58 protein-coding genes (1 of these 58 running past the window's edge) are annotated in these 57,671 nt (G+C 36.0%); 31 read left to right on the forward strand and 27 right to left on the reverse strand.

Annotated features, from left to right (window positions below; translation table 11 throughout):
* Positions 1–271: 271 nt before the first annotated feature.
* From ACN0U3_RS07915 to ACN0U3_RS07925, 3 genes are all read right to left on the reverse strand, one after another.
* A complete protein-coding gene (locus tag ACN0U3_RS07915; RefSeq protein ID WP_417265777.1) occupies positions 272–976 on the reverse strand; it encodes an SDR family oxidoreductase in 705 nt (234 codons plus the stop codon).
* Between the two features lie 71 nt (positions 977–1,047).
* Complete coding sequence (gene sucD / locus ACN0U3_RS07920; RefSeq protein WP_299205928.1) at positions 1,048–1,917, reverse strand: succinate--CoA ligase subunit alpha; 870 nt, start codon at positions 1,915–1,917, stop codon at positions 1,048–1,050.
* A 487-nt stretch (positions 1,918–2,404) separates the two neighbouring features.
* The gene (locus ACN0U3_RS07925; protein ID WP_417265778.1) at positions 2,405–5,875 is read right to left on the reverse strand and encodes a S8 family serine peptidase; all 3,471 of its coding nucleotides are present in this window, start codon (positions 5,873–5,875) and stop codon (positions 2,405–2,407) included.
* Between the two features lie 287 nt (positions 5,876–6,162).
* Between ACN0U3_RS07925 and ACN0U3_RS07930 the strand changes: the two genes are divergently transcribed.
* The 10 genes from ACN0U3_RS07930 (at position 6,163) to ACN0U3_RS07975 (ending at position 13,546) form a co-directional block, all read left to right on the forward strand.
* Complete coding sequence (locus ACN0U3_RS07930) at positions 6,163–7,110, forward strand: glycosyltransferase family 2 protein (RefSeq protein WP_417265884.1); 948 nt, start codon at positions 6,163–6,165, stop codon at positions 7,108–7,110.
* A complete protein-coding gene (locus ACN0U3_RS07935; RefSeq protein ID WP_417265779.1) occupies positions 7,094–7,654 on the forward strand; it encodes a D-glycero-alpha-D-manno-heptose-1,7-bisphosphate 7-phosphatase in 561 nt (186 codons plus the stop codon). Before ACN0U3_RS07930 ends, ACN0U3_RS07935 begins: the two co-directional genes overlap by 17 nt.
* Positions 7,638–8,411 (forward strand): toxin-antitoxin system YwqK family antitoxin, encoded by a 774-nt coding sequence (locus ACN0U3_RS07940; RefSeq protein ID WP_299205923.1) that lies wholly within the window; start codon positions 7,638–7,640, stop codon positions 8,409–8,411. The genes ACN0U3_RS07935 and ACN0U3_RS07940 overlap by 17 nt, the downstream gene beginning before the upstream one ends.
* 27 nt (positions 8,412–8,438) lie before the next feature.
* Complete coding sequence (locus tag ACN0U3_RS07945; protein ID WP_417265780.1) at positions 8,439–9,113, forward strand: hypothetical protein; 675 nt, start codon at positions 8,439–8,441, stop codon at positions 9,111–9,113.
* A gap of 310 nt (positions 9,114–9,423) precedes the next feature.
* The gene (gene rpmB, locus ACN0U3_RS07950) at positions 9,424–9,660 is read left to right on the forward strand and encodes a 50S ribosomal protein L28 (protein ID WP_299205919.1); all 237 of its coding nucleotides are present in this window, start codon (positions 9,424–9,426) and stop codon (positions 9,658–9,660) included.
* A gap of 43 nt (positions 9,661–9,703) precedes the next feature.
* A complete protein-coding gene (gene rpmG, locus ACN0U3_RS07955) occupies positions 9,704–9,886 on the forward strand; it encodes a 50S ribosomal protein L33 (RefSeq protein ID WP_299205918.1) in 183 nt (60 codons plus the stop codon).
* Between the two features lie 7 nt (positions 9,887–9,893).
* Positions 9,894–10,049, forward strand: coding sequence for a DUF4295 domain-containing protein (locus tag ACN0U3_RS07960; protein ID WP_299205916.1), 156 nt, complete (start codon positions 9,894–9,896; stop codon positions 10,047–10,049).
* Between the two features lie 77 nt (positions 10,050–10,126).
* On the forward strand, positions 10,127–11,083 hold the full coding sequence (gene ftsY / locus ACN0U3_RS07965; protein WP_299205915.1) for a signal recognition particle-docking protein FtsY: 957 nt from the start codon (positions 10,127–10,129) through the stop codon (positions 11,081–11,083).
* 78 nt (positions 11,084–11,161) lie between these two features.
* Positions 11,162–12,610: an FKBP-type peptidyl-prolyl cis-trans isomerase gene (locus tag ACN0U3_RS07970; RefSeq protein ID WP_417265781.1), complete on the forward strand. Its 1,449-nt coding sequence runs from the start codon at positions 11,162–11,164 to the stop codon at positions 12,608–12,610.
* 12 nt (positions 12,611–12,622) lie between these two features.
* Positions 12,623–13,546 (forward strand): 1-aminocyclopropane-1-carboxylate deaminase/D-cysteine desulfhydrase, encoded by a 924-nt coding sequence (locus tag ACN0U3_RS07975; RefSeq protein ID WP_417265782.1) that lies wholly within the window; start codon positions 12,623–12,625, stop codon positions 13,544–13,546.
* A 405-nt stretch (positions 13,547–13,951) separates the two neighbouring features.
* Here the strand turns inward: ACN0U3_RS07975 and ACN0U3_RS07980 are convergent, their stop codons facing one another.
* The 3 genes from ACN0U3_RS07980 to ACN0U3_RS07990 all read right to left on the reverse strand — a co-directional run bounded on the left by ACN0U3_RS07980 (position 13,952) and on the right by ACN0U3_RS07990 (position 15,492).
* Complete coding sequence (locus ACN0U3_RS07980; RefSeq protein ID WP_417265783.1) at positions 13,952–14,365, reverse strand: hypothetical protein; 414 nt, start codon at positions 14,363–14,365, stop codon at positions 13,952–13,954.
* Between the two features lie 139 nt (positions 14,366–14,504).
* Positions 14,505–14,852, reverse strand: a complete 348-nt coding sequence (locus tag ACN0U3_RS07985; protein ID WP_417265784.1) for a DUF4190 domain-containing protein — start codon at positions 14,850–14,852, stop codon at positions 14,505–14,507.
* Between the two features lie 208 nt (positions 14,853–15,060).
* Positions 15,061–15,492 carry a peptidylprolyl isomerase gene (locus tag ACN0U3_RS07990; RefSeq protein WP_299205907.1) on the reverse strand — a complete coding sequence of 144 codons (432 nt, stop codon included), beginning with the start codon at positions 15,490–15,492 and terminating at the stop codon, positions 15,061–15,063.
* 241 nt (positions 15,493–15,733) lie between these two features.
* Between ACN0U3_RS07990 and bshC the strand changes: the two genes are divergently transcribed.
* A complete protein-coding gene (gene bshC, locus ACN0U3_RS07995) occupies positions 15,734–17,320 on the forward strand; it encodes a bacillithiol biosynthesis cysteine-adding enzyme BshC (RefSeq protein WP_417265785.1) in 1,587 nt (528 codons plus the stop codon).
* 11 nt (positions 17,321–17,331) lie between these two features.
* On the opposite strand, the gene ACN0U3_RS08000 is transcribed toward bshC, so the two are convergent.
* The 8 genes from ACN0U3_RS08000 to ACN0U3_RS08035 form a co-directional block, all read right to left on the reverse strand.
* The gene (locus tag ACN0U3_RS08000) at positions 17,332–17,757 is read right to left on the reverse strand and encodes a hypothetical protein (RefSeq protein WP_417265786.1); all 426 of its coding nucleotides are present in this window, start codon (positions 17,755–17,757) and stop codon (positions 17,332–17,334) included.
* A gap of 11 nt (positions 17,758–17,768) precedes the next feature.
* Entirely contained in the window at positions 17,769–18,377 is a 609-nt protein-coding gene (locus ACN0U3_RS08005; protein WP_417265787.1) for a hypothetical protein, read from the reverse strand.
* A 273-nt stretch (positions 18,378–18,650) separates the two neighbouring features.
* A complete protein-coding gene (locus ACN0U3_RS08010) occupies positions 18,651–19,448 on the reverse strand; it encodes a TerB family tellurite resistance protein (RefSeq protein ID WP_417265788.1) in 798 nt (265 codons plus the stop codon).
* 45 nt (positions 19,449–19,493) lie between these two features.
* Positions 19,494–21,380: a molecular chaperone HtpG gene (gene htpG / locus ACN0U3_RS08015; protein WP_417265789.1), complete on the reverse strand. Its 1,887-nt coding sequence runs from the start codon at positions 21,378–21,380 to the stop codon at positions 19,494–19,496.
* Positions 21,381–21,649: 269 nt separating this feature from the next.
* Positions 21,650–22,090 (reverse strand): hypothetical protein, encoded by a 441-nt coding sequence (locus ACN0U3_RS08020; RefSeq protein ID WP_417265790.1) that lies wholly within the window; start codon positions 22,088–22,090, stop codon positions 21,650–21,652.
* Between the two features lie 242 nt (positions 22,091–22,332).
* Complete coding sequence (locus ACN0U3_RS08025) at positions 22,333–22,830, reverse strand: hypothetical protein (RefSeq protein WP_417265791.1); 498 nt, start codon at positions 22,828–22,830, stop codon at positions 22,333–22,335.
* A gap of 246 nt (positions 22,831–23,076) precedes the next feature.
* Positions 23,077–23,703 carry a DUF4145 domain-containing protein gene (locus ACN0U3_RS08030; protein WP_417265792.1) on the reverse strand — a complete coding sequence of 209 codons (627 nt, stop codon included), beginning with the start codon at positions 23,701–23,703 and terminating at the stop codon, positions 23,077–23,079.
* 159 nt (positions 23,704–23,862) lie between these two features.
* Positions 23,863–24,621 carry a fibrobacter succinogenes major paralogous domain-containing protein gene (locus ACN0U3_RS08035; protein WP_417265793.1) on the reverse strand — a complete coding sequence of 253 codons (759 nt, stop codon included), beginning with the start codon at positions 24,619–24,621 and terminating at the stop codon, positions 23,863–23,865.
* A 631-nt stretch (positions 24,622–25,252) separates the two neighbouring features.
* On the opposite strand from ACN0U3_RS08035, the gene surE reads away from it, so the two are divergent.
* The 4 genes from surE to ACN0U3_RS08055 are packed head-to-tail and all read left to right on the forward strand — an operon-like array spanning position 25,253 to position 28,675.
* Complete coding sequence (surE, locus tag ACN0U3_RS08040) at positions 25,253–26,023, forward strand: 5'/3'-nucleotidase SurE (protein WP_417265794.1); 771 nt, start codon at positions 25,253–25,255, stop codon at positions 26,021–26,023.
* 15 nt (positions 26,024–26,038) lie between these two features.
* Positions 26,039–26,353 carry a hypothetical protein gene (locus ACN0U3_RS08045; protein ID WP_299205882.1) on the forward strand — a complete coding sequence of 105 codons (315 nt, stop codon included), beginning with the start codon at positions 26,039–26,041 and terminating at the stop codon, positions 26,351–26,353.
* Positions 26,350–27,477 carry a lipid-A-disaccharide synthase gene (gene lpxB / locus ACN0U3_RS08050; RefSeq protein WP_417265795.1) on the forward strand — a complete coding sequence of 376 codons (1,128 nt, stop codon included), beginning with the start codon at positions 26,350–26,352 and terminating at the stop codon, positions 27,475–27,477. Before ACN0U3_RS08045 ends, lpxB begins: the two co-directional genes overlap by 4 nt.
* A gap of 13 nt (positions 27,478–27,490) precedes the next feature.
* Positions 27,491–28,675, forward strand: a complete 1,185-nt coding sequence (locus tag ACN0U3_RS08055; RefSeq protein ID WP_417265796.1) for a SpoIID/LytB domain-containing protein — start codon at positions 27,491–27,493, stop codon at positions 28,673–28,675.
* A gap of 8 nt (positions 28,676–28,683) precedes the next feature.
* On the opposite strand, the gene ACN0U3_RS08060 is transcribed toward ACN0U3_RS08055, so the two are convergent.
* Positions 28,684–30,567, reverse strand: a complete 1,884-nt coding sequence (locus ACN0U3_RS08060; RefSeq protein WP_417265797.1) for a RecQ family ATP-dependent DNA helicase — start codon at positions 30,565–30,567, stop codon at positions 28,684–28,686.
* 107 nt (positions 30,568–30,674) lie between these two features.
* On the opposite strand from ACN0U3_RS08060, the gene ACN0U3_RS08065 reads away from it, so the two are divergent.
* The 5 genes from ACN0U3_RS08065 (at position 30,675) to ACN0U3_RS08085 (ending at position 34,992) form a co-directional block, all read left to right on the forward strand.
* The gene (locus ACN0U3_RS08065) at positions 30,675–31,742 is read left to right on the forward strand and encodes a branched-chain amino acid aminotransferase (RefSeq protein ID WP_299205877.1); all 1,068 of its coding nucleotides are present in this window, start codon (positions 30,675–30,677) and stop codon (positions 31,740–31,742) included.
* A 191-nt stretch (positions 31,743–31,933) separates the two neighbouring features.
* The gene (locus ACN0U3_RS08070; RefSeq protein WP_417265798.1) at positions 31,934–32,314 is read left to right on the forward strand and encodes a hypothetical protein; all 381 of its coding nucleotides are present in this window, start codon (positions 31,934–31,936) and stop codon (positions 32,312–32,314) included.
* 4 nt (positions 32,315–32,318) lie between these two features.
* Entirely contained in the window at positions 32,319–33,320 is a 1,002-nt protein-coding gene (locus tag ACN0U3_RS08075; protein WP_417265799.1) for a CBS domain-containing protein, read from the forward strand.
* Positions 33,317–34,315, forward strand: a complete 999-nt coding sequence (gene aroF, locus ACN0U3_RS08080) for a 3-deoxy-7-phosphoheptulonate synthase (RefSeq protein WP_417265800.1) — start codon at positions 33,317–33,319, stop codon at positions 34,313–34,315. Before ACN0U3_RS08075 ends, aroF begins: the two co-directional genes overlap by 4 nt.
* Positions 34,315–34,992 carry a KdsC family phosphatase gene (locus ACN0U3_RS08085; protein WP_417265801.1) on the forward strand — a complete coding sequence of 226 codons (678 nt, stop codon included), beginning with the start codon at positions 34,315–34,317 and terminating at the stop codon, positions 34,990–34,992. Before aroF ends, ACN0U3_RS08085 begins: the two co-directional genes overlap by 1 nt.
* 13 nt (positions 34,993–35,005) lie before the next feature.
* Here the strand turns inward: ACN0U3_RS08085 and ACN0U3_RS08090 are convergent, their stop codons facing one another.
* The 4 genes from ACN0U3_RS08090 to ACN0U3_RS08105 form a co-directional block, all read right to left on the reverse strand.
* Positions 35,006–35,188: a hypothetical protein gene (locus tag ACN0U3_RS08090; protein ID WP_417265802.1), complete on the reverse strand. Its 183-nt coding sequence runs from the start codon at positions 35,186–35,188 to the stop codon at positions 35,006–35,008.
* 111 nt (positions 35,189–35,299) lie between these two features.
* Positions 35,300–35,866, reverse strand: coding sequence for a hypothetical protein (locus tag ACN0U3_RS08095; RefSeq protein ID WP_417265803.1), 567 nt, complete (start codon positions 35,864–35,866; stop codon positions 35,300–35,302).
* Entirely contained in the window at positions 35,866–36,648 is a 783-nt protein-coding gene (locus ACN0U3_RS08100; RefSeq protein WP_417265804.1) for an META domain-containing protein, read from the reverse strand. Before ACN0U3_RS08100 ends, ACN0U3_RS08095 begins: the two co-directional genes overlap by 1 nt.
* Before the next feature lie 17 nt (positions 36,649–36,665).
* Positions 36,666–37,676, reverse strand: a complete 1,011-nt coding sequence (locus tag ACN0U3_RS08105; protein ID WP_417265805.1) for an amidohydrolase family protein — start codon at positions 37,674–37,676, stop codon at positions 36,666–36,668.
* 203 nt (positions 37,677–37,879) lie between these two features.
* Between ACN0U3_RS08105 and ACN0U3_RS08110 the strand changes: the two genes are divergently transcribed.
* The 7 genes from ACN0U3_RS08110 to ACN0U3_RS08140 all read left to right on the forward strand — a co-directional run bounded on the left by ACN0U3_RS08110 (position 37,880) and on the right by ACN0U3_RS08140 (position 45,450).
* On the forward strand, positions 37,880–38,557 hold the full coding sequence (locus ACN0U3_RS08110; RefSeq protein ID WP_417265806.1) for a hypothetical protein: 678 nt from the start codon (positions 37,880–37,882) through the stop codon (positions 38,555–38,557).
* A 1-nt stretch (position 38,558) separates the two neighbouring features.
* Complete coding sequence (locus ACN0U3_RS08115; protein ID WP_417265807.1) at positions 38,559–39,464, forward strand: alpha/beta hydrolase; 906 nt, start codon at positions 38,559–38,561, stop codon at positions 39,462–39,464.
* 76 nt (positions 39,465–39,540) lie between these two features.
* Positions 39,541–42,216 (forward strand): gliding motility-associated C-terminal domain-containing protein, encoded by a 2,676-nt coding sequence (locus ACN0U3_RS08120; protein ID WP_417265808.1) that lies wholly within the window; start codon positions 39,541–39,543, stop codon positions 42,214–42,216.
* 128 nt (positions 42,217–42,344) lie between these two features.
* Positions 42,345–43,010 (forward strand): metal-dependent transcriptional regulator, encoded by a 666-nt coding sequence (locus ACN0U3_RS08125; protein ID WP_299205857.1) that lies wholly within the window; start codon positions 42,345–42,347, stop codon positions 43,008–43,010.
* 17 nt (positions 43,011–43,027) lie between these two features.
* Positions 43,028–43,468: a TlpA family protein disulfide reductase gene (locus tag ACN0U3_RS08130; RefSeq protein ID WP_417265809.1), complete on the forward strand. Its 441-nt coding sequence runs from the start codon at positions 43,028–43,030 to the stop codon at positions 43,466–43,468.
* A gap of 113 nt (positions 43,469–43,581) precedes the next feature.
* Entirely contained in the window at positions 43,582–44,514 is a 933-nt protein-coding gene (locus ACN0U3_RS08135) for a M23 family metallopeptidase (protein ID WP_299205855.1), read from the forward strand.
* 57 nt (positions 44,515–44,571) lie between these two features.
* Entirely contained in the window at positions 44,572–45,450 is an 879-nt protein-coding gene (locus ACN0U3_RS08140; RefSeq protein WP_417265810.1) for a patatin-like phospholipase family protein, read from the forward strand.
* A gap of 113 nt (positions 45,451–45,563) precedes the next feature.
* On the opposite strand, the gene rlmD is transcribed toward ACN0U3_RS08140, so the two are convergent.
* From rlmD to ACN0U3_RS08165, 5 genes are all read right to left on the reverse strand, one after another.
* Positions 45,564–46,994 carry a 23S rRNA (uracil(1939)-C(5))-methyltransferase RlmD gene (rlmD, locus tag ACN0U3_RS08145; protein WP_299205853.1) on the reverse strand — a complete coding sequence of 477 codons (1,431 nt, stop codon included), beginning with the start codon at positions 46,992–46,994 and terminating at the stop codon, positions 45,564–45,566.
* Between the two features lie 45 nt (positions 46,995–47,039).
* The gene (gene lpxA / locus ACN0U3_RS08150) at positions 47,040–47,816 is read right to left on the reverse strand and encodes an acyl-ACP--UDP-N-acetylglucosamine O-acyltransferase (RefSeq protein ID WP_299205851.1); all 777 of its coding nucleotides are present in this window, start codon (positions 47,814–47,816) and stop codon (positions 47,040–47,042) included.
* Positions 47,806–49,218, reverse strand: a complete 1,413-nt coding sequence (locus tag ACN0U3_RS08155; protein WP_299205850.1) for a bifunctional UDP-3-O-[3-hydroxymyristoyl] N-acetylglucosamine deacetylase/3-hydroxyacyl-ACP dehydratase — start codon at positions 49,216–49,218, stop codon at positions 47,806–47,808. Before ACN0U3_RS08155 ends, lpxA begins: the two co-directional genes overlap by 11 nt.
* A 30-nt stretch (positions 49,219–49,248) precedes the next feature.
* Entirely contained in the window at positions 49,249–50,277 is a 1,029-nt protein-coding gene (gene lpxD, locus ACN0U3_RS08160) for a UDP-3-O-(3-hydroxymyristoyl)glucosamine N-acyltransferase (RefSeq protein WP_299205849.1), read from the reverse strand.
* A 74-nt stretch (positions 50,278–50,351) separates the two neighbouring features.
* Positions 50,352–51,599, reverse strand: coding sequence for an HD domain-containing protein (locus tag ACN0U3_RS08165; protein ID WP_417265811.1), 1,248 nt, complete (start codon positions 51,597–51,599; stop codon positions 50,352–50,354).
* Between the two features lie 45 nt (positions 51,600–51,644).
* Here ACN0U3_RS08165 and ACN0U3_RS08170 point away from each other — a divergent pair, with 45 nt between their 5' ends.
* From ACN0U3_RS08170 to ACN0U3_RS08185, 4 genes are all read left to right on the forward strand, one after another.
* Positions 51,645–53,189: a PglZ domain-containing protein gene (locus ACN0U3_RS08170; protein WP_417265812.1), complete on the forward strand. Its 1,545-nt coding sequence runs from the start codon at positions 51,645–51,647 to the stop codon at positions 53,187–53,189.
* 65 nt (positions 53,190–53,254) lie between these two features.
* Entirely contained in the window at positions 53,255–53,671 is a 417-nt protein-coding gene (tsaE, locus tag ACN0U3_RS08175) for a tRNA (adenosine(37)-N6)-threonylcarbamoyltransferase complex ATPase subunit type 1 TsaE (RefSeq protein WP_299205844.1), read from the forward strand.
* Positions 53,668–54,888 (forward strand): alanine dehydrogenase, encoded by a 1,221-nt coding sequence (locus ACN0U3_RS08180; protein ID WP_417265813.1) that lies wholly within the window; start codon positions 53,668–53,670, stop codon positions 54,886–54,888. Before tsaE ends, ACN0U3_RS08180 begins: the two co-directional genes overlap by 4 nt.
* A 36-nt stretch (positions 54,889–54,924) precedes the next feature.
* Positions 54,925–55,632 (forward strand): hypothetical protein, encoded by a 708-nt coding sequence (locus ACN0U3_RS08185; RefSeq protein WP_417265814.1) that lies wholly within the window; start codon positions 54,925–54,927, stop codon positions 55,630–55,632.
* A gap of 9 nt (positions 55,633–55,641) precedes the next feature.
* Here the strand turns inward: ACN0U3_RS08185 and ACN0U3_RS08190 are convergent, their stop codons facing one another.
* The 3 genes in view from ACN0U3_RS08190 to ACN0U3_RS08200 are tightly spaced (at most 30 nt apart) and all read right to left on the reverse strand, a layout consistent with a single transcriptional unit that may run on beyond the window.
* Positions 55,642–56,262, reverse strand: a complete 621-nt coding sequence (locus tag ACN0U3_RS08190) for a DUF1684 domain-containing protein (RefSeq protein ID WP_417265815.1) — start codon at positions 56,260–56,262, stop codon at positions 55,642–55,644.
* Positions 56,263–56,292: 30 nt separating this feature from the next.
* Positions 56,293–56,955, reverse strand: a complete 663-nt coding sequence (locus tag ACN0U3_RS08195; protein ID WP_417265816.1) for a YggS family pyridoxal phosphate-dependent enzyme — start codon at positions 56,953–56,955, stop codon at positions 56,293–56,295.
* Positions 56,952–57,671, reverse strand: partial view of a DUF1015 domain-containing protein gene (locus ACN0U3_RS08200; protein WP_417265817.1) — the 3' portion only. 525 nt of this gene lie beyond the right edge of the window; the window shows 720 of its 1,245 coding nt (coding positions 526–1,245); its start codon lies beyond the right edge, outside the window; the stop codon is at positions 56,952–56,954. Before ACN0U3_RS08200 ends, ACN0U3_RS08195 begins: the two co-directional genes overlap by 4 nt.

Genomic DNA, 57,671 nt, shown 5'->3' on the forward strand with positions numbered 1-57,671 from the left:
TGCCCTTTTAAGGGTGGGAGAGTAAGACGACGCCACTTTTATAAAAACCTCATACATTCATTTGTGTGAGGTTTTTTTGTTTTATGCTATTTGCTCCCATTGGGAGAGCACCGTAAATTTAAATCTTCGAGTGTCTACGAAGGTTTACAAAATAAATATTCTAATTTTTATCCAAACTCCGTTATATAAATTATTATAAACTATTTTCCACAAGAAATAAATTGTTATTTCTTGTGGTTGAGCTGATAAAATTGATGTGTATTTTCTTTTTTTAAAAAGGATTTGTTGCATGAACCGTAACTTCTGGAATATATGCTCTGTTGTCCATCTCTAGAGTATTAACTATTGTAATAGCAATATCTTTAGGTGTTAATTTATTTGATTCTAATGGTCTTTCAGTTCTGTTTTGTTCATCTCCAAAAGCTGTAGGGACTTCACTTGGGTTAACCTGTATTACACGGATATTGTTTTTCCTCAGCTCACCTTGCCAACATTGTGTCATTCCTCTGAGCGCGAATTTAGATGAAGCATAAATAGATCCAGTAGGATAACCTTTTAATGATGCCGTTGATGCGATGTTAATAATATTTCCATAGTTCTGCTTAACAAAAAGCTTACTAGCTCCTTGCGCTACCATAGCAGCTCCAAATACATTCACTTCATATACCTGCTGTAATTCTTCTCGAGTAAGTTCTAATAATGATTTTCTGATTCCAATACCTGCATTATTTATAAGTATATCCAACTTTCCATGCTCTCCCTCTATAAATTTATAAAGCTCATCAATCTGTTCATCTTTTGTTACGTCACATTGAAAGGGAATAGCTCCAATTTCTTTTGCGACATGAATGGTTTTTTGATGATCTCTTCCAGTGATAATAACTTTCGCTCCTTTTTGAATCAATAGCATTGCTGTTGCTTTTCCTAATCCTGAATTTCCTCCTGTCACCAATGCTGTACTTCCTTTAATTTCCATATTTATTACTTTTATATTTAAAACAAAAAAGGGAACCTTTTGGTTCCCTTTTTTAATATTTATGTTGAATGTTATTTTAATAATTCAGCCATCTTCTCACCAATTTTTGCTGGAGAGTCTACAACATGAACACCACATTCTCTTAAAATTGCTTTTTTGGCTTGAGCAGTATCTTCATCTCCTCCTACAATAGCACCTGCGTGACCCATTGTACGACCTGCTGGTGCAGTTTCACCTGCGATAAATCCAACAACCGGTTTAGTTCCGTTGTCTTTGATCCATCTTGCTGCTTTTGCTTCAAGATTACCACCGATTTCACCAATCATAACGATTCCTTTAGTTTCAGGATCGTTCATTAATAATTCAACAGCTTCTTGAGTAGTTGTTCCAATGATTGGGTCACCACCAATACCAATTGCAGTTGTAATACCTAATCCTGCTTTCACTACTTGGTCAGCAGCTTCGTATGTTAATGTTCCAGATTTAGATACAATACCAACAGATCCTTTTTCAAATACAAATCCTGGCATAATCCCTACTTTCGCTTCACCTGCAGTGATAACACCCGGACAGTTTGGTCCAATTAATCTACAGTCATAAGCAGAAATATATTCTTTAGCTTTAACCATATCATTTACAGGAATACCCTCAGTAATACAGATAATTACTTTAATCCCTGCATTAGCAGCTTCCATAATTGCATCCGCAGCAAAAGCTGGTGGAACGAAAATGATAGATACATCTGCACCTGTTTTATCTACAGCATCTTGAACTGTGTTAAATACTGGTTTGTCTAAATGTTTTTGGCCTCCTTTTCCTGGAGTAACTCCACCAACTACGTTTGTTCCAAATTCGATCATTTGACCTGCATGGAAAGTTCCTTCACTACCTGTGAATCCTTGTACAATTACTTTTGAATCTTTATTTACTAATACGCTCATTTTTCGCGGGTTTTCTACTTATTGTTAATTTGCCCAAAAATAGAGTTTACTCTACTCAAAGACAAGTAAAATCTAAAGAATATTTTTTAACTTTTTATTTTCATTCACCATTATATTTTATAGCGAATACTTTACCTGAAATAGATCTTATATTTATCCTGGTTCTTTCTCATCCCAATTGTTAGGTAACATTTCTTCTTTTTGAAAAGACGCAAAACTAGATTGTTAACGTGTTTGATCGAAATGAACTAAAAATAAATTACTTTTTTTCTTTTTGTAAAGATTTTTATCCTTATATTTGCAATAGGTTATTTAATCATAGTTGAATAATCGGGTTTTATAGTTTTAGCATGGTTTAGCAAAAAGAGGAATAAATGTACTGCATTTATTCCTCTTTTTCTTTGGGGCTATTTTTTCCTTATTCAATTCAAAAAAAAAGAGCCAAGACTTTTATATCTTGAATCAATTCATTATCTAATAGAATTAATTATTGCAACACGCTTACACGTTGTGTTGAAATTAGATTTCTGCTTTCATCCATGATATGGAAGAAGTAAACACCAGGCTTCCAGTCACTCAAAATGATTGTTGTTGATGCGGTTGAAAGTGACACTTTATCAATCAACTGACCACTGGCATTGTAAATCACAACTCGTGATGCTTTAGAATTGATTTTCTCTATGGTCACCTTGTTTTTAACAGGATTAGGATAAATATTTATTCCATTTTCTAATTCCCCTTCACCTATAACGGAAAGATCATCATTGACGTTAATACTTGTACAATATACTGTTGTGTCACATTCTCCATATGCAGTTAAGCAAATATTATAGTTTGCTTTCTCAGCATAAACATGTGTCGGGTTTTCAAGTGTAGAAGTGTTTCCGTCACCAAAATCCCATAAATAAGTACTTGCATTAGTTGAAGTATTGTTGAAGATAACAGATAAGCCATTTTCGTTGGTAGTGAAACTTGCAGTTGGAGCAGGAGTGTTTGGCGCACTTAAACTGTATGATCCTGAGACAGTACAACCTATATCATTACTTGCCGTTACATGGTAAGTTCCATCGCCAAGACCTGACCACGTTGAAGAGGAGGGGCCATTGTTCCAATTGTAAGTAAAGTTATTGCCTCCATTTGCATTAACAGTAATACTTCCATCTTCTGTGTTTTGACAGCTTGGATGCGTGATTGTCTCGTTAATTGAAAGCTGTAGCGTGTAGGTTAATGCGAAATTGATAGTCGTATCACAGCCACTTCCATCCGTAATGCTTAAACTATAATTTCCTGGAGTAAGATTGGAAATACTTGATCCTGTTTGTCCATTATTCCATAGGTAACTATAGGGTGGGGTTCCAGCAGTAACGTTTACTGAGATTTCACCGTTGTTTACTTGTGAACATGCCGGGTCGTTGATTGTCGATGTCACTTTAATACCACAAACACTTCCTGAACTTAGAGTCACACAGAAATCTTCAATTTCTCCTGATGTAAGGTCTCCACATACGTCAGGTAGCGATGAATTAGCAAGACCTTGATAGGCCATTTGAACCCTCATTCGCGTACTTCCTGTTAAAGCAGTAGCCGGAATCGTTAGGTTATCTGTGAGCACGCCAGTTGCTGCTGTACCTTGATCATAGATCATTTCAGAAACATCAAATACACCATCTTGGTTGATGTCTAACCAAATTCGAGTATATTCTTCTAGCGCTTGACCATCATAGCCAGGTGTTAAGGTGAATGGATAGTTTTGGCCAAGAATCAATGCGATAGGACTGTCATTCAAAACATATCCATTGTTATCTCCTGTAGTGATTGTATTTCCGTCAATAAGGAAAGATTCAACCCATTCGTTTTGTTGACCTAGAATGGCTTTCGGAGCTTCATTATTATTGATCGAATTCACCAATATGGCTCCATCAGCTTGCGAAATCATAATTGCTGGGATAGTCACATTGTTGTTTATCCCACCCATATTAATTGTACTTGGATTGGCAACATTGTTGATGACAATCACTGCTGTAGCACCTGCATTTTGAGCATTCATTGCCTTGTCTGTGAAGTTACAACTCCCTCTATAAACAACTGCAATATTTCCATTTACAGCTGCACCATTAGTGAGTGGGTTACAGCCCTCATTAGGATTCGCAGAGCCATCATTAACAAGTACTAATTCACCATATTGATATCCATTATCTACGGGACCTCCAAATGAGGTAGATTCTTGATAGCTATAATTTCCTTGAATGGAAGCAGGACTTGTTACCGTTAAACTTAATGCAGGGTTGATTACATTTGTTTCGCAATAATTTAAGTCAATACAATTTCCACAACCTGAGGTTTTAAATGTTCCAATGGCTGATGAATTTCCGATTTCTCCAGAACAGTCTGAAGTAATTCTAAATTCATATTCTGTACAGCTGGTAAGACCTGTGAATGTATAACTATTATTTGTTGTTGTGTAATCTGTCCAAACTCCAGTTCCCGCTATTTGTATAGATACCACATATGAAGTTGCGTCAGGATTATGGTCAAATACAATACTCGCATCATAGTCATTAACTGTAGTTACATTGATGTTGTTGGGCGTTGAACAAGAACTACAGACATCAAGCATGAGTAGGTCAATTGAGTTCTTTGCATTTATTCTCCCTCCGGATATCGTTCGGTCTATTAGATGTTGACTTTGATCCACTCCATTATAAAGGGCTTGCATTACCATATCTGCTGCTGCTTGTGGATTACTCATCGCTAAATTATCTAAATCACTACAGGGAACACTGTACAATAGACCAATGAGGCCTGCTGTTAAAGGACAAGCGAATGAAGTTCCAGAAGTTGAAGTGTATTGACCATTTGCGGCGGTCGTATAAATGCTAGACCCTGGTGCTGCGATATTGATGGTTTGTTCTCCATAACCAGCAAAGTCTATGATGTCTGAAGAATTGGTTGCCGTCACTCCAATCATGTAGTCACTTGCACAACCTGTTGGAACATCACCAAAGGTATCCACATCCTGATTCTGATTTGTAGTTGCTCCAGCGTTGAGGATTCCTGCTTGACCTAAATCATCATAAAAACTACACCAAATTGGATAGCTATTTGGGTCTCCACCATCTACCCCCCATGATGCACTTGTAGCAACAACAAAAGCACCACTTGCACCATTGGTCTGATTCCAAAGTAAACGTGCGCTTAATGCATAGTTGTAGGCCGCAATAATATTTGACTCTGTAAATGGAGAATTATGTCCAGCAATGTCCATAATTTTAACATTCCAATTGATTCCAGACACTCCTATTCCGTTATCGCCTTTTGCACCCATCATTCCTGCACAACTTGTTCCATGAGAACCTGTTCCAATAGCATCATTGTTGGTAGAAACATTCCAACCGTTGTAATCATCAACATATCCGTTTCCATCATCATCAATTCCATTGTTTGGAATTTCAGCGGTGTTGATCCACTGATTGTCTTGTAAGTCTGGGTGATTAATGACATCAGCACTTTCTATTAAGGCAATAACAATATCGTGACCATTTGCTGTGGTTCCACCTGTAGTGATGTCCCAAGCCAGCTCAGAATCGATGTTGTCATGGTGCCATTGATTGGTGTACAAAGGGTCGTTTGGCGCAGCCCTTAATTCTACCTCTCTGTTGGGTTGTGCAAACAATACTGTATTCACACGGTACAATACTTCTAATACTTCATCAATATTTGTATTGTCATCATTGAACTTTAATAACCATATATCTGAATGTTGAGAAAGTACTTCAGCTACCTCTAATTCAAAGTGAGTTGGAACAAGTTTACTGAGCATTGCTGGATCCTCATTTTTCTGCATTCTAACAATGATATTGTCACTTATGGCTTTGGGAGAACTTTTTGAAAGTTGTCCTAGAGAAAATGAAGAAACAATGATAAATAAAGAGAATAACGTTAGCCTTATTGTTTTCATAATATGTAGTTAATTGTTTTATAATTTTAGCATTCGCAAGATAAAGGAAAAATCAGAAAAATAAGTCTTTATGAATCAGAATAGTTCTCTATTCTTGTAATCCCAAAGTGGGTGATGTAGGATGTGTTCACCACTAACTGTAAATAACTCCTTTTCCGTTGTTCAATTTGTAGGGAGTGGTTTTGCTCATTTACTCAAAAGCCTTTCAATAAAATCTGGTGTAAAATTTAAAGAAGGATACTTTGAGCGGAAGAATTTTTTATATTTGTTCAGTCATGGCTGAAAAAATCGAAATATCTATTGTGGTCCCGCTTTATAATGAAGTCGAGTCACTACCTGAATTACACGAATGGATTGTCTCTGTAATGGAGGCCAATAAATTCACTTATGAAATTATTTTCGTGGATGATGGAAGTAAAGATGGCTCTTGGGATGCTGTTTTGAAATTAAGGGCGAGCAATACAAATGTTCGTGGGATTAAATTCCAGCGAAACTATGGGAAGTCAGCTGCTTTGCAGAAAGGCTTTGAAGCTGTAAAAGGAGACTATGTGGTGACCTTAGATGCCGATCTTCAAGATTCACCAGAAGAAATTCCGGAAATGATTCGAATGATCAAAGAGGATGGTTATGACATGATTTCTGGGTGGAAAAAGAAAAGGTATGATCCGCTTTCTAAAACAATACCAACTAAATTATACAATTGGACAGCCCGCAAGTTAACAGGTATTTATTTACATGATTTCAATTGTGGACTCAAGGCTTATCGTTCTATTGTGGTGAAAAGTATTGAGGTGTATGGTGATATGCATAGGTATATTCCACCGTTGGCCAAGTATGCAGGATTCAATAAAATCGGAGAAAAAGTAGTACAACATCAAGCAAGAAAATTTGGTACAACAAAGTTTGGACTCAATCGCTTCATGAATGGTCCTTTAGATTTGTTATCAGTGGTCTTCATTGGAAAATTTGGTAAAAAACCAATGCACTTTTTTGGAGCTATTGGAACTTTACTTTTCTTGATCGGATTTGGATTTGCTTTATATCTTGGAATAGATAAAATTCTTAGTTTCTTTTCCGACCGACTTTCGCCTTTAATTGCACAACGTACAGAGTTTTATATTGCATTAACCGCAATGATTATTGGAAGTCAATTCTTTTTGGCTGGATTCATTGCAGAATTGATTGGAAGGAACTCCTCTTCAAGAAATGTTTACTTAATTGAAACTGAAATTTAACATGTTGAATGCAAAGAAGGATCCTACTTGGACTTTGTTTTTGGATCGAGATGGTGTAATTAATCAAAGGAATTTCGAAGGCTACATCACAAGGGTTGAAGATTTTATCTTCTTACCGAAAGTGATTGAAGGACTTAAGCTGTTGGCTCCACAATTTTCCAAAATAATTGTCGTTACCAATCAACAAGGTATTGGGAAAGGAATAATGACTGAAGGAGATTTAGACGAAATTCACAACTTCATGATCAAAGCTTTAGCAGTTGAAGGTGTTTATATTGATAAAGTCTATTTTGCAAGTAACCTAAGGGGCGAAGAACCAGACAGAAGGAAACCAAATGCTGCAATGGCACTTGAGGCAAAAAGTGATTTTCCAGACATTAATTTTGAACATTCGGTGATGGTTGGAGACACTGCGTCTGACTTGAAGTTTGGAATGAATCTTGGAATGAAGACTGCGTTAATTCAGTCTGAAGAAAAAGTGGATATAATACCTGATTTTTCAGTGAAAAATTTAAAAGAACTAGCAAATGAAATTATTAGATAAAAGTTACATTTTAGGCTTACTTGTTTTGGTTGGTTTTGGTTTCGGACTTGAAGCTCAAGTAAATCAAACTGACGCTAATGGTAAAAAACAGGGAGAGTGGGTTAAGTTTTATGAGAATTCTGAAATAATTCGGTATAAAGGTCAGTTCAAGGACGATAAACCAGTAGGGAAATTTGTTTATTATTACCCATCTAAGACTGTTCGAACAATTATTGTTCATGACGAAGGAAGTAATCGATCGGAAGCATTTTATTATCATGAGAATGAAAAGTTGATTGCTCATGGAATTTATAGAAATCAAGAAAAGGATAGCGTTTGGACTCACTTTTTACCTACAGGTCATTACAGCTATGAGGAAACTTATGTTAATGGTGTGTTGAATGGTGAACGCATTACTTATTACGGTCCAGAAGTTACAGATACAAAAACTAAGTTAGTTTTGCGTAAGGCCAATTATAAGGATGGTCGTCTTCACGGAGAATTTATAGAGTACTTTCCTGATGGCGTGGTGAAAACCAAAGGACGTTATTCTTCTGGGGTATATGATGGTGAGATTGTAAAAAATCATCCCAATGGTAAACCGATGATTATTGAACGTTGGAAAAGAAGAAAAAAACATGGTTGGTGGACAACCTATGACGAGGCAGGAAAAGAATTGGGGAGGAAATATTACAGAAATGGAGAGCATTTAGAAGACGAAGCATTGACCAAGCACCTACAAAACCTAAAAGAAAAAGGAATTAGCCCAAATTATTAGTATCTTGAAACCACTAGATAGAATGATATGAATAGACCTTTAATTATATTGGCTGTTTTGATGGTGTTGATTTCTGCTTGTAAGGAAAAAGAAACTGTTGACTTTGGCTATGCCTACTTTCCCATGGAGGAAGGTCATTTTGTTGAGTACGATGTTTTGGAGGTATTTCATGATGTAGATTTAAACCCTCAACATGATTCTATTCGATATCGTTTAAAAACAAAAATAGGGGAAGAATTTGTCGATAATTCAGGACGACGTGCACGGAAATTTTTTCAATCTAAATATGACTTAAATTCAGGAAATCTACTTGACCACCGTGTATGGACACGAATAATTGATGGAGGTAGAGGAGAGATCGTTGAGGAAAATCAGCGGAAAATTAAAATGATATTTGCTGTCAAAGAAGGAGTTGAATGGGATGTAAACGCATTTAATCCAGAGGAAGAAGAGCTGGTGTACTATTCCAATGTCAATTCAAGTAGGACCATCAACAATATCTTTTTTGAAAAAACAACAGAAGTAGAGTATGATGATTTCTTTTCCTTGGTGGATTATCGAAAAATGTATGAAGTTTACGCTAAAGATGTAGGATTAATTAAACGCAGTTTTAAAGATTTAACGATCCAAAACTTTGACACGCTAGATGTAAGGAAAGGTTCTGAAGTACATTATCAAGTAATCGATTATGGTCTAGAGTAGATAAATCACTAACTTTAGATAGAAAAACAATGACTTGCCTATTTTGTTTTTATTGTTTATCAGTTTGATAATTAGTGTTATCCCTATTTTGATTCAAGAGGTAGATGTAAACGTAAAAAAAATCATAATTTTTAAATAATGAAAACTTGTTTAGTTTCTATCAAAAGTCTATATTTGCAATTCGTAAAAAAAAAGGGGGAGAAGTTCTTTTTTTAATAAAGTAAAAAAAAATCTCCGAACCCTTGGCTAATTCAGAAAATATATATTTCTTTGCAGCCGCTTTTGTATTAAGCATAAACTATTTTTAATTATGTCACGAGTTTGTCAATTAACAGGGAAAAGAGTAATGGTAGGGAATCATGTTTCTCACTCTAATATTAAAACAAAACGTAAGTTTTACCCTAATTTAGTAAAGAAGAAGTTTTATCTTCCAGAAGAGAAAGAGTTTATAACCCTTCGAGTTTCAACTTCAGCGTTGCGTACTATCAATAAGAATGGTATTACTGCATGTGTAAAAGAAGCAAGAGCGAAAGGATATTTAAAATAGTCAATAGCCTTAGTAGAGTTATTCACTAGGAAAAAGAAAGAAAATGGCAAAAAAAGGAAACAGAGTTCAAGTAATATTAGAATGTACTGAGCACAAGGAGTCAGGTAAGCCTGGAACTTCAAGATATATTAGTACTAAGAATAGAAAAAATACGCCTGAGCGTTTAGAATTGAAAAAATTCAATCCTATTCTTAAGAGAATGACAATTCATAAAGAAATTAAATAGTTAAGTTATGGCAAAGAAATCAGTAGCATCGATTCAAACAGGTGGTGGTAAAGCGCACACTAAAGTGATTAAGATGGTGAAAAACGAAAGAGGAGCGTATTCTTTCCGAGAAGAAATGGTACGTAACGAAGAGGTTAAAGATTGGTTCGCTAAAACGAAATAACTATAGCATCTTTAATCAATATTATTTTATAATTAGCTTCTTGCCTTTGGTAGGGAGCTTTTCTTTTTTTTTAAACTATGGCATTATTTGGGTTATTTTCTAAGGATAAAAAAAAGAAACTTGATGAAGGTCTTGAAAAGACTAAAACAAGTTTTTTATCTAAACTAACACGTTCTGTTGTTGGTAAATCAAAGGTTGATGAAGATGTTCTTGATGAATTAGAAGAGGTGCTAATTACATCTGATGTTGGTGTTCAAACAACCATAAAAATTATCGATCGTATTGAAGAACGTGTAGCGAAAGAAAAGTACGTCAATACCAATGAACTGCAAGGTATTCTTAGGGAAGAAATCGCAAGTTTATTGGAAGAAAATAATACAGGCGATATTGAATATGAGATTCCAAGCTATCCAGACAATAACCCTCACGTAATCATGGTTGTAGGTGTGAATGGTGTGGGGAAAACAACAACTATCGGAAAGCTGGCTTACCAATTCAAAGAAATGGGGAAAAATGTAGTGCTAGGTGCTGCAGATACCTTCAGGGCAGCTGCTGTTGATCAATTGATTATTTGGTCTGAACGAGTAGGGGTGCCGATTGTGGAGCAAGGTATGCAAGCGGATCCAGCTTCTGTTGCTTTTGAAACACTCCAGTCAGCAAAAGCGCAAGGTGCTGATGTTGTAATTATTGATACCGCTGGGCGATTGCACAATAAAATCAATTTGATGAATGAATTGTCTAAAATCAAAAGAGTAATGGAAAAAGTTGTTCCAGGTGCACCTCATGAAATTTTACTCGTTTTGGATGGTTCTACTGGTCAAAATGCTTTTGAACAAGCCAAACAATTCTCTGCTGCAACTGAAATCAATGCTTTGGCAATTACAAAACTTGACGGTACCGCTAAAGGTGGTGTTGTTATTGGTATTTCAGACCAGATGAAAATCCCTGTTAAATACATTGGGGTTGGTGAACAGATGAAAGACCTACAAGCCTTCAATAAAAAAGCGTTTGTTGATTCTTTATTTGGAGAATAGTTTACATTTTCTTGTGTTCATGTAACTATACTTATTTACTTTGCAAAAACATATTTTTTAAAACCCTTTAACTAACGTATGAAAAAATTAATTTTTATTCCCATTACAGCATTTTTTGTGGCGTGTAGCTCATCACCAAAAGATGCTTCTGAAATTAATCTAGAAGATTTTGAACAAAGAATATCTTACGCATTAGGTGCTGATATTGGAGCTAGTTTCAAAAGTATTCCTGAAGAAATTTTCGCTACCCTGAACAAGACAGAATTAGAAAAAGGGTTTTATGATTACTTATCGTCAAAAGACCTTTCTGCCAAAGATTGTAACGACATGCTCGAAGAAACACACGCGAGTGGTCAAGGTATCGATACTACCAATTACACAATGAAAGAAATATCTCATTGTTACGGAGCTGTTTTTGGTGAAGGATTGAGAAAATCACTTGTTGTGAAAAACGGTTTGGATATAGTTAACTTCGATGTGGCCAGAATTGGTTTTGCAAACTCTTTAGTTGGTGCTGATACAATCATTGACCTCAATGAGCGTCAAACGATGATCATGAACTTTCATAATGACTTGAATAAATCGAATGGAGAAAAGTTTATGATGGATATGGCCAAAAAGAATCCTGATAATGTGAAGGACGAAAATCCAGATGAAGAATATATATTTATTGAAAATACGCCTGGTGAAGGTGAAGCGATTGACTTGAATAAAGAGTTTGATATCCTTCTAACGATTACTAGTATTACGGGTGATACCTTGGTATCCACTTATGAAAATACGGGACTTCCTGAATTTCAAAACTCGATGATCTTAACCACAGATGATATTTTAATCCCTCAAGTATGGAAGATTGCTGCTAAAGACATGAAAGTAGGTGGAGATTATTCTGTTTATTCTTCTTATGAATTAGCTTTTGGTGAAGATGGTGTGTACTCACCTAATGGTCAAGGGTATTTTATTCAACCTTTTACCGCTATTGGAATTCACACTAAAGTTTTAAAACAAGCTGAGCGTTATTCTTCAATTAAAGAACAAGGTAGAGAAATGATTGAAGCAGCAAAGCAAAGACCCAATACAATTGTTGACCCTTCAGGGTTTGTTCTAACAACCTTAGAAGAAGGAACAGGGAAAAAAGTAAAAGAAGGAGATGATGTTCAAGCTCATTATGTTTTATCGCTTTCCAATGGAGAAGTGATTCAAAACAGTTATATGACATCTGCTCAAGGTAATCAACCTGCTCCATCTTTCTCACTGAATAGTGTTGTTAAAGGTTGGCAATTGGCGATTCCTAAAATGAGAGAAGGTGGTCGTTATAGATTGGTTTTACCTTATGATTTAGGGTATGGTGAAAACGGAAACCGTGGAATTCAACCCTACGAAACTTTGTCTTTCGAAATCGAAGTCATTAAGTCAGGAGCGCCAGGTACGCTTGTTCAAGCGCAACAAATGGCACCACAACAGCAAATTTCACCTGAACAATTGAAGCAACTTCAAGAGGAACTTCAGAAACAACAAGGACAATAATATTTTGAGGAATTGAATACTTCAAAATCAATTTTAGAAAAGGTTCGTCTTTCCATTGTGGAGGGCGAACCTTTCTCTTTTGATATAAAACGTGACGATTTAATCGATCCAATTATTTCAGGGAATAAATGGAGAAAATTACAATACAATTTATTAAAGGCAGAAGCACTTTCTAAATTCGGAATCCTGACTTTTGGTGGTCCTTTTTCTAATCATTTAATCGCCACAGCAAAAGCTTGCTCAGTTGCAGGATTAAAGTCAATGGCATGGGTTAGAGGAGATGAATTAAGGTCGGAAAGTAATGACACCCTAAAGGCTTGTGCCGAGTATGGGATGGAACTTGTTTTTATCTCCCGAAGTGAATACCGCAAAAAGGATGATGTTTTTTTCTTAAAGGAGTTGGCCAGTAAATATCCAGATTACTATATTGTCCCTGAAGGTGGTAAGAGTTATTATGGTGTGGTTGGATGTCAACATATTCTGCAGGAAACAACAAACGATTATGATCATGTCTATTTGGCTGGTGGAACAGGAACAACCGCTGCTGGTGTTTTGCTGAGTGCTTCTGAAAAAACTAAAGTTCATGTTGTCTCTGCCTTAAAAGGAGCATTTCTTCAAGATGATATTCAACAATTACTAAGACAGGTATTGAACGATGAGAATGGTGTAGCATACTATTTGAAACATTTGGTAATGATCAACGATGGACATTTTGGTGGATATGCAAGAGTAAACCAAGAGTTATTGGACTTTATCAACCAAGTGTATGCCGGCCTAGGGTTAAAATTAGATCCCATTTATACTGGGAAAGCAGTTTTTGCTATGGTGAAAGACTACAATGAGGGATTGATTGGTCCAGAAGATAAAGTTTTGTTTATTCATACAGGAGGGCTTCAAGGTGCAACTACATGGAAGGATGAGCTGAATTTTTTATAAATAAAGGCTAAAATAGAAAGGTTAGCCATTGGCTAACCTTTCTTCGCTAAACTATACTACAAAAACGCTCTTACATTTATCCGCAAGTGCAGATTAGGAGTAAGTGTCCTCGTGTTTTAACACCTTTTGATTTAGGAAAGGCATATCTTTTAAGAAATAAACTTACAGTAGGTTGCCTGTATAAGTGTTTATTCTTGTTTTATTGTCGTTACCTCAAATGTAGGGTATTTATTTTGATTGAAATGGAGCAAACCAGCGACTGGTTGTTTTAAGTTTCCGAACGGGCGTTTTTAATTATCGAATGCTTTTCAATTATTTGATGAAACTCATGTATTTATCGATAAAACTATAAAAGCTGCCCATAAAGGACAGCTTTTAAACTCAAATGCGTTGAAATGCTTAATTTTAGAATCTACCAAATGCGCTAGCTCCTGCTGTTGCGAAGAAGATACCTAGAATGATAGATAATCCAACGGCAACTAAACTAAGGATAACCACTGTTTTCCAATACAAGAAAAAGTTTTCAGCGAATACATCCATGTTAAAGGTGCCGCGATCAATACTGTTTGAGACTTTCAATAATAATAGTGAGATGTAAATTCCAATCCCATACATGGCCAAGTAAATAATCCCGACTACTGGCATTGCAAAAAGTGAAAATAATCCACCCAGTATTCCTAGTGAAGAACCAACAATACCTAAAATAGCTACGGCTTTAACCCAGCCTGATGCTTTGTTTAAAAATGTTTTTGCTGTGTTTGAAATCACATCTTGGTGAGCTCCATCGTTAGATAAATTGTGCTCGTCTAAATTTTCCATAGTAATGTTTTTTAATGAAGAGAACAATATAGGAAAAAGTTTCAATTTAATTATAGTTTGTTTTAAGAAAAATAAATCAACATAATTAAAAGAAAAAAGCCAGCTACAAGAGCTGGCTTTTTTTGTAATATGAGGGGATTTATTCTACTTCATATTGTTCAAGGTTTCTTAAGGCCTCTTCAAATGTTCCGTCTGTTGCTGCGTCTACGACTGCTCCAACAAACATAACTGCAACAACCACAACGATTATTGAAAGGATTACACCGATAATACCAGTGATTAATCCACCTGAAGCTGCTCCTGAACCTCCTAAGTTAGGATCTGCTTTGATTTTACCTTTGGATACGATAGCCAAAATGATAGCTAAGACTCCACAAATTAATCCTACTACCCAGAAAAAGGATAATACAATTGATACAATTCCTAGTACTAGGGATGCTGTTGCCATACCATTACTGGCTTTTGGCGTGTTTAGATTTTCACTCATAAATAAATAGTTTAGTTTATATTACAGACAAACCTAATAAAAAACTTGACATTAAAGTCATAACCAATAGATATTATTTTAACATTGTTTTAAGTTTTTAATAAGTTATTCGGTGATTGTTCTCCGAGCTTATTGAACAACAGTGTTTTGAGATACAAAAAAAAGGAGTATAAAAATACTCCTTTTGTTGTGTTTAATTCTTAATTGATTAATCTAGAATAATAATCTCATCGATTGAATCACCTGCTTTAATTTTATCAATCACCTCTAAACCTTCTGTTACCTTCCCAAAACAAGTATGGTTTCTGTCTAAATGTGAAGTGTTGGTTCTGCTGTGACAAACAAAAAACTGAGATCCACCTGTATTTCTTCCGGCATGCGCCATCGAAAGTACTCCTCTATCGTGGTATTGATTGTCTCCATCTAATTCGCAATCGATAGAGTATCCTGGTCCTCCTGTTCCGTTTCCTTTCGGACATCCGCCTTGTATTACAAAGTCTGGCAATACACGGTGCCATGTTAATCCATTGTAAAATCCATCTTTTGATAATTTTACAAAATTCTCAACTGTCTTTGGAGCATCCTTTTCGTAAAACTCTACGTGCATTTCTCCACGATTTGTTTTTATAATTCCTTTCATAATCTATTGTTCTAAATATTTTCAGTGCAAAGATATATAATAAAGAGCTATTTATTAAATGTATGTAAAGGAGATTATAGCATGAAGGGGGGCGCTTTAACATTTGTTGTTGGTTTCTTTGTTTTGACAATTGTTTTGCTTGACTATGAATTAATCTTAAAACTTATCCTCGCCATTTTAAAACATTATCCTTTTATCTTTGTAGTTTAGTTATAGAACGACAGAAAGATTCAAATTATATATGAAAACAATTACCATTAACCGTAGAAAAACCACTTTTTTTAGTGAATTAGCCAATCAAATCAATGATAATCAAGAAGCTTTAGAAAAGTATATTCAAGCGCCTTTTAGTATGGCCAATTTTGAACAGCAGATTGCTTTAAAACAAAAGCAATTCTCAATTGAACAAAGAACACTACTTCATGAAATTGTTTCAAAACAAATGTCAGCATATTCGCACTTCGATAAAGTTGCCAAAAATATTGATTTACTAAAAGAAGAGGATACTTTTACAGTTACTGCTGGACATCAGTTGAACGTGTTTGGAGGACCCTTGTATGTCATATATAAAATTATGGATGCTGTACGTTTGGCCGAAAAACTCAAAACGACTTATCCTGATAAGAATTTTGTTCCAGTATTTTGGATGGCATCTGAAGATCATGATTTTGAGGAAATCAATCACTTGCATTTGTTTGGAAGTACATTTTCATGGGAAACAGAGCAAAAAGGGGCAGTAGGACGATTTTCTTTGGAGGGAATTGAGCGTTTAAAGGCAGATATTCTTAGTAAATTTGGAAATAATCCAGAATATTCTGAATACCTCGATCAGTTTTATAAGAACGGGAATTTAGCAGAGGCCAGTACAGAATTCATGATGAATTTGATGGGAGCCTATGGACTCATCACTTTAAATGCCGATGATGCTCAGTTGAAAGCTTCATTTGCTCCAATTTTAAAACGTGAAATTGAAACACAGTTCTCTGAAAAAGAAGTAGCCAAAACAACTCAACAACTCGAGGAGGATGGATTCCATGGTCAAGCAATGGCGCGTCCCATAAACCTTTTCTATATTAAAGACCAATATAGAGAACGCATTATTCCTTTAGAAGATGGTAACTTCGAGATTGGAGAAACAACGATCGAGAAGGTAGATTTATTAAAGGAACTTGAAAGTCATCCTGAACGTTTTTCACCAAACGTAATTCTAAGACCTTTATACCAGGAGTTTATTTTACCTAACCTTTGTTATATTGGTGGAGGAGGAGAAATGGCCTATTGGCTTCAATTTAAAGGAATGTTTGATCAAACAGAGGTTCCTTTTCCATTGGTTAAGGTGAGAAACTCTGTTCAGTGGTTCGATAAATCTACGATTAAGAGAATAGATAAATTAAATTTGAACTATACCGATGTTTTTGAATCTATTCATGAAGTGAAAAAACAGTATGTTTTGGATAATGCAGAGGTTGAATTGGATTTTACTTTCTTGGAACAAAGATTAGCTGATTTAATTCATGAACTTGAACATTCTATTATTGCTGTAGATAAAGGTATGGAAGGATATGCAAAGAGTGAGTCTACCAAGATTCAAAAGCAATTGGATAATGTTCAACAAAAGATGATTCGCCATCAAAAGAAGAAAAATGAAGATGCGATGAAGCAAATAGACGGAATCTACACTCGTTTATTTCCTAACAATGGATTGCAAGAAAGGTATGACAACATGATTCCTTTGATGGGGAAATATGGACCAAAAGAATTTGTTCAAGCGGTTTATGAAATGATTGACCCAGATGAAAAAGAATTGATTTTAGTTCTAGAGGAATAAAGACTTTTTTTTTATTTCTTTAATTTCATGTTGAGAATCATCTCATCATCCCAGTCGTAACATGTTTCATCACAGTTTTGGTAAGATTCTCTAGTTAGCTTATCGCTATTGATTACCATAACTGTGTCTCCATCAACAAGGTATTTGGCTGTGGCTGTATAACGCTCGTTTACTGGCATAAGGTAATATTCTACACTATTTGTAGTATAGAAATGATCGTACAATGTACCATTATCCATGTTCCCTTGATAGAACTTTACTTCAATAGGCGTGGAGGAAGGATTTGTTGAGAATTCTAACTTCACATACAAGTCATCAGGAGCTTGTGTATAACAAATTTGGTTGGTGTCACAAATGTCATTGCTTGACTTTGTGCAAGAAGAGATGATCAGTGTTGCCGTAAAGGCAAGAAGTATAGTTTTAATTGAATTTTTCATAGCGTAATGTCTTAGTTGTTTTTCTCGTTGTTGATGTATAGACTCAACTTCAGGTTAAATGTGTGAGGATGTGCATAAGGATTTTGACTAAAGTATAAATATCCAAATGAGAATCTCGACATTTTTGAAAATTGCCAAGAAAATCCTCCTCCTGGTGTTAAACCAAATTCTTGATTTCTGTTTTTACTTAAACCTTTGTAGGTTCCAAAAAAGTATCCTGCTTTCAATAAGGCGTATAGTCCGATTTTGCTGTTGTTTGCGAATTCTAAAAAGTAGAACCTTTTCTCTAGGTCGATAGAGAATTGAACCACTTTTTCTTCAACTTGCCAAAATAAATTATCTGCTTCTTTAAAGAAAACAGTTTTGTAATACGGTCTAAAACTCCCGTTAAAAGTTACACTAAAGTCATATCCGAGCTCTTCAAGTCCTAATCCAAAATCAAATAAAAAGTCTTGGTGATTGAAGAATGTCCCCATGTTTATTCCAAATTTGGGCTGGAAGTAGCTAACTCCGAAGGGGTTTAGCGTTATAGGTTGTGCGTATGATTTTAAAGGGGCACTCAGTAGCGTAGTGAGCAACAATAAAATAGAAATTGTTTTCTTTAAATTTTTAAGTAGCATAAACATCCTTGTTAAACGGTGATATAATGCTGTAAATTTAGTATTAATAATAGAATCTGACAATGCATTTCTGAAAATGTTGCTAGTACAGTGCTTGCTGATCAATTGTTGATTGCGAAAATTAAATTCTTAGTGTGTAAAATAGGATGCAAACTGTACTTCATTATTTAAAATCAAGTGCACCTTCCAAGCGTAAGGATAATTAGGGTAACAAAACAGGGAATCTCTAATTAAAGTCTTCCGTTAAATTCGTGGAAGAATGAATTGAAAAGATTAAGCCATTTGGCGTTCTTTCTTGATGTTTTCGTAGGCTTCCTGGATTCTTTGGAATTTCTCTTTTGCTCCTTTTTGATATTCTTCTCCCATCTGTGCTACTTTATCAGGGTGGTATCGAATGGCCATTTTGCGGTAGGCTTTTTTGACTTCGCTGTCACTTGCATCTTTACTCGTTCCTAAAACTTTATAATCGCTTTCTGTATCGCGGTGGAACATGTTTTGAACACTGGTGAAATCCATGTTTGGAATTCCCATCATAGCAGCCAATCTTTGAAGTAGGTTCATTTCTGTTGGTGAAACCGAGCCATCTGCTTTTGCAATTCCAAAAAGGTAGTGTAGCAATTGAACCCGTACTTCCGGTTGGGTGCGTGTACGAATATCATTGCATATTTCCTGAAGCGGAAGTGGTTGAGGTTGGTCTATGAAGGTCTTTAAGGTTTTTAGGTGTGATGTGGTAAATTGATTCCCAAATTGCTGTTGCAAGAATGACTTTACATACTCTAGCTCAGATTTCATTACCCTGTCATCAGCTTTCATTACAGAAGCTGAAAGCGCAAGTAGCATTGTGGGAAAATCGTAACGCTGGGTTTGACGTTGATAAAAATCAAAGATGTCTTGAGTAGATCGAAAGTTGTGTTGTCTTCCTTGTCCGCCTCCTTGGTTTACGTATTTAGCGGCGCGCGTAAAGTTGTCAATAAACGATCCGAATAAAAACCCTAAGAAGGCACCAAAAAATCTAAATCCTGTAAGATAAAATCCTAATCCTGCTCCAATCCACTTAAAATATCCTGTCATAATACGATTGAAAGGAGTGGACTTAATGCCCACTCCTTTTTAAATTTATACTAAATCAATACTTCTGTTTACGAAGTCTGTTAATGCTTCACCTTTAAGCATTCCTTGTGCTAACATTGCTAAGTCGGTAAGTTGCTTTGCTTTTTGAGCTTGCTCTTCACCTTGCGCGGCTAAAATACTAGAAATTTTTGGGTGATTGCTATTTACAATCATGTTATAAGTTTCTGGGAATGCGCCGTAGAAACCTGCTCCCCCCATGGCTTGCTGCTCTTTCATTCGACGAATGAACTCAGGTTGAGTAACCATGATTGGGGCTTCACTTTCAGACATGCTTTCAAATTGAACTTTGAACATGTCTTTATTTACAACGCCTTCAAATACCGGTTTTAATTCTTCCTGTTCTTTTTCACTTAATTTTGATGGAATTTCTTCGTCTTTTTGAATCAACTTGTCTAAAGTATCAGCATCAACGCGTGCAAAACTAACATCTTCTAAACTCATTTCCATTTTTTGAACCCAGTGTGCAGCTAAAGGACCTTGTAATTCGATCACTTTGTATCCTCTGTCATTTGCTGCCTTAACAAAACTGTATTGTTCTTCTTTGTTGTTCGTGTATAGGAATATCGTTTTTCCGTCTTTGTCTGTTTGTGTTGCTTTAACTTCTTCCTTAAATTCTTCCGGCGTTACAAATTTACCGTCTGTGGTTTCCATTAAGTGAAAGGCTTTTGCTCTTTCGGCAAACTTGTCATCAGATAACATTCCGTATTCAGAGAAAATGCGTAAATCACTCCATTTTTCTTCAAAATCCTTACGGTCTTTGTTGAACATTTGCTTCAGTTTGTCTGACACCTTTTTAGAAATGTGAGCACTGATTTTCTTTACATTGCTATCACTTTGGAGGTAAGAACGTGAAACGTTTAATGGAATGTCTGGCGAGTCAATAACACCGTGTAAAAGCGTTAAGAATTCTGGAACAATTTCCTCTACGTTATCTGTAATGAATACTTGGTTCGAATACAGTTGAATCTTATTTTTCTGAACCTCTACGTTTTCCTTAATCTTTGGAAAATAAAGAATTCCTGTTAGATTAAATGGATAATCTACATTCAGGTGAATATGGAACAAGGGATCTTCAATTGTTGAAGGGTAAAGTTCTCTATAGAATTTAGAATAATCTTCTTTTTCTAAATCAGCGGGCATTTTTGTCCAAGCTGGGGAAGGATTGTTAATTTGATTCGGAACTTCTTTCGAAATCTTCTTTACATTTCCTTCTTCATCTTTTTCTCCTGACGGATCATCGATTTGCTCCGTATACGTTCCAAAAATGACAGGCACTGGTAAAAACTTACAGTATCGGTCTAAAATTCCACGAATTCTCGCTTCTTCTAAGAATTCAGCCGACTCATCAGTAATGTGCAATACGATATCTGTTCCTCGTGTTGCTTTATCAGATGCTTCGATTGAATACTCTGTTGTTCCATTACTTGTCCACTTAACGGCCTTAGCATCGTCGTAACGTCCTAGAGTATTGATTTCTACTTTTTCAGCAACCATAAATGCCGAATAAAATCCTAATCCAAAGTGTCCGATGATGGATTCTTTACTGTCAGAATCTTTATATTTCTGTACGAATTCTTCTGCTCCAGAGAATGCAATTTGATTAATGTACTTGTCGATTTCATCTGCAGTCATACCAATTCCATTATCTCTAATGGTTAAGGTTTTGGCTGCTTTATCTAAAATTACTTCTACTTGTAAATCCTTAACTTCTTTATCATATTCTCCATTTTTGGATAGCACCTTTAATTTCTGCGTTGCGTCTACCGCATTCGAAACTAATTCACGTAAAAAAATCTCGTGATCTGAATACAAAAACTTTTTGATGATCGGGAATATGTTTTCCGTCTCTACACTAATATGACCTTTTTTCATTGTTTTTTGATTTTTATTTGACGAATCTGTATGGTCAATCTTTATGCCATCAGGATTGAACTGTCAAAATGGCAAAAGTTGTGATCATATTGTGCGAAACTCGAATGTAAAGATTTTGTTTTCGGACTTTTTGACGATGGTTGTTTTGAGAAAAGAATATGCTGATGTTTTATCGAAGATACAAACATTTAGATTTACATTAATGTAAAAATCGAAGGTTGTTTTAGGTTGGCGGCAAAGGCTGTGTTAGCAGTTGCACATTGCGAGTGTCATTTATTTCGATTTTCTTTTAGCATTTTTAAACTAATCATATCTCTCTTCATCGGAGGAAAGCTTTCAGTTTTTAAAACTGCGACTAATTCATTCATCTTTCTATCAATTTCTTCTGTTGTTATATTTTTAAATGGAATTCGATTTTCAATGAAATTTCTACCAGCACAAGAGTGTTTGTTAAATAGCCTCTCAACAACTTTAAATTTTTCTTTGAATGCATCATCACTTAATTCAAAAAACACTGTCAAAACAATTTTTTGTTGGGTCAAGTAAACATGACAATAATACCCATCAATTTCTTTTTCAAACTTAACTCCAAAATCCAAAGCATTTAGATCTGAAATTGAATAACCGAAGGATGATAAGTTTAAGTACTTTGAATTTCGTCTAAATTCAATATCTTTTTTCTTATGTATTAAGTTGTAAAAAAAACTCATAATATGGATTCTGGTTTTTCTATCCTGTTACTGTTAACGTTTGGGTATATGGCAAGTAGGGCAGAAAGATACAGATTAACTTCCAAGGTCCCACTGAGCCAAAGCGTTGTGTTTTGTTTTTATCTTATTCTTTAAAAGCCATCCGTCAGCTGACGGATTGGCGGTGTAGGTTAAAGGTAATAGACTTTCGGAAACCGTGAAAGTGCCCTATTTGTTATTTTCCGTGTTAGGTGCATATCTAATCACTTTAATTCACCTTTGATTTCAACAAATTCATAGCCAACGAACTTTTTACCATTTTTATCTTCACCAATGAAGTACCATATCGTGCTTGAGTTTATTAGTTCATCAGCCGTTGACCAATTATTATTATCTGTATATGTTTTATTTTTTAACAATATTCCTTTAGGACATTTATACCAATCTTCAAACTCTTGATTATTAAAAGGTCTAAATTCAATATTCTTCTCTTTCCATGAATTGTCCTCGTATACATATCCACCAAATTCAACAATAGTTAACTCCTCTTTCAAAGTTGATACTGTTGTTGAATGATTCCATTTGTATTTCTGTCCTCGATTTTGATCTTCATTGAGTGATGCATAAACCATGTCTTCACTATGTATCACTTTAATACCAATCGGTAATTTACTTAATTTTTTTGGTAAAGGATGAATAGAGCTTTTCGAATTTGAGCAACCGATTAAAAATAATAACAGTAAAAATAATATGTTCTTCATATGTGTTGAATGTTTACGCATTGCACCTAACGACCCAGCTATGCACAGTAAGGAATTTCGAAGAGAAAACCTTTCGGTTTGCACTGAGCCAAAGCGTTGTATTTTGTTTTTATCTTATTCTTTTAAAGCCATCCGTCAACTGACGGATTGGCGGTGTTAGTTAAAGGTAATAAACTTTCGGAAACCATGAAGTGCCCTATTTGTTATATATCGTGTTATGCATACAAATCATAAACTCCAAATGTATTATTTATCTCGATCTTCAATTCCTTTCTTCTTTTCTGAAGGTAAAGCATCGTAAATCCCACTAACTTCATTTGGAAGTGATATCATATATTCCGCTATGACATTTGTTAGTTTAAACAGTTGATTAACAACATCAATATCATCAGTATCTATTTGGCCTGGATGAACAGCATCATTACCAGTTACTCTTACCACATCCAATGATTTTTGAACTATTTGTGGCAGACCTTTTTTTACGAGTTCTTTGATATCAGTATTGATGTTTTTGCCTTCTTCACCTAACTCAGCACAAAGTATTTGAACACCTAGCCTTAATAGTGCAGCAGCCCCTCGTGGGGATTTAGAAGAAATTGATGCTGCTTCAACATATAACTTTTTCACTCTTTCTGGTAAATCAGGATTAGGAAAAGGAGCACTACCATTTTCTGGATAGTACATTTTGTTCATTATCCAAACAGAATTTTCATTACAATGATCGCAATGACCTACTCGAAGCTGGTTTTGTTCTGCCATTGGGTAAACCCCCTCTAAATCCCATGATGTTCTAGACCATCTTTGCTTCGATAGAACTCCACAGTGCGGACAGGTAAAGGAATTTTCAAATACTTTTGGTTGAATATGTTTCATGTTAATGATTGTAATGGTTAATTATGCATAACGCTTTGCCCGCTGGCTACGGCGATTTCTCACCAAACTTACCACGAAGCATTTACTTTCAAATTTAAACAAATTTTTCAATTCGAAGATGAGACAAACCGCTGGAGCTAGAGGGCTGTTAGTGTGCGTTTATTCTTTTATACATTTAATTGAGTAGCCACTTTGTATATTTCCTCTATTTTCTTCTAAACGGATATCATCTATTCCAAATCCTCTATTCTGAATTCTTGCCCAAGCAGTTGCAATAAAATCAGAATCGTTTGACCACCAATATCCATAATCTAAATAATTAACAAATTCTCCTGTCCGTGCATGTCTGTATCCATAAGGGTTTGAAGAAAATCCTACGTTATAATTTGCGTTCCATAACATATCCATTCGTGTTTCAGGATCTATGGTGTCCTTATAATTTGGAGGATAAATTAACCCTGTCGCGTAAGAAAATTCTTCATTAGCCTTTTCCATATAACTTTCTAATTTATTCCAATCAGCAGTGTCAGGAACTTTCCAACCAACGGGACAAACATTTTGTGTATCAGAAACAACAAAATAATTGTAAAGAATTTCATTGGTTTTATTGCTATCTAATCCATGGGAAGTATGTCTAATTCCAATTAAATTCGAATAACTCGGATATTTACTAATTGTCCATAATGAATCGGTTTGAATAAATCGAATTTCGTCTCCGTTATTGAATCTCGTAACTTTCAGATTTTCCGTAAACCACACCTGTTCACCTAGCTTTTGAATATGATAAACATTACTGTCAATGTCTACCACTGTTTCTGGCAAGTTCGTTACCCACTGATTATAATCAAAAGGTTCTTGACTAAAACTGCATAATGCAGATAGGCTAATGAAAAATGATATTAATAATGTTTTTCTCATTCTTATGCACGCTAACAATCGGCTTTCGACAATAGTCTATATCCGAACTGTATCCATTCCACCAAAAATAACATTAATTTCAATACTAAACCTCAACTACAACAGGCCTTTTCAATTGATTATAAAAAAAGTAAAAAATTTAACCCACTTCCTACCCGAAAAATTATACGTATAATAAACGTTTAATTCTACGCTTAATATTCCAACACGAAGCTTCGATTCCCACCCCGACGAAAACCGGTAGCTTTGTGAACTTCTTTTTGTTTTGCAGGGCAAGTCAATTTGTGTAGCGACCTTGTGAAGCTCCCACAAATTGCATTGACTGCCAAAAAGAAGGAATAAACTTAATAGTTTGAATTTGGAAACACAGCAATATTAAAATCGATTCTTTTGAGCTTCTTTTAATTTTTTTCTTGTCGGCTGATGCTATGGCATCTCCTAAAGAAAGAAAAGTAAAATAATTCTCAAAATTTATTCAATTTATAAAAATCGTCTGTTTTCAAATACAAACTACAGGTTGTAGGCGGAATTGGTGGCCAAAAAATGAATTAGATAAACTGAAATTCCTTTCTACAAAACACACATTCACAAAAGATATGTTTATTTTCGCAACTCATCAAAAATGAAAGAAATGTCAAAAAAACGTCCATTGATTTTAGTCACAAACGATGACGGAATTCAAGCGAAAGGATTGCGCAGCCTAATAGAGGCGGTAGAACCTTTTGGTGATATCGTAATTGTAGCACCAGATAAACCTCAATCGGGAATGGGACATGCGATTACAGTAAATGATGTTTTAAGACTTGATCCTTCTCCTTTGTATGAAAATTACAATGCTTATACTTGTACGGGAACTCCTGTAGATTGTGTAAAACTAGCCATTGCCGAGGTGATAAAAGGAAAACCTGATCTTTTGGTTTCGGGCATTAATCATGGAGAAAATAGCGCTTCGAATGTGCTTTACTCGGGAACAATGTCTGCCGCAGTAGAAGGAGCAATGGAGGATATTCCTTCAATTGGTTTTTCACTCTTGGATTTTGACTCAGATGCAGATTTTTCTGGATCTCAATGGGCCGTTAAAGAAGTGGTTGGCCGTGCATTAAGTGGAGAGTTTCCTAAAAGTATTTGTTTAAATGTGAATATTCCCCAATTGAAAACTGAAGAGATTAAGGGGATAAAGGTGTGTAGACAAGCCAAAGCGTATTGGAAAGATAGTTTTGATAAAAGACAAGACCAGTTTGGAAAACCATATTATTGGTTGAAAGGTGAGTTTAATCGAGACGATTGGAGAGACGATACCGATATTTGGGCCTTGGACAATGGGTTTGTAAGTGTAGTACCAACACAATTTGACATGACCGCTTACCATGTGATAAGCGAAATCAATGAATGGGAATTTTAAGTTTAAATAAAAGGAATGGGAGTAATTAATAATTTAGGGAAAAAGCTGGACAAGAAAGTAATCGGTTTAATTTTCGGAATAGTATTGCCAATACTCGGCTTTGTCTTTTTCTGGCAGTGGAAACATGATACTAAATCATTAAGTGAAGTTTATCGTTTTATGGCTTCAAGCTCAAACAATAGAAACGAATTGTTGATCTTTCCGGTGATTCCTAATTTACTTTTATTTTATTTTACAAATTTTCAATGGCGATGGGATAAATTTACAACAGGATTAGTTGCCGTTACCATTTTTCTAACTGTTATTGTTGCATTATTAATTCTTTTGTGAAAAAACTATATATCATAGCTGGTGAGGCATCTGGAGATTTGCATGCAGCAAACCTGATGAAAGCAATTTTAGAGGAAGATGCTAATGTTGACTTTCGATACTGGGGTGGAGACAACATGGCAGAAGTTGTTGGTAAACCTGTGAAACACATCTCGGACCTTGCCTTTATGGGCTTTATTGAGGTAGTTGCCAATTTAAAAACCATCCTTGGAAATATTAAGTTTTGTAAACAAGATATTCTAAAGTATAAACCAGATGCCTTGGTGTTGGTGGATTACCCCGGATTCAATCTGAGGATTGCAAAGTGGGCTAAAGCTCAGGGTATTCCAGTAATTTATTATATCTCACCGCAAATTTGGGCGTGGAAACAAAATCGTGTTCATACCATAAAGAAAGTGGTGGACAAAATGTTGGTCATCCTTCCTTTTGAAAAAGAATTCTATGCTAAATTCGGAATGGATGTGACTTTTGTTGGACACCCTTTATTGGATGCAGTTGAACAATTTATTGCCAAAACAGATAAGGTTGATTTGTATGCCAAGCATAACTTAGACGAACGTCCGGTGATTGCGCTTCTGCCTGGAAGCCGTAAACAAGAAATCAATACGAAGCTTCCAATTATGTTGGACAGCTTATCGAAATTTGATGAGTACCAATTCGTTATTGCTGGTGCGCCTGCAATGCCTCGTTCGTTTTATGAACCTTTTTTAAAACACTCTGAAAACGTAAGGTTAATTCATGGTGAAACTTATGATTTACTTTCTATTGCCACCGCAGCTTTGGTAACTTCTGGAACGGCAACTTTAGAAACAGCACTCTTTGAAGTGCCTGAAGTGGTTTGTTATAAGGGTTCCTCTATTTCATATCACATTGCAAAACGTTTGATTAAAGTAGATTATATTAGTTTAGTCAATTTAATTCTTCAAAAAGAAGCTGTTAAGGAATTGATTCAACAAGAATGTAACGCAGAACAAATAGAAAAAGAACTTCAGTTGATTCTGCCAGGACAAGCGAAAAATGAGAAACTAAAAAAGGATTATTCTGAATTGCTCAAAATTCTAGGTGAAGGTGGAGCAAGTAAAAAAGCAGCAAAAGAAGTCTGGATTCAATTGGCAAATAAATAATTATTTTCGTGAAATGAAGCGATTACTCCTAATGTTTATCTTAATGGTCTCTTCGCCAATAGCGATGGGAAATGATATTAACATAGGAGTTTACCGTTCTCACAACATCCAACGCATTGACTTCTCCTATTATGAAGGGAGTTATATGATTTTTGGAGATACCACACCTTTTGGCGCACTGCTGCCGAATGAGTTTGTTTCGATTACACGTGTGGGAAATAAAGTTGAACTTAAAAAAGGGGTGAGGTCACTCGGTACTTTTAATCAAGTGACATTGAAACCTACGGGAAATCATTTTGCCTTGCGATTGCGTCCCAGAACACCTGTTTTAAAAGAAAGAAAATACCACGATGGATTTAAAATTTCATCTGGAAAGAAAGGCCTCACCATTGTAAATGATGTGTCTTTTGAACATTATCTTGGCGGTGTGGTTGAATCTGAAGGTGGTGGTGGAAAACCCATCGAATATTATAAAGCTCAAGCGGTTATTTCAAGAACTTACGCTTTGAAGTACTTTAATAGGCATGCAAAAGAAGGTTTTAATTTATGTGATCAAGTTCATTGTCAAGCTTATTTCAATAAATTAATCTATACAGATGATATTCGAAAAGCGGTGATTGCAACGGACGGACTTTATATTGTTGATACAATGACCAATCAATTGATCGATGGTTTTTTTCATGCCAATTGTGGAGGACAAACCAGTAGGTCTGATTATGTGTGGAGAGAAGAAATTCCATATTTACAACCTTTCAAGGATACATTTTGTATTTACACCCGTCAAGCAACTTGGGAAAAGAGAATTCCTAAGGTACAATGGAGAAACTTTTTAGTCAACACTTATTTTTATCCCATTGAAGACAGCTTGTACAAGCAGGTTGTGTATACTTTTGAACAAGAGGACAGAAAAGCATTTTATTTGAGTCCACATTTAGGAATTCCATTGCGTGATTTAAGGTATCACTTCAAATTAAAATCTACTTTTTTCTCTTGCTATCCTGAAGGTCAAGATGTGGTGATTAAGGGCCGTGGCTTTGGACATGGTGTTGGATTATGTCAAGAAGGAGCTATGGGAATGGCAAAACACGGATTAAATTACCAACAGATTCTTTCCTTTTACTTTGAAGGAATACAGTTTAAGCACTATTTTGAAAAAATGTTCTTTAACCAATCTCCTTACAATACCATTGATTTTTAAGGGTTCATTTACTTTGAAAAAGCGCCGTCTTTATACTGAACCAATTGAACATCTAACATCCAATTCAATACACCCACTAAATGATGGCGTTCAACTCCTTTAAGTTCTGCTAAGAATTCTTCCAAAGTAAACGCTTTTTCCTCCAGTAGATTTTCGATAATTCCTTGAAGTTCTTCGGCGCTGTAATTTGACTTTTCTTCTGCTAAACAGATGTCACACTTGCCACACGGCTTTCCTTCTTGTCCAAAATACTTTAGGAGCAAGATGGAGCGACAAATGGGTTCTTGAACAAAATTCAACATGCTTTCCAATTTCTTTAAGGCTACATCCTTTCGTGTTTGGTAAACCTTTTGGTCGATGCGCATGTATTCATCGGGTAAGCGCTCATGAAGCAAGGTTACTTGGGGCAGTTCAGATTGCCATGAAATATCGGCCAGCCCTTGTTTTTCGATGTATTGCAATTCTTTGTGAATCTGTGCTGTTGATTTTCTGAGTTTCTGCGCAATTTTTGCTTCGTTGACTTCATAGTAGTTGGAAAAAATCCCAGGATTACTTCTGGATATTAATGAAATCAAAGGGTCGTATTCTTCGTTTTTTAATTGAAAGTTGTAGAGCGTCTTATTGCTCACGATAAACTTTAGTTTTGTTGGATGAAAAACAGCTTCGTTAAAGAGTATTGACCCGTTCAGCTGAAGGATCTTTAATGCATTATAGGTCGGTAAAGGCTCAAAATCATATTTCTTTACCAATTCCTTGATGTTAAGACCGTAACTTTCATTCATTCCCGAGCCAATTGCGATACTGAAATGATTACACAATGCACGATATACCGTTTTGATGAAGTCAATAGGAGGAAATTGTTGTGCTATTCGTTGTCGTAATTTAACTAAGTCAACTTGCGAATAAAACGCCATATTTCTAGAGGCTTTACCATCTCTACCAGAACGACCTGCTTCTTGGAAATAGGCTTCTAGATTGTTCGGAATTTCATAATGCAACACAAAACGCACGTCTGGTTTATCGATTCCCATACCAAAAGCATTGGTAGCAACTATAATTCTAATGTGATTGTTTAGCCAAGCATCTAATTTTTTCTTCCGTTCCTCCCCTGGGAGTCCACCGTGATAAACTCCAGCAGAAAGATTGTGTGCAATGAGTAAACGGGCTATTTCTTTGGTTTCTCTTCTTGTTTGGCAATACACGATTCCAGTGGATCCACTAAATCTTTTGCAAGCTTTAAGAATAGCGTTTCTCTTATTTTCAACAGCATAAACTTCATAAGAAATATTGTCACGCGCAAAATCACCTTCAAAATAATTGATGTTGCGCATTTGAAGTTGTTCTATAATGTCTTTTCTGACTTCTTCGGTTGCTGTTGCCGTAACAGCAATCATCGGAACCTCAGGATGAATCTCGCGCAGTTTATAAATTTCTAAATATGGAGGACGAAAATCGTGTCCCCATTGGGAAATACAATGAGCTTCATCAATGGCAATGAGTGAAACTTGCATTTGTTTGAACCGGGCCAGAAAAATATCTGTTTTTAATCGCTCAGGAGAAACGTACAAAAAGTCTAATCCTCCAAATTTCGCATTGTCAAGAATAATGTCGATTTCTCTTCTCGACATTCCTGATGTGATGGCCGCAGCTTTTAATCCTTTTGACTTTAAGTTTTTGACTTGGTCTTGCATTAGCGCAATCAAAGGGGAGATGACTAAGCAAATCCCTTCTCTAGCGATTCCTGGAACTTGAAAACAGATTGATTTCCCACCTCCGGTTGGCAACAAAGCGAAGGTGTCTCGGCCGTTAATGGCACTTTGAACAATGTCCTCTTGTTGCTTGCGGAAACTCTCAAATCCCCAGTATTTTTTTAATATCTCAACAGCTGTCAATGGTCAGAAATTTATTTAACAAATGTAGTTAAAAATAAAGCAAATTTGAAGGGTGATTAGTGAGTCTATTGAAAAAACAGTATATTTGCAGCAATATCAAAAATAATATGGAAACATCAAAATATACAATCAAAGCTACACGAACTCAAAACAGTAAAATCAATGAAGTGGATTGGGATAACATTCCTTTTGGAAGGGTTTTTTCTGATCACATGTTGGTCATGGATTTTAAAGATGGAAAATGGGGAGAGCCTGAAATTATTCCTTTTGGAGATATGGCATTACACCCAGCAACATCTGCAATTCACTACGGACAGTCGATTTTTGAAGGGATGAAAGCATACAGAACCAAAGATGGTGACCCAGTAGTTTTTCGTCCAGAAATGAATGCTCAGCGTTTTAGAAAGTCTGCTCACCGTATGTGTATGGCTGATATTCCTGAAGATTTATTCTTGTTTTGCTTGAATGAACTATTGAGATTTGATGATCAGTGGGTACCGAAGAAAAGTACGAATTCAATGTACATACGTCCATTCATGTTTGCAACTGATGGATATACTGGGATTAAGCCTTCTGAAACATACCGTTTCATGATATTTACATGTCCGGTTGGTTCTTACTATACTGAGGCCATTAATTTGAAAATTGAGGAGGATTATACGCGTGCAGCAGCAGGTGGAGTTGGAGCAGCAAAAGCAGCAGGTAACTATGCCGCTTCTTTGTATCCAGCGAAATTAGCGCAAGATCAAGGTTATCATCAATTGATTTGGACAGATGCTCAAACTCATGAATATGTAGAAGAAGCAGGAACAATGAATATTCTTTTTGTTATTGACGGAAAATTGGTGACTCCTAAAGAATCGGATACAATTCTTGCAGGGATTACAAAACGTAGCGTAATTGAAGTCGCTAAAGACTGGGGGATGACCGTTGAAGAACGCAAAATTACAGTGAAAGAAATTATTGAAGCCATTGAAGAAGGTAGAATGACAGAAGCGTTTGGAGCGGGAACTGCTGCAACAATAGCACCTGTTAAAATGATTGGATTTAAAGGTAAAGAATATCACCTTCCAGGAGAAGAGAAACGTACTTTCTCGAAGAAAGTAGTGGAGGAACTAGACAATATTAAATACGGAAGAATTGAAGATCGATTTGGATGGGTTAAAAAAATCTAATTTATCTTTAAAAGAAATAAGAAACGACTCAATTGAATTGGGTCGTTTTTTTTGCACCATGTATTGTTTTCTGCTATAAACACTCATTTCAACCTTAATCACGTTAAACAAACTAAAAACTTAAGCAGATCAATGCTTATTTTCGTTTTAAAAGAAGATGCTTTAAGATTATCTTTATATTTTTGAACATCATGAAGAATTGGATTGTTGTTTCATTGTTGTCGATTTTATTGGTGGGTTGTGGAATTTCCATGGGAACACGAATTGATAACGGGAACTTAAGTGTTTTTTTTCTCGAAGCGGTTCCGAAAGATAAAGCCATCGCTTTTTCCAAATATTGGAAAAATGAAGGTTTCGTTGGAGAAGAAAAGCAAGTTATTCAATTGGATAAAATCGATGGTGTGATCGTGGTGAAATTGATTGAACGTGAAATGTATCACAAAGATCTGCTGAGCATCACAGAGGAAGCTATGATTCAACAGCTTGAACGTGATTTAAAAAGAGACGTATTTGGTTTGGAAACGCAAATCATGATTACAGATAATACTTTTCGACCCATACTAAAAAGATAATTATATGAAAATTTCAGGTTCTATATACTCTGATAAAAACAGAAGTTTAAAAGAAACTATTCTAGATCTAGAAGCCCATCAAGTCGATTTGCTACATGTAGATTGTAATGATGATTTAAGTGTATTTGATGATATTGCTCAAATTAGAGAATGGTGCGATATGCCGATCGATTTGCACATCATCACAGAAACACCAGAAAAGTACTTCGATTTACTCAGAAAACACCCCGTGGAGTATGTAACCTTTCAGTATGAACAATTGAAAGAAAAGTTAGAAATTCCAGCTGATATTAAAGGTGAAAAAGGATTGGCGCTAATCACACCAACTCCAGTGTCTGCATTTGATGATTATGCTTCATATGATTTTGTGCTTTTTATGGCGACTATCCCTGGACAAAGTGGTGGCGTTTTTGACCCTGAAAATTTTAGGAAAATACGTGAATTCAAAAAGAAGTATCCAAATAAAAATGTGCATGTTGATGGTGGAGTAAATGGAGAGGTTTCTTTTATTCTCCGCAATATGGGAGTGCATTCTTCCGTCTCTGGTAGCTTTTTGTTTAAAGGGGCAAGTGTTGGTCATGCATTAATGGACCTGACAAAACGCGCTATTCAATCTCAATTTAAAATTCGAGATTTTATGATTCCATTGGAAGAATGTCCTGTTGTTCAATGTGAAACCATTACTTTTAAAAGGGTACTCGAAGCCATCGATCAAGGTAAACTGGGTTTTACAATAATTGAGAAAAACAATCAATTTGATGGGATTATATCTAATGCTGATGTTAGAAAAGCAATGATAAAAAACTTTGAAGATATTGCAGGGCTAGAAGTTACTGAAATGATTAATCACGACCCCATTACAATTGATGCAGAGGCAAATGTAGATGACATGTTAAACCTTGTGCGTAAACAGAGTTTTCCAGTGATGTACTTGCCAGTAATCAATGCAAATAATAAAACTGAAGGAATTGTTACCTTCGTAAACTTAATTAAAGGAGAAATATGATTTTAAAATTAAATACATCTGTAAGTGCTAATGATGCAGCACAGTTGGCAGAAAAACATAAAGCATTTCATATCCATTATAATGGAAGTCAGCATTTGATCACTTCTTCATCAATGAAAGAAGTTCCTAGTGAATTAGCTGCTAAGGTTGAAGAAAGCTGGGTCTTTGCAAATGACATGCAATTGGCTTCTAGAGCATTTCAACAAAAAACACGTGAAATTAAAATTGGCGACCTCACAATTGGAGGTGATACAAAAAATACCATCCTCATTGGAGGACCTTGCTCTGTAGAGTCATTAGAACAAATTCAGCAAAGTGCGCAATTGATAAAATCTCAAGGTTTAACTACGCTTCGTGGTGGTTGTTATAAGCCAAGAACAAGTCCATATAGCTTCCAAGGTTTAGGATTGGAAGGTTTGAAGTTGTTGGCTCAAATGAGAGAAGAACATGGCTTGAGTGTGATTACGGAAGTAAGGGATGCTACTCATGTTGATGAGGTGATTGAACACAGTGACATTATTCAGATTGGTGCAAAAGCAATGTATGATCAAGGGATTTTACGTGCATGTGCGAAAATCAATAAACCGGTCTTACTGAAAAGAGGATTTGGTTCAACTTTACAAGAGTTTGTTCAGGCAGCTGAGTTTATTTTGTCTGGTGGAAATGACCAAGTTATTTTATGTGAAAGAGGGATCAGAACTTTTGAAACCAATACACGTTTTACATTAGACCTTTGTGGAGTAGCGTATTTACAAGAGTATACAAACTTGCCCATTATTTTAGACCCTAGTCATGCTTTAGGATACCGATATGGAATTGAGAAATTAGCAAAAGCATGTGTGGCTATGGGGATTGATGGACTTTTAATTGAAGCACATCCAGACCCTTCTGTTGCTAAATCAGATGCTGCTCAACAATTAACCCATGAACAGTTTGTTGCTTTGAAGTCAGCCATAGAACCAGTTGCAGCGAGTGTAGGATATAAAATTGTATAATGAAATTATTGACCACAAACCTTGAAGCTGTTTTAAAGCGAAATGGCCGCAGTTTATCGCAGTTTTTAACTGAGCATAATGTGGGTAAGGTAGCTGATTTGAAATTGGGTGAGCTTGAACTTTTTTGTTTTCAAGAAAAACTACAGCTCACCAATCTTCTTTCTTATAATTTATCTGTTGATAAACAAAAACTGAAAAAGCTAAAATTGCTGATTCTAGATGTTGATGGAGTAATGACTGATGCTGGAATGTTCTTCTCCGAGAATGGGGATCAGATTAAAAAGTATAATGCCAAAGATGGTATGGCGATAATGGCTTTAAAAAAACATGGTGTTGAGGTCGGTATCATTTCTTCTGGATTTAAACTTGAAATGGTGAAAGCCAGAGCAGAACTTTTAGGCATCGAACATTTATATGTTGGACGAGATCCGAAAATGGAAATACTAAAAGGATGGTGTGAAAAACTAAACATTGATTTGGCTGAAGTTGGTATTATCGGTGATGATATCAATGATTTACAGGTAATGAAAAGTGTTGGGTTTTCTGCTGCTCCAGCTGATGCTGTTCCGGTTGTAAAGCAACATGTCGATTTGGTTCTTCAAGCTAAGGGGGGGAGAGGTTGCGTGCGTGAATTTATAGACCATTATTTACTGGACGAACCTTTACAGGGTAAGTAGTCAAAATAATGGACTAATCTTCACAGAGTTCTTTTTTTGAAGTTTGGGTTGGAGATACTATCGCTTGATTTACTTGCTTTGCATTAATGAACGCACCATTAGCACCCAATGCTTCTAAAGAATCATCAAACGATTGACTCTTGAACTTGTTTTCTTTTTCTTTCCACTTGGGGATTTTACTTTCTTTTAACATCATAATTTCTAAGTTTAGTATTGATATAGCAATAATGAGTCCAATTTTGTTCTGGAAAATAAAAATCACTCCCGATATCGAGAGTGATTTTCTTTATTGTTAGGATAACTGTCTCTAATCCACTTGAATAATCAAAACACCTAGTTGTGTGTTCAACCCCATAATTGGAGTGGCAGCGTAGTGGTGGTTATTGTACATTTTTGTCATGGCCTCTTTGGCATTCACTAAACCAGGATCACTAAAGTTGGTGTTTTCATCTTTCTTGTTTGTACTTAAAAGAGCAACACTTGTGTTATGATCTACAAGCATAACCTTTTCAACATCAAATGTTTTAAGGGTTTGCAAGAAGTATTGATTAACTTGATTCATGTTTTCGGCAATCATTTCACTACGCACGGCAAGCGCTAAAGTGTTTGAAAGTTGTTTTATGTTTTCAACTTTTATCCTTTCTATCTCTGCTTCATGCTCTTGTGTTAGGGCAGTGATTTCTTTTTCGTATTTAGATTCCATTGCTCTGTTTGCGAAATAACCCCATGCCGCACTAATAATTAATAGCACAAAAAGGAAGAGACTTAAAAAATGCTTTTTCCAAAAAGGCTTCTTTTTAGGCGTTTCTTTTCCAATGGAACTAGAACCTGCCATTGTATCTTTTTTTACTGGTATGTTTTCATTTGTTGTCATTAGTCTACTTTTTTCAATGTTAAACTACCTCTAGGTGTTTCTAGAATTAAATTTAGTCCTTTTAAATGATATACTGGTTGACCACGGAGAATAGTTAAAATTTCATTCTCTAAATCTGAAGTTTCACCGCAGTACATTCTTGTGGAGGCCAATTGTTCAACAATCATTTTGTTGTATTCGAACCTTAGGTTTCCATTGACTTGATTACATCCAGCAAATCCACTCATTTTTTTAGTGTTGAGGTTGAATTCAAAATGTGGACGTTCTTTTGGAAACTGTCTCGCGGTAAGTGTTTCACCATTTAATTTTTCAAGTGCCCAAATGTCATGTATTTGAGGTGTTCCTCTGTAAAATCCACATCCTGAGTAATCGATTCCCTTTTTTTCATTTGTTTTACGCACCATTATGTTAACACTTTTTCCCGTTTCCATGCAGTCTACGATATCTATATTCACACGTATGATGTGTGTTTTATTTTCGCTGAATAATTGAACGACATCAGCTCCTTGTGCAACGATTTTTTCATTGGTGTCTGAAGTAAAATAAATGTTGTTTTTGGTGTCTGTAAAAACAATTTGACCTCCAAATCGAACAGATAGCTTCCAAGACTCGTCTTGAGCGTTCGCATAGAAATCAACAGCGGTTGGTGAAGGGTGTTTTACTTGTCCCATTTCAGATTGATTTTCCACTTGTTCCTTCTTTTTGTTGTTTTCTTTAGAGTTGCCGCATCCCACACTGAGGAAAAGTACACTTGTTAATATAATTGATGTTATAACTTTCATATTTGTTGTTTTTCTATTTATTTAAGGTAATCGTTTTTATCTAAATTAAGCCATTCTATAGTAGAATTTGCAAAAATATCTTCTTTTACTTGTTGCGAAAGATCACTTTCTTCAATAAACTTACCAATTTCTAAATCACCGAGTGGAAAAGGGTAGTCTGTTCCTAAACAAATTTTAGAACTGCCTTGTACCTTAATCATGTATTTCAACATGTCGATGTCATGAGTGATACAATCTATCCAAAACTTCCCTAAATATTTTCTAGGGTTTACATCGTTGTCAATAGCCACTAAATCAGGTCTGCAATTAAATCCATGTTCAATTCTTCCTATGGTCGGAATAAATGAACCTCCCGCATGAGAAAAACAAACCCTTAGCTTAGGAAGTTTTTCCAATGCCCCACTGAATATTAATGAACAGGCTGCGCGCGAGGTTTCTGCAGGCATTCCCACCAACCATGGAAGCCAATATTTTCTCATTTCATCAAAGCCCATCATGTTCCATGGATGAATCATTACTGCGAGTCCAAGTCTTTCACAGGCCTCAAAAATAGGGAAGAAACGTTCTTCACTTAAATTTAGTCCATTGATATTGGAGCCAATTTGTATTCCTTTCATTCCTAATTTATGGATGCGCTCTAATTCCTGAATGGCCAACTCCGTATCTTGCATAGGCACCGTTCCTAATCCAATGTAGTTTTTTGGGTAACGCGTAACCAAATCTATAATGTGGTCATTTAAAAACTGGCTGACTTCAAGACCATCCTTTGGCTTTGCCCAGTAGGAAAACAATACTGGTATCGTACAAACTACTTGCACTTGTGTATTGAAATTTTCATATTCTTTAATTCTGACATCCTCTTCCCAACAGTTTTCTTTAATTGTTCGAAAATATTTACCTCCTTGAATCATATCGGCTTTACCATCATCTCTTTCTTCAAGGAATATAAAATCACCATATCCAAACTTTTTTGCCCAATCAGGAAGTGTCTTTGGAATGATATGGGTGTGCATGTCAATTTTTAACATAATGAAAATATTAGTTTAAGCTTAAGTCGACAAAATACCAAAAAATATTTTGATTTGAATTGCGAATCTATTTTAATTGAAGCTGAAGTCAGAAGCTAATCATTGGTGGAATACAATATTTTATTGTTCAATAAACTAAGAATCTGTATATTTGCACAATGTACTCAAGGAATTATCTACTATTCATTGGAATCATAGCTCTAATGCTTAGTGCTTGCGGACCAGCGAGGTTTGTTGAGCCTCTGTCAAAAAATGAAAACGCAATTGGAATCGATTTGGGAGGGCCAATGGTTAAGGTGCCAGGACTTGCTACTATACCGATTCCTTTTTCTTCTGTTACCTACGGTAGAGGGGTAAGCAATAATTTAACCATACATGGAAGTTGGTATACAACTGCTGCAGTATTTGGTGTCGCCCAAATTGGGGGCGGTGCAACCTACGGTGCATGGAAAAGCAAAAATCAAAAACATGGTGCTTCTGCTATGCTTGGATTCAATACGGCTATAGATGTGTTCGAAAATAATTTTAAGTTTTGGCCTCAATTGGATGCACATTATTTTTATAAATATAATTTCAGGTCCCTTACGCAGGATGACTTGCTCAACAAAGGGGGGAGACCAAGTGCCAATATGCTGTATGTCGGGATAGGGTCTTGGTATGAATTGAGCAGTGTAAAAGCGCATGGTGAAAAACAAGAAACGGTTGTAGTTCCAATGTTAAATTTAGGACATGATTTGAATTGGAAGAAATGGACCTTTAAAACGGAACTTAAGTTACTTGCTCCATTTTCATCGAATGAAGATATCGTTTTAGATTATATTAGTTTAACAGGAAAAAAAGGTGCAACAGGTTTGTACTTTGGATTAATTAGAAGATTTTAAAATGAGAGGTATTATTTCCATCGTGTTAATTGCTGTATTCATCCTTTTCGTAGGATGCAGAAAGCGATTGGACGATTTCTTATTTAATAATGACAATAGCATTACTGAATATCGTTTAGATAATTATGCAGGAGAATTGTCTTTGGAGCTTCCTACAGATTATTATATCCCTGAAAGTGACATCCATCAATTTGAATTTACCATTGAAGATGGAGAGGAAACCTTGAAAATTGCGGCAATTTTTGTAGGAGATGTGAATGCCATTCAAACGGATACAGTTATTTTATATTGTCATGGAAATAGAGATCACATGGATCATTATTGGCCCAGACAAAAGCTATTAAGTTATGTTGGACACCAAGGGAGGTTTGGGGTTTTAATGTTTGATTATCCTGGTTACGGCTTGTCTGAGGGTAAGCCCACGGAAGAAAACATGTATGCCGCAACAGACGGTGCTTTAAATTGGTTGAAAGAAAAGGGATTAGAAAATGATCGCTTAATTGTATACGGTTATTCATTAGGAAGCGCAGCGACATGCAAATCGGCAGGGGACAAATCATTTGCTCTACAACCCCATAAAATTGTATTGGAAGCGCCCTTTGCCAGCAGTGCAGTTATGGTGCAAGATGCCTCATTAATAAATATGCCTTCTTCCTACATGGTGGACATTAAAATTGATAACGCTGAACAAATTAAACAATGTAATGTTCCATTGTATTGGATGCATGGAATTGATGATGATTTTTTATCCTTTACTTCACATGGACAATTGGTCTATAACAACCACAATATGAGTTGGAAAATTAAAAGTGAAGTGCCTGGAGCAGGACATAACAATGTGCCTGTTTTTATTGGTCTTGAGGAATATAAGCAAAGTCTTCTCAGTTTTATTTTGAGTGATTCATAATTCTTTTAAAATATTTTAATGTATAGACAACCTTCACTAACCGCCAAACGTTTATAGGATAACAAAAAACAAATTTATGTCTCGTAGTTTATATTTATTAGTTTCATTTTTAGTTGGGTCAGTCTACGCACTGGGTCAGCAAACAGTTTGTCTTGGTAACGATGCATCTGCATGTGTTGGAGATCCAATAACTATTGAAACATGTGGTAGTGGAGGAGGAATTAACTCTTCTATCTTTACATTATCGAATCCAGCTTCATATAATTTAGGTGATGATGATTTTACAGGAGTGATTAACCTTGGGTTTAACTTTAGGTTTTATGGAGCTGTGTACAATCAAATAATAGTAAGTGATAACGGTACAATTTCATTTAATGTTGCTCAAGCAGGTGGTTATGCATCATGGTCTGTAACAAATATACCGACAACTACCGCAACAATGCAGAATTCCATTATGTCTGTTTGGCAAGATTTATACCAACCTCAAGGAGGGAATATTTACTTTGAAGTAATTGGTGCTGCCCCTAATCGTATAGCGGTTGTATTTTGGGATGGACTTTCTATGTTTAGTTCTTCTTGTCATGCGCCTAATTTATGTTTTACAGGAGCAGTTTTACTCTACGAAGGAACTGACGTAATTGAAACGCACATTTCAAATAAAACAACTTGTATGGCTTGGGGAAGTGGTAGAGCAACACATGGTCTGAACAAAAACGGATCAATTGCTCATCCTGTACCAGGAAGAAATAATCAAGTTTTTGATTTGCAAAATGATGGGTATAGATTTACTCCAACAGGACCCGATAATTATACTTTAACACCCATTCCATTCGCTATTGTAACTACAGCAAATAACAACAATATCGTTTGGCACAATACCAATGGAGATTCTTATCCATATAATAATGGAGAATTGAACACAACAGCTCAAACAGGTGAAGTGGGATATTTTATCGCAAGTTCTACTTGTGGTACAGGAGTAGGAGCCGTTTCTGATACTACATTCATTACAGGATTAACTTCAAGCGTGACGGCTTCAGCTCAAGACGATGTGTGTTCTGCGGGAATGGGAAGTGTTACTGCAACACCGACTTCAGGAGTGTCTCCTTATACCTATGATTGGCCTGGTTTAGGGGCGACAACACAAACGGTTAATAATGTTTCTGCTGGAACATATACTGTAAATATGACTGATGGAAATGGATGTGTTTCTTCGACCAATGTTACGGTTGGAGATACCCCTGCAAATTATGATTCTAGTGTAACACCAGTTTCTTGTCCGGGTGGATCTGATGGAACGGCAACAGCTGCAATGGTTCCTGAAATTGGAAATGTAACTTATCAATGGAATGATGCAAATAACCAAACAACCGCAACTGCTACAGGTTTGCCAGCAGGTACATACGAGTGTGTGATTACTTCTGATATTGGTTGTTCAAACACTGTTGTTGTGGCAATCTCAGAAATCCCAGCGATGCAACTTAATGTTGTAAATCAAGTTGATGTAACTTGTAACAGTGGGAATGATGGAATTGTAACTGTTGAAATTACTGATGGAACTGCGCCTTACACCTATAGTTGGACAGGTTCTAATTCAACTTCAGCAACAGCAGATGATTTGGCTGTTGGTACTACAACATTGACTGTAACAGATGATAATGGATGTGTGATTACAGAAGACTTTGTAATCAACGAACCACCTGCTTTGTCTGTGGGGAGTATGTCACAAGACACCATTATTTGTATAGCAGACTCAGTGCGACTATTTGCAAATGGAGCAGGAGGAAGTAGTGCTTATTTTTACGAATGGACATTAAATGGTCAGGTAGTTGGAAATGGAAGTGAGGTTTATGTTACGCCAACAGCGAGTTCAACAGAATATTGTGTAACAATTACTGAGCAGTGTGGTTCGCCAGCTGCTACAGGATGTGTGAAAGTTGATTACCCTGCTGAAGTAGACCCAACTCTTTCTCCTGATAAAACAGGTGAATGTTTCCCAATCGAGGTGAACTTTGATAATACAACCAACACCACTGAAACAATCAGTTATACTGTTTGGAGTTATAGTGATGGAGAGCAAGATACTGTTCCAGGAAGTAATTCAGCTACTCATGAATTTGGTGTAGGGGTATATGATGTGGAAATGGAAGTGGTAACCAACAGAGGATGTCGTTACTTTAAAAGCTATCCTAATTTAATTGAAGGATATCCTTTCCCAGAACCGAATTTTTATGTGAATCCAAATCCAGCTTCAATTTTCGAACCTACTGTGGATGCATTTAGTCAATCAAGTAATGATATCGTTTCATACGAATGGATTGCTGAAGGAGCGGAGCCTAGTTATTCTTCGCTTCAAAATCCAACCTTTACTTATCCGGCTGAAATAGAAAACCATCCTTTAATTCTTGTGGTAGAAAATGCCTATGGATGCTCTGATACACTGCAAAAATTAGTGCGAATTCAAAATGAAGTTTTACTCTTTGCACCAAACTCATTTACTCCTGATGCCAATGGATTCAATGATAAATGGAGAGTTCACATTTCTGGTGTAGATGTCTACAATTTCCACCTTGAAGTTTTTAACCGTTGGGGGGAAAAAGTTTTTGAATCTTTTGATCCAGAAGGTTATTGGGACGGAACATATGGAGATAACATTGTTCGAGATGGTTCGTACATATGGACTATTACAGCATTGGATTATGAAAATGATAATAAATATGAATTTAAAGGTGTGGTTAACGTTCTTAAGTAAATAAGAAAACACCAAGTGAATTTTATTAAAGGCTACATTGAATTGTAGCCTTTTTTTTATGCGTATTTCTAAGCTTTAGATTTATCTAAACTAATATTTTATATTTGCTGTTTAAACTTAAAGTTGCTATGAATCATTTAACACAAAGTGAAGAGAATTATATCAAAGCCATATACTATCTTGAAAAAACGCTTAATAAGCCTGTTGGTACAAATGATTTAGCAAATAGAATGGAAACAAAAGCGAGTTCCGTTACTGATATGGTAAGGCGTTTAGCTGAAAAATCCTTGATACAATACGAAAAATACAAAGGCTGTGAATTGACGGAAGAAGGAAAAAAAGCGGCCTTAAAAACAATTCGTAAACACCGTCTTTGGGAAACTTTTCTTGTAGAAAAACTTAGTTTTGGTTGGGATGAGGTGCATGAAATTGCTGAACAATTAGAACATATTCAATCTGTAAAGTTGACCAATCGTTTGGATGAATTTCTAGACTTCCCCAAATTTGACCCGCATGGCGACCCTATTCCAGATCAGAATGGAGAAATCATACATCGTGAAGAAACTGTTAAACTGATTGATTTAAAGATCAATAAACCTGCGGAAATAACAGGAGTGGCTGATAGTTCTGCTTCATTTTTGAAATATTTAGATAAGCATGGAATCGAGCTAGGAATGGCTATCCAAGTTAAAGATAGATTCGAATTTGACCATTCGACAGAGGTTTTGCTAAACGATAAACTGCTAAACTTGTCGGCAGAAGCGTCTTCGAAAATTATTGTTCAAATAAAATAAAACCTAATCATAACAGAATGGAATTTCCAAATATAGAACTTGTAGGATTAAATGATGAAGTTCTTACGCTGTCAGCATTAATTCAAAAAAAGCGATTGAATTTGGTGCTTTTTTACAATACCAATTGCCTTGGGTGTACAGGAAGAGCAATTCCATTGGCCTATAAACTTCAACAAGCGTATAGTTTTATTAACTTGATTGTGATCCATTCTAATTTTCGACCAACACCTTTTTCGAGTGAAGAGGTGCTTTCTGTTTTTACGGAACAAAAAAGTCCTTTCAATATTTACCGTGAAGATAAACATGAATTATATGATTACTTCAATTGCGAAGGAACTCCTCATTGGGTAATGATAGACGGACATGGTGAGATTCAGCACTCCTTTTTCGGATCGCAAGAAGGAGCACAAATGAAACTAGAATATGCCCTCCAAGAGGTAGCACAACAGTTTTCCTAAGTATTCTGTTTACAACTTTTAATATCATTTGTGTTATAAGCTCAGTTAAATCGCTATTTTTGATGCATTAATTTTAATTCTTGTACTATAGAATTAAGTAGCGTTAAACATACATGAGAAAATTGTTAATGATTATCGTTGTGGTAATTATGGGGAATGCTTTGACTGCCCAATCAGTGAAAGACACCATAGATACGCCAAACGGAAAGATGTTGATTTACGAAAATCGTACATGGGAATATCTTGAAGATCTAGAATTTGACGGAGTCTTGAATGATGTTGTTCATGAATACTTTGAAAATGACTCTACATTGAATTATGAATGGCCTTGGGATAGTGATAGATGCTATTCTTCAAACCGATCAAATGATTTATCATTACTCAACGATACACTTTGGCTATGTGTGACGGATTCTTCTTATTCAGACTTCGTTATGCCTTTTGATGGTGTTGTAACTTCACGATATGGATATCGTAGAGGACGCTATCACAATGGAATTGATATCAACTTGAATACTGGAGATACAGTTGTTGCCGCATTTGATGGAAAAGTTAGGTATTCAAAATACAATAAATCTGGATTCGGTAACCTTGTAGTAATTCGTCACTATAATGGACTAGAAACTTTTTACGCTCACCTTTCAGAATTAATTGTTGTTCCAAATCAGTGGGTTAAAGCTGGAGATCCAATTGGTTTGGGTGGAAATACGGGGCGTTCTTATGGGGCACACCTTCATTTTGAAACACGCTTTTATGATGCGCCTTTGAATCCTGAAGAAATTATTGATTTCAAAAACAAGAAAATTAGAGACCAAAACTTATTTGTTCATAGAGGATTGTTTAGACCAGGAGCTGCTCCTAGTCATTCCTCTGAATTTGCCAGTTCTGCAGGTGTTGCAGCCCCCGTTTATTACCGGGTAAGAAGTGGAGATACTTTAGGGCACATTGCTAGACGAAACAGAACCACAGTTGGACAGTTGTGTCGATTGAATAACATTAAGCCTACAACAACCCTTAGAATAGGACGATCGCTACGTGTAAAATAATTTCTAGTTGGGACTAATCTAATTGGTTTTCTCCGCTCATTTGATTATTTTAATCAAATGAATAAAAGAAAGCTAAAGATTGTAATTGCTATTGATGGTGGTGGAATTAGAGGTGTTTTTCCTTTGATGATTTTAAACCATATTAATACCTTAATTCGAGCGAATAAAATAGCTGACAATATTAATAAATGTGTTGATTTTATAGCAGGAACATCTACAGGAGCAATCATTTCCGCGGGATTAATCGTTAAAGAAAACAATAAATATATTTATTCTCTCGAAGAATTGTTGGGGCTATACCAGGTTCGAGGCCCTCAGTTATTTAATCTTGCAAATCCAAAGCATGAAAAGTCGGAAGGATTAAGGTTGGTCCTGAAAAGGAAGTTTAAAGGGATACAATTATCAGATCTAGACCTTAAGTTTGCCTTTGTTAGTTATGACATTGTAAACAGTCAACCTTTTGTTTTTGGTTCAAATAAAATAGATTTATCAGAGATCTCCTTAAGTACAGCTTTGGCTGCATGCAGTGCGATACCGGGTTATTTTCCTTCAGTTCATTTAAATGGTTATGAATTGATCGATGGCATAATGACAGCGAAGAACCCTGCAGAGATCGCTTATGAAGAAGCAAGAAGCTACTTTCCTGATGAGCCTATTTTGCTCCTTAGTTTTGGAACAGGAAAGTTAGAAGGAGAAATGTTTGATGATATGGAAGAAGAAGTAGAAAGGGTAGATGCTTCATTAAAGCAGAAGTCTAGAAAGGAGGATGATTTATTCTATTATCGTTTTCAGCCTGAAATTATCCATGCAGACCCCAAAATGGACAATGCTACCCCAGATAATATTGCGGCATTGATTCAAGATGGAACAAGCTACATTCAAAACAATAAAGCGTTATTCGAACAGTTAATTCAAGATTGGAAAATCAAGGAATAAAAAAACCTCAACATTGCTGTCGAGGTTTTAAATACATTAACCTGTAGAAGTTAATATTTGATCCGTTGAGATTGTTTACGAGAATCAACTTCTTTAGTTTCAAAATTATTCAACTATTTTTCAAATAGAGCAATTGCTTCGATATGACTCGTATGTGGGAACTGGTCTACTAAACTTACTTTCTTTGTTTTATAACCATATTCCTCTAAGGTTTTAATGTCTCTAGCTTGAGTCGCTGGATTACAAGAAATGTACACTATTCTTTCTGCTCCTAGTTGAATTACTTTGAGTAAAGTTTTTGGGGCAATACCTGCTCTTGGTGGGTCCAATACTATTGTATCAATCTTACCTTCATAATCCGGATACGCTTTTAAAAACTTACCGACATCGGCAGCATAAAATTCTACCCCTTCGATATTGTTTCTCTTGGCGTTACGTTGGGCATCTGCAATGGCTTCTTCCACAATATCAACACCTATGATCTTCGTGTCTTGAGTACGTTGGGTCAAGAGTTGTCCAATGGTTCCTGTACCACAAAACAAATCCATAACGACTTTATTGTTTAAAGAACGTTTGCCTTCGAAAACATAATCTAAAGCTTTGTTATAAAGTTGTTCTGCACTTTTTGGGTTGGTCTGAAAGAAGCTCTCCATGCTGATTTCAAAAAACAATCCGTTGAGTTCCTCAATGACATGGTCTTTTCCAAATACCAAGGTGCAATCACCGTTTTCTATCTTTGCTCTATCGGCAACGTTATCGTTAATGGTGTGTTGAAATCCTGCAATTCGATCTCCCATTTTTTCTTGTAGAAAATCACCAACAGCTTGTAGGTCAAATTCTTTTAGCCCTTCAGAGGACGTTACTAAATTAATCAGCAACTTATCTTCATGAAACGATTTACGAACAACGATATGCCTGAAAAAACCCTCTTTCTTTGGTGGGTGCCATGCAGGTAATCCTGTTTTATAAAGGAATGCTCTAAATTCTTTAAGGAAGGTTTCCCATTGTTCGTCAAATAATCCGGAAGCCTTGTTTAAACTTTCCACTTTCCACCATGTTCCCCTGTGTTTAAAACCTAAAGCGAATGCGTCATCTATCTCTTCATCGGTATGAATATCATGCTCAATACTAGAGAATGAATACTCCATTTTATTGCGGTAATGGAAGTGTTCTGGAGATGGAATAAACGCATCAAAAAGATCCTCGATATTTTGCAGATTTCCAAGTCTACGATAAACTTCTAAAGTTACTTTTTGTTTTAATTCCTCTTGCAATTTAGGGGGTACATGAATATACGGTGCTCCGCTTATTTCTTGATAAGGAGATTCAACTTCCTGCGGAGATCTTTCCAAAACTTTCAATAAGCTACATTCAGCATGCTTTTTTCTTTTTTTGACAATTCTAGCCAATACTTTTTGACCAGGGAAAGCATTTTGAACAAAAAGAACGAAGGCTCCATTTTCATCATGGAGACGAGCTATTCCTTTTCCACCAAAAGCCATGTCTTCAATAACAAGCTCTATTGTTTGACCACGTTTAATCAATGGGAATGAGTTTTAAGGTAAATATTTTAAAAAGAAAGAGGCGGATTACATTAAGCCCCTAATAATTCCTTTTTCGCTACTTTTCACGAAATCAACAACCATTTTCTTTAAATCACTGTCTGGTAACTCCTCAGCTAAAGATTGAAGTCCGTTAGAAATATTACTGTTTTGAACAAATAATATCCTGTAAATATCTTCAATGGTTTTGATGTCGCTTTCAGTAAAGTTTCTTCTGCGTAAGCCAACAGCGTTAATTCCAGCATAACTTAATGGTTCGCGAGCAGCACGTACAAATGGTGGTACGTTCTTACGGATCAGACTTGCTCCAGCAATAAATGAATGTGCACCAATGTGCACGAATTGTTGTGCAGCAGCTTTTCCTTCAATAATGGCATAATCATCTATGGTCACATGCCCAGATAACCCAACATAGTTGGCTAAAATTACGTTGTTTCCAAGGATGCAATCATGGGCCACATGAACATAACCCATGAGTAAGCAGTTGTCTCCAACTGCAGTTTTCATTTTGTCAGTTGTTCCACGGTGAATCGTAACACATTCTCGAATAGTGGTATTGTTTCCTATTTCAACAGTGGTATATTCTCCTCCAAATTTTAAGTCTTGAGGAACTGCACCAATCACAGCGCCCGGGTAAATTTTGCAATTGTTTCCAATTCTAGTTCCAGGGTAAATGGTTACGTTAGGACCAATGTGACAACCGTCTCCAATTACAACATCTTCGTAAATAGATGTGAATGCCTCAACTGTAACATGGTCACCAATTTTAGCGTTAGACGATACAGAAGCAAGATTACTGATCATTTTCTACTTTATCTTTAATTACTTGTGCTAACATTTCAGCTTCTACAGCTAATTTTCCGTTAATATAGCCTTTTCCAGCCATATTTACTAGACCTCTACGGATAGGAGAGATTAATTTAAGTTCAAATACAACAGTATCACCTGGAACCACTTTCTGTTTAAACTTTACATTGTCAATTTTCATGAAATAAGTCGAGTAGAGGTGTGGTTCATCCACTTTGCTTAACGCAAAGATTCCTCCACACTGAGCCATCGCTTCAATTTGTAGGACTCCAGGGAAAATTGGATTTCCAGGAAAATGACCTGTAAATTGAGGCTCATTCATGGTGATGTTTTTTACTCCAACAATCGTATCTTCTGTAATTTCCATCACTTTATCCACTAATAAGAATGGATAACGATGAGGCAACATTTTTTCAATGTCGTTTATGGTATATAAAGGCTCCTTTGTTAAATCAAATTTACGAGGTCCATTTTTTTGTTTCTTGATCTGTTCTTTTAAAACTTTAGCAAATCGTGTATTTCCTGAGTGACCAGGACGTGCCGCTAAAATATGTGCTTTAATAGGTTTTCCAACAAGCGCTAAATCTCCAACAATGTCAAGTAATTTATGACGGGCAGGTTCGTTTTGGAACTTCATTTCATAATTGTTCAGGGTTCCAATTCCTTTGTATTCAACTTGTAATTTGTCTTTTCCTAAAATTTCAGCAAGATGATCTAGCTCTTCTTGAGTTACATCATCACGTTCAACCAAGATGATGGCGTTGTCGATGTCACCTCCTTTGATTAAACCATTTTTGGCCAAAAACTCTAGTTCACGCAAGAACACAAAAGTCTTACAAGAAGAGATTTGGTCTTTAAATTCATCAATTTTATAAATCGTGGCGTGTTGCGTTCCTAAAACAGGAGAGTTGTAATCTACCATCACTGTTAAACGGTAAACACTATCAGGAACAGCTAAAAATTCAATCCCTTTGTCAACGTCTTCCCATGGAATAACTTCATCCAGTTCTAAATAGTCCCTTTCAGCTTTTTGTTCCTCATACCCAACCAATTCGATGGCATCAACAAAAGGTCGAGAACTCCCATCCATAATCGGAATCTCTGGACCTGAAATTTTGATTAAAGCATTATCGACTTGCATCCCGTAAAGCGCCGCTAAAACGTGTTCAGTTGTATATACTTTGACTCCATTTTTCTCCAATGTAGTCCCTCTCTCTGTAGAAACAACTAAATCCGCATCAGCTTCAATAATAGGTTCTCCTTCTATGTCGGTACGTTGAAATTTATATCCGTGATTCTCTGGTGCCGGACACAATTCAATGGTCACTTTTTCACCTGTGTGTAATCCTATTCCAAGTAGCTTAACAGCGCTTTTTAATGTTCTTTGATATTCAACCATAGCTTAATAATAAACCGATTAACGGTAAGTTTATTTAAGTTTTTCTTCGATTTCTTGTAAACGTTTTAAAATTGAGGGTAATCTTCTAAATCCAACATATGACCTTTTAAAATCATCGATCGGAATTCCAGGAGAGCCCATTAAGGTGGTGTCTGATTTTTTAACGCTTCCAGGTATCCCGGATTGCGCAACAATCTGTGTACGGTCAGCAATTTTGATGTGACCACTAATTCCTACTTGTCCACCCACAAGTACATTTTGTCCTATTTTAGTAGAACCTGCTACACCTGCTTGAGCAGCCATGGCAGAGTTAATTCCGATTTCAACATTGTGAGCAACTTGAACAAGATTATCTATTTTTACCCCACGTCGTAAAATAGTAGAACCCAGTGTTGCTCTATCAATTGTTGCGTTTGCTCCAATATCAACATGGTCCTCTAAAATTACGTTTCCTATTTGCGGAACTTTTTGGAATTCCCCTTTTTCATTTGGTGCAAATCCAAAACCATCAGATCCAATGACAGCTCCCGCATGAATTAAACATGATTTTCCAATTACACAATCATGATAAACAGAGGCGTTAGGATGAATCGTTGTATGATCTCCAACGCTTACGTTATCACCTATGAAGGTATTGGGGTATATTTTTACGTGGTCTCCAATTACTGCGTTTTCTCCAATGTAAGCATTGGCACCGATGTATACTTCATCTCCAATCTTTGCTGAATCAGAAATAAAAGCGTTCTTTTCAATCTTTGGTGTTTTTTGACGCATTTGGTCATAAACCTCAAGTAATTTCGCGAAACAACTGTAAGGATCATCAACCTTGACTAGTGTTAAGGTAGCAGGAAGTGGTTTTGAAGGTTCAAAAGTTTTAGCAACTATAGCTATTGAAGCATTGGTACTGTAAATATGTGATTCATATTTAGTGTTTGCTAAAAAAGTAAGGGTGTTGGGTTGACCTTCTTCAATCTTTGAAAGCCCTGAAACCTTTACTTGTTCATTTCCTTGAACCTCACCTTCTAAGATGCCTGCGATTTGCTCTGCTGAAAATTCCATTCTTCAAAAATATAAAAAGAGTTTATTCAAACCCCTTTGTTTTACTTTATTTTTCCACAAATCTACCTTTATAATTACAGATTCGGAGAAGGATAGCATAAAAAGTATTTTTCTACCGGCTCAGAAAGTGCGTGAATGTTCAAATTGTCAGCCGCCTGACTTACATCTTTCACACTTCCATCTTTCATCAATAGATTAATGTTTTCGCGCTGTTCATTGTAGGCATTGTTCCTTAATATAGCCGTACTTACAAAAAAGCCGGCTTCGTTTTGGTCTAAATCAAAATGGGCTTTAACCAAGTCAATTTCATATTGAATACGTTCCTTAGAAAAAGGTGTGGTTGAAATTTCTATCTTAAAAAGTTTTCTATTGATCAATTGTGTGGCCAATAATGATAAAACTTTATCCGTATCAAATTGCCATACTTTTACTGCTCCCATGATGTCAAAATCATCTAAAAGCGCAAATTGGTTAAGTAAGGTTGGATCTTTTTCGAAGTCAATGAGTTCAATGTCTTTTTCTAAAAAGAGTTTAAACGGTGGACTGGCGAAAAGTTCCTTTCCAGATTGTACAAGCATTTTTGCACGACGTAATAAAAAAGTGAGCATCACCTCAGAAGAAACCACGGTCTTGTGCATATAAACTTGCCAGTACATTAATCTTCGGGCCACCAAAAATTTTTCAATTGAATACACTCCTTTTTGTTCCACCACCAATTGGTTGTCGGCAACATCGAGCATTGCAATAATGCGGTCACTTCCTATTACTCCTTCAGAAACCCCAGTGTAAAAACTGTCTCTGTTCAGATAGTCCATGCGGTCCATATCCAATTGACTCGAAACAAGTTGATGGAGGAAAGGCTTATCATGTTTATCTTCAAAGATAGCAATAGCCATGTCCAACTTACCTTCAAACTCTTCGGATAATCGCTTCATAAACAACAAAGAAATCTCTTCGTGACTTACATTTTTAACAATGTCGCGCTCTAAAGTGTGGCTGAATGGACCATGACCTATATCGTGCAATAGAATAGCGATCAAAACTGCGGTTTCTTCTTCTTCCGTTATTTCAATTCCTTTATACCGTAAAACATGAATAGCTTTGGTCATTAGGTGAGTTGCACCAATTGCATGATGAAAGCGAGTGTGTAAGGCACCAGGGTAGACCAAGTGTGACATCCCCAACTGCTTGATTCTTCTCAATCGTTGGTAGAAAGGGTGTTCTATTAAATCGAAAATTATATCCTTTGGTAGGGAAATAAAACCGTACACAGGGTCGTTAATAATTTTCTTCTTGTTATTTATGTTGAGGTTTGGACGCAAATCTTTACTTTTATAATATCATGTAAAATTAAAAATAATCAGACAATGCAGGTGAAAATTCTTTGGGCAGATGATGAAATCGATTTATTAAAGCCACATATTTTATTCTTAAATCAAAAAGGTTACGAGGTTGAAGCCGTTCATAGCGGGAGTGAAGCCATTGAAAAATGTGAGACTACAGCTTATGATATTGTGTTTTTGGATGAAAATATGCCAGGAATTTCAGGATTAGATGCTTTAACTAGAATTAAGGAGCTACGGCCACTTGTTCCAGTTGTAATGATTACTAAAAGTGAGGAAGAAAGCATTATGGAAGAGGCAATTGGTGGTAAAATTGCTGATTATTTAATTAAACCTGTTAATCCAAATCAGATCTTGTTGAGTCTGAAAAAGACTTTAGACCAAAGTAAACTGGTTTCTGAAAAGTTAAATACAAATTATCAACGAGAATTTCGACAAATCGGAATGGATCTCGGAGACCGTTTATCTGCAGAAGAGTGGAAGAGCATGTATAAAAAACTTGTGAATTGGGACCTTGAGTTTTCAAATATGGAAGATCAAGGAATGCAAGAGGTTTTTGATATGCAGTTGAAAGAAGCCAATTCGGCATTTACAAAATTTATTGAAGAAAATTATCTGGATTGGGTGAATGGAGTAGAGGAGTCACCACAAATGTTACATACTTTATTTAAAGATAGAGTAGCAACCCATTTGAAAGCGCCTGTTTATTTAATTGTTATCGATAATTTGCGCTATGACCAATATCAAGTCTTGCGTCCCATGCTGAGTAAGTACTTTACTTTGGAACAAGAAGATATTGTGTTTTCCATTTTACCCACAGCAACGCAATATGCAAGAAATGCATTTTTTGCGGGATTGATGCCTAGCGAAATTAAGAAGAAATACCCTAAACTTTGGGTGGCTGAAGACGAAGAGGGCAGTAAAAACAACAATGAGGAAGAGTTGTTGCAAAAACAGTTAGACCGTCTTGGGTTCAAAGGAAAGTTAGGGTATAGAAAAATTACTAACCTAGAATCTGGTAAAAAGCTTGCCGAAAACATGAGTCAGTTGAAGAACAATGATCTCAATGTAATTGTCTACAATTTTGTTGACATGTTATCGCACGCACGTACCGATATGAAGGTTATTAGAGAATTGGCAGATGATGAAGCAGCATACCGATCATTAACAGCAAGTTGGTTTGAGCACTCACCGCTTCAGGAAATCATGAAAGAAATAGCCAAAACAGAGGCAAAGGTGGTTTTAACAACCGATCATGGAACTGTTAAGGTGAATAATGCCATAAAAATTGTTGGACCAAGGGAGACCAATACAAACTTGAGGTATAAAATTGGGAAGAATTTAAACTATAAAGAAAAGGATGTTTTTGAGGTGAAAAACCCTGATGATGCTTACCTACCAAAAGACAATATTTCAGATGTTTACGTTTTTAGTCGCAACAATGATTTTTTTGTTTACCCCAATAATTATAATCATTTCGCAAAGCATTATATGGATACCTTCCAACACGGTGGTATTTCTTTAGAGGAAATATTAATCCCCTACGCAGAAATGAAAGGAAAGATTTAAGCAGGAATAAAAGCTGAGTTTCAAAAAGTGAGTATATTCGTAACGCCAAAAAACAGAATGAGTAGATGAACTATCATGCACATACAGAGGAAGATTTGATTTTTATCAGCAAGGATTTTCTTAATTTATTTGATGAACACCGTGTTTTTGCTTTTAAAGGAGAAATGGGAGCGGGAAAAACGACTTTTATTTCCTATCTTGCTAAAGCAATGGGCATTGTAGATGCAGTTAGTTCGCCAACTTATGGCTATGTCAATGAGTATGAAAGCCCATATTATGAAACGGTTTATCATTTCGATTTGTACAGAGTTGAAAGTGAAGACGAAGCCTATGACATTGGAATTGAGGAGTATATTTACGGTGAATCCATTGTTTTTATTGAATGGGCAGAAAATATTGCGAACCTTTTGCCAGAAGATTGCGTATGGGTAAACATAACAAAAGATGATCAAGAAGGTCGTGTGATTGAAGTAGATATATGAAGACAGATCCAGAGATTATAAAAAGCCTTATGAAGGAAGGTCGATTGCTTCCTCAAGAGGAAATGTTGGAGATTGCCAGAAAAAAAGGGAGTCTAAAAATAGGAATTCCACGTGAAAATTCTTTTCAAGAAAGGCGCGTTGCTTTAGTTCCAGAAGCAGTTTCGTTATTGGTGGCCAATGGTCACGAAATTAAAATTGAAACGAAAGCTGGGGAGAATGCAAACTTTTCAGATCGCGCCTATTCAGAAGCTGGTGCTGAAATCGTTTACGATAGGAAAGATATATTTCAATGTGATATCGTTTTTAAAGTAGCACCACCTATTGAAGAAGAGGTGGAAATGATGCGGATGGGTTTAACTTTAATCTCAGCACTTCAAATCAATATGCAACCGAAGCAAATTTTGCAGAAAATGATGCAAAAGAAAATTACAGCCATTGCTTGGGATTACATGCGTGACGAAGAGGGACATTTTCCCGTGGTCAGAGCGATGGGAGAAATTGCAGGAAATACCTCCGTTTTAATTGCCGCTGAATTACTGAATGCCTTTAAAAATGGTAAAGGGGTAATGCTAGGGGGAATCGCTGGAGTTCAACCTACTGAGGTGGTGATATTAGGCGCTGGTACAGTAGGTGAATTCGCTACTCGATCAGCTTTAGGTTTAGGATGTTCAGTTAAAATGTTTGATAACTCCCTGGCGAAATTGAGAAGATTGCAGACTTCGGTAGGTCATCGTATTTACACCTCAATTATTCAACCTAAGGTGTTAAGTAAAGCATTAATGCGTGCTGATATTGTGATTGGTGCGGTAAGGTCTCCTTTTGGTAAAACACCTTGCATTGTTTCTGAAGAAATGGTGAGTAACATGAAGACAGGGGCCATCATTATCGATGTGAGTATCGACCAAGGAGGGTGTTTTGAAACTTCTGAATTGACGAATCATGAATCACCAACATTTGATAAATATGGCGTAACACATTATTGTGTTCCCAATATCGCTTCGCGTGTTTCTCGAACTGCTTCTTTTGCGATCTCAAATATCTTTGCTCCTGTTCTTATCAAGATGGGAGAAAAAGGAGGAGATAAAGAGTTAATCAAAAGAGATCACGGGTTTAGGAGTGGTGTGTATATGTATAAAGGAACCTTAACAAGTGAAGTGCTGGGAAAAGTATTCGATTTGAATTACAAAGAAATTGAACTTTTATTGATGGGGATGTAAGTTTCCTCCTATTTTTGCATTTAAATAAAAGGAATTATGCAAGGCGTTTGGAAAAGGTTCAGGTATTATTTAATCGGATTTCTAATTGGGACAATCTTTGTCAGCATTTTATTTAAAGATCGTGGATGCTCGTGGACACCTACCAACAGAGTGAAAAACGCTATTCAAGATAAAATAATTGTTTTTCCAGAAGATCAAATTCCTGCCCTGAATAAGCTGGGCCTAAATAAAGACAATATTTATAGGTTTTTGGTAAAAGGGAGTGTTGATTTTTCAAACAGCTTAAAGGATCAAAATTTTTATCCTAAAGTGTACATCATTGAAGAAAACGACTCTATTGATAAACGGTTACAGTTCTCTTTGTATGAAGATAGTTATATCTCAGTTGTACATGTTTTAGATCAAGGTGAAGCTCCTAAACGTTACGAACATTTGGAAGGCTTTGGAGATATGGTGCGTTTACCAAAAGATTCTTCTTTGGTCTTTGTTGATAAATCAAATTACACTCAATGCAAGGCAAGAGGACTAGCTTCTGCTGATCCTCAAGACATTACTAATGCAATGAAAGCAACAGGGAAAGTCAACTTTACGAAAAGTGATTTAATGTTGACCAAAGCTGTTCAATACATTCATTTTACACAAAATGATACGATTGATGTTGAGGCGAAAACAATTTGGTTTGAATCTCGAATTACTTTTAAAGATTTCTTTTGGGATGAAAAGCTACCGTGTGAAACAGAATAAACAAAGGTCTTATTCTTCTTTCATAACTGGATTTTTCACACCAGCTTCGACTTTAATTTCAATGTGGTTCTCCTCCGGCGTAATGGGGCAAGAATAACGATGAGAGTAAACACAGTAGGGATTGTACGCCGTGTTGAAGTCTACTTTAACAGTTTTCATATCATCTGTAATTTCCAAGTCTAAATAACGTCCACCGCCATAGGTTTTTTCAGGTGCATTTCCATCTTTAAATGGAATAAATACATAATCCTTGTATTTTGGAAGGGTGAAACCAACACTTTTGTATACAGCAAGTTTGAATTTCTCACCATTGCGCTTGAAGTGCAGATAACCAATACGTCGGTATTCAGGTTTTCTTGTCGTTGTAGTTGGCATTTCAAATACCTTCCCTTTTTTCTTTTTGAATTTTGCGGTGAGGATCCAACTACGGTCTATCTCGAAGTATGAAAGAGATTCTATTATGGATTGCTCTTCTGGATTAATGATTGAATCTGTATGTAGCAACTTTTGATTGAATTCATCCCTTACGTTTTGGAGGGAATCCATATAATTGTCTTGTGCATTTAGGGTGGAATACGAAATCAATAAGGTAAGTCCAACATTCAATAATCGCCTGAAATTTGTTTTCATAAGTGTAGTGTTAAATTTTAAAAAAAAGGGCTAATTTCTTTCGCCAAAAATGGTACTTCCAATTCTCACCATGTTGCTTCCTTCTTCGATAGCAATTTCGTAATCACCACTCATTCCCATAGAAACAACTGTGAAGTTTTCATTGAATTTAAAGTAGTGACTTTTAAAAATTTGAAAATAATTGTTCAAAGTTCTGAATTCATCCTGAATTTGCTCTTTATTGTCTGTGAATGTAGCCATCCCCATAACTCCACGGATGTTGATGTTTTCCAAAAGTGAGAAATTATCATCTTCTAACATTTCCTTGGCTTCATCAAAATTAAATCCAGCTTTACTGTCTTCTTGAGCAATATGAAACTGAATTAGTACATCGATAATTCGGCCTTCGTTTTTAGCTCTTTTATTGATTTCTTTCAAGAGTTTGTAGTTGTGAACGCCGTGAATTAAAGTTACAAATGGGGCAATGTACTTTACTTTGTTTGATTGTAAATGGCCGATCATATGCCATTCAATATCCTTGGGAAGGGCTTTGTATTTATCGGTCAGTTCCTGCACTCTGTTTTCCCCAAATATACGTTGACCAGTTTCGTATGCTTCCATAATGGCCTCATTTGGCTTCGTTTTAGAAACAGCCACTAGGGTTACATCTGAAGGAAGGTTAGCTTTTACTTTTAATAAATTCTCTGAAATCATTCGTCTATTTTATAAATGGTTAAGCCACTGCGCATTTTCGGTTCTATCCATGTAGATTTTGGTGGCATAATTGCGTTTTCATTAGCAACTGCTTTTAGTTGCTCCATGGTCACTGGATAAAGTAAGAATCCTACTTGATTAACACCGGAGTTTACAGAATGTTCAATGGCCAAAATGCCGTCTTCGCCACTTTGAAAAGAAATGTTTTCATCAGTCGTTAAATCGTGAATTCCTAAAATAGGAGATAAGATGTAACGGGTCAATATTTCAGCATCAATACTACTTACAGCATCGAGCTTTGTGTGCTTGTTGATTTTAAGACGCAGTCGGTACCAGCTCCTGTCAACAAACATATGAATGTCATGTAATTGCTCTGGTGGAGTAGGTCGTTGAAGCTCAGTTACTTCAAATTGTTCTTCTACTAAAGTGAGTAATTCTGATTTTGTATGTCCATTAAGTGATTTACAAAGTCGATTAAAAGGCATGATATTCAAACGTTCTTCATCGATAAAGAAACTTAAGAAAGCATTGTAGTTTTTTGTGCTGTCATAATCTCCTCGCCCCGCAATAGCATCATGTAAACGTACTGAAGAGGCAGACCTGTGATGTCCGTCGGCTATGTAACAGGTGTCTATTTCTGTATAAGCTTTTTGAATTCCTTTTACTTCTTCTTTGTTGGCAATCCACACTTCGTGAGTTGTTTCATCTGTTGTCGT

The sequence above is a fragment of the Brumimicrobium sp. genome, assembly GCF_048268645.1.
Classification (GTDB): domain Bacteria; phylum Bacteroidota; class Bacteroidia; order Flavobacteriales_D; family Crocinitomicaceae; genus Brumimicrobium; species Brumimicrobium ulvae.

Excerpts from the sequence above, each read along its gene's own strand:
- rpmB (WP_299205919.1), top strand. The coding sequence starts at position 9,424 with ATGTCACGAGTTTGTCAATTAACAGGGAAAAGAGTAATGGTAGGGAAT.
- ACN0U3_RS08095 (WP_417265803.1), bottom strand. The coding sequence starts at position 35,866 with ATGACAACAAATGAAAACATACCAGTAAAAAAAGATACAATGGCAGGT.
- ACN0U3_RS07985 (WP_417265784.1), bottom strand. The coding sequence starts at position 14,852 with ATGAGTGAAAATCTAAACACGCCAAAAGCCAGTAATGGTATGGCAACA.
- sucD (WP_299205928.1), bottom strand. The coding sequence starts at position 1,917 with ATGAGCGTATTAGTAAATAAAGATTCAAAAGTAATTGTACAAGGATTC.
- ACN0U3_RS07960 (WP_299205916.1), top strand. The coding sequence starts at position 9,894 with ATGGCAAAGAAATCAGTAGCATCGATTCAAACAGGTGGTGGTAAAGCG.
- ACN0U3_RS08020 (WP_417265790.1), bottom strand. The coding sequence starts at position 22,090 with ATGAGTTTTTTTTACAACTTAATACATAAGAAAAAAGATATTGAATTT.
- ACN0U3_RS08035 (WP_417265793.1), bottom strand. The coding sequence starts at position 24,621 with ATGAGAAAAACATTATTAATATCATTTTTCATTAGCCTATCTGCATTA.
- htpG (WP_417265789.1), bottom strand. The coding sequence starts at position 21,380 with ATGAAAAAAGGTCATATTAGTGTAGAGACGGAAAACATATTCCCGATC.
- ACN0U3_RS08070 (WP_417265798.1), top strand. The coding sequence starts at position 31,934 with ATGAAGAATTGGATTGTTGTTTCATTGTTGTCGATTTTATTGGTGGGT.
- ACN0U3_RS08065 (WP_299205877.1), top strand. The coding sequence starts at position 30,675 with ATGGAAACATCAAAATATACAATCAAAGCTACACGAACTCAAAACAGT.
- ACN0U3_RS08185 (WP_417265814.1), top strand. The coding sequence starts at position 54,925 with ATGCAAGGCGTTTGGAAAAGGTTCAGGTATTATTTAATCGGATTTCTA.
- surE (WP_417265794.1), top strand. The coding sequence starts at position 25,253 with ATGTCAAAAAAACGTCCATTGATTTTAGTCACAAACGATGACGGAATT.
- ACN0U3_RS07970 (WP_417265781.1), top strand. The coding sequence starts at position 11,162 with ATGAAAAAATTAATTTTTATTCCCATTACAGCATTTTTTGTGGCGTGT.
- ACN0U3_RS08000 (WP_417265786.1), bottom strand. The coding sequence starts at position 17,757 with ATGAAAAATTCAATTAAAACTATACTTCTTGCCTTTACGGCAACACTG.
- ACN0U3_RS07945 (WP_417265780.1), top strand. The coding sequence starts at position 8,439 with ATGAATAGACCTTTAATTATATTGGCTGTTTTGATGGTGTTGATTTCT.
- ACN0U3_RS08105 (WP_417265805.1), bottom strand. The coding sequence starts at position 37,676 with ATGTTAAAAATTGACATGCACACCCATATCATTCCAAAGACACTTCCT.
- ACN0U3_RS08075 (WP_417265799.1), top strand. The coding sequence starts at position 32,319 with ATGAAAATTTCAGGTTCTATATACTCTGATAAAAACAGAAGTTTAAAA.
- rpmG (WP_299205918.1), top strand. The coding sequence starts at position 9,704 with ATGGCAAAAAAAGGAAACAGAGTTCAAGTAATATTAGAATGTACTGAG.
- ACN0U3_RS08005 (WP_417265787.1), bottom strand. The coding sequence starts at position 18,377 with ATGCTACTTAAAAATTTAAAGAAAACAATTTCTATTTTATTGTTGCTC.
- ACN0U3_RS08170 (WP_417265812.1), top strand. The coding sequence starts at position 51,645 with ATGCAGGTGAAAATTCTTTGGGCAGATGATGAAATCGATTTATTAAAG.
- ACN0U3_RS08130 (WP_417265809.1), top strand. The coding sequence starts at position 43,028 with ATGGAATTTCCAAATATAGAACTTGTAGGATTAAATGATGAAGTTCTT.
- ACN0U3_RS07915 (WP_417265777.1), bottom strand. The coding sequence starts at position 976 with ATGGAAATTAAAGGAAGTACAGCATTGGTGACAGGAGGAAATTCAGGA.
- lpxA (WP_299205851.1), bottom strand. The coding sequence starts at position 47,816 with ATGATCAGTAATCTTGCTTCTGTATCGTCTAACGCTAAAATTGGTGAC.
- ACN0U3_RS08135 (WP_299205855.1), top strand. The coding sequence starts at position 43,582 with ATGAGAAAATTGTTAATGATTATCGTTGTGGTAATTATGGGGAATGCT.
- ACN0U3_RS08125 (WP_299205857.1), top strand. The coding sequence starts at position 42,345 with ATGAATCATTTAACACAAAGTGAAGAGAATTATATCAAAGCCATATAC.
- tsaE (WP_299205844.1), top strand. The coding sequence starts at position 53,255 with ATGAACTATCATGCACATACAGAGGAAGATTTGATTTTTATCAGCAAG.
- ftsY (WP_299205915.1), top strand. The coding sequence starts at position 10,127 with ATGGCATTATTTGGGTTATTTTCTAAGGATAAAAAAAAGAAACTTGAT.
- ACN0U3_RS07980 (WP_417265783.1), bottom strand. The coding sequence starts at position 14,365 with ATGGAAAATTTAGACGAGCACAATTTATCTAACGATGGAGCTCACCAA.
- ACN0U3_RS08115 (WP_417265807.1), top strand. The coding sequence starts at position 38,559 with ATGAGAGGTATTATTTCCATCGTGTTAATTGCTGTATTCATCCTTTTC.
- ACN0U3_RS08010 (WP_417265788.1), bottom strand. The coding sequence starts at position 19,448 with ATGACAGGATATTTTAAGTGGATTGGAGCAGGATTAGGATTTTATCTT.
- ACN0U3_RS08155 (WP_299205850.1), bottom strand. The coding sequence starts at position 49,218 with ATGGTTGAATATCAAAGAACATTAAAAAGCGCTGTTAAGCTACTTGGA.
- ACN0U3_RS07940 (WP_299205923.1), top strand. The coding sequence starts at position 7,638 with ATGAAATTATTAGATAAAAGTTACATTTTAGGCTTACTTGTTTTGGTT.
- ACN0U3_RS08055 (WP_417265796.1), top strand. The coding sequence starts at position 27,491 with ATGAAGCGATTACTCCTAATGTTTATCTTAATGGTCTCTTCGCCAATA.
- lpxD (WP_299205849.1), bottom strand. The coding sequence starts at position 50,277 with ATGGAATTTTCAGCAGAGCAAATCGCAGGCATCTTAGAAGGTGAGGTT.
- ACN0U3_RS08030 (WP_417265792.1), bottom strand. The coding sequence starts at position 23,703 with ATGAAACATATTCAACCAAAAGTATTTGAAAATTCCTTTACCTGTCCG.
- ACN0U3_RS08180 (WP_417265813.1), top strand. The coding sequence starts at position 53,668 with ATGAAGACAGATCCAGAGATTATAAAAAGCCTTATGAAGGAAGGTCGA.
- ACN0U3_RS08045 (WP_299205882.1), top strand. The coding sequence starts at position 26,039 with ATGGGAGTAATTAATAATTTAGGGAAAAAGCTGGACAAGAAAGTAATC.
- ACN0U3_RS08190 (WP_417265815.1), bottom strand. The coding sequence starts at position 56,262 with ATGAAAACAAATTTCAGGCGATTATTGAATGTTGGACTTACCTTATTG.
- ACN0U3_RS07925 (WP_417265778.1), bottom strand. The coding sequence starts at position 5,875 with ATGAAAACAATAAGGCTAACGTTATTCTCTTTATTTATCATTGTTTCT.
- bshC (WP_417265785.1), top strand. The coding sequence starts at position 15,734 with ATGAAAACAATTACCATTAACCGTAGAAAAACCACTTTTTTTAGTGAA.
- ACN0U3_RS08140 (WP_417265810.1), top strand. The coding sequence starts at position 44,572 with ATGAATAAAAGAAAGCTAAAGATTGTAATTGCTATTGATGGTGGTGGA.
- ACN0U3_RS08090 (WP_417265802.1), bottom strand. The coding sequence starts at position 35,188 with ATGATGTTAAAAGAAAGTAAAATCCCCAAGTGGAAAGAAAAAGAAAAC.
- ACN0U3_RS08110 (WP_417265806.1), top strand. The coding sequence starts at position 37,880 with ATGCTTAGTGCTTGCGGACCAGCGAGGTTTGTTGAGCCTCTGTCAAAA.
- ACN0U3_RS08120 (WP_417265808.1), top strand. The coding sequence starts at position 39,541 with ATGTCTCGTAGTTTATATTTATTAGTTTCATTTTTAGTTGGGTCAGTC.
- aroF (WP_417265800.1), top strand. The coding sequence starts at position 33,317 with ATGATTTTAAAATTAAATACATCTGTAAGTGCTAATGATGCAGCACAG.
- ACN0U3_RS08085 (WP_417265801.1), top strand. The coding sequence starts at position 34,315 with ATGAAATTATTGACCACAAACCTTGAAGCTGTTTTAAAGCGAAATGGC.
- ACN0U3_RS08025 (WP_417265791.1), bottom strand. The coding sequence starts at position 22,830 with ATGAAGAACATATTATTTTTACTGTTATTATTTTTAATCGGTTGCTCA.
- ACN0U3_RS08195 (WP_417265816.1), bottom strand. The coding sequence starts at position 56,955 with ATGATTTCAGAGAATTTATTAAAAGTAAAAGCTAACCTTCCTTCAGAT.
- ACN0U3_RS07990 (WP_299205907.1), bottom strand. The coding sequence starts at position 15,492 with ATGAAAGGAATTATAAAAACAAATCGTGGAGAAATGCACGTAGAGTTT.
- ACN0U3_RS08100 (WP_417265804.1), bottom strand. The coding sequence starts at position 36,648 with ATGAAAGTTATAACATCAATTATATTAACAAGTGTACTTTTCCTCAGT.